Source organism: Streptomyces sp. NPDC093260, assembly GCF_040683715.1.
Lineage (GTDB): Bacteria > Actinomycetota > Actinomycetes > Streptomycetales > Streptomycetaceae > Streptomyces > Streptomyces sennicomposti.
Map to the genome: position 1 here is coordinate 1 of NZ_JBFBEK010000011.1, position 56,883 is coordinate 56,883.

General features: G+C 72.5%; 52 protein-coding genes and 1 pseudogene. 34 read left to right on the forward strand and 19 right to left on the reverse strand.

Annotation, left to right across the window (positions count from 1 at the left end):
- Positions 1 to 160 precede the first annotated feature (160 nt).
- The 5 genes from AB0N63_RS15810 (at position 161) to AB0N63_RS15830 (ending at position 5,293) form a co-directional block, all read left to right on the forward strand.
- Positions 161 to 562, forward strand: coding sequence for an STAS domain-containing protein (locus tag AB0N63_RS15810; RefSeq protein WP_365529347.1), 402 nt, complete (start codon positions 161 to 163; stop codon positions 560 to 562).
- A 604-nt stretch (positions 563 to 1,166) separates the two neighbouring features.
- Positions 1,167 to 1,613 (forward strand): hypothetical protein, encoded by a 447-nt coding sequence (locus AB0N63_RS15815; protein WP_365529349.1) that lies wholly within the window; start codon positions 1,167 to 1,169, stop codon positions 1,611 to 1,613.
- A gap of 285 nt (positions 1,614 to 1,898) precedes the next feature.
- On the forward strand, positions 1,899 to 2,738 hold the full coding sequence (locus tag AB0N63_RS15820; RefSeq protein WP_365529351.1) for an RNA polymerase sigma factor SigF: 840 nt from the start codon (positions 1,899 to 1,901) through the stop codon (positions 2,736 to 2,738).
- 132 nt (positions 2,739 to 2,870) lie between these two features.
- Positions 2,871 to 3,077 (forward strand): hypothetical protein, encoded by a 207-nt coding sequence (locus AB0N63_RS15825; RefSeq protein ID WP_365529353.1) that lies wholly within the window; start codon positions 2,871 to 2,873, stop codon positions 3,075 to 3,077.
- Entirely contained in the window at positions 3,074 to 5,293 is a 2,220-nt protein-coding gene (locus AB0N63_RS15830; protein ID WP_365529355.1) for a SpoIIE family protein phosphatase, read from the forward strand. Before AB0N63_RS15825 ends, AB0N63_RS15830 begins: the two co-directional genes overlap by 4 nt.
- A 281-nt stretch (positions 5,294 to 5,574) precedes the next feature.
- On the opposite strand, the gene AB0N63_RS15835 is transcribed toward AB0N63_RS15830, so the two are convergent.
- Positions 5,575 to 5,934: an STAS domain-containing protein gene (locus AB0N63_RS15835; protein ID WP_365529357.1), complete on the reverse strand. Its 360-nt coding sequence runs from the start codon at positions 5,932 to 5,934 to the stop codon at positions 5,575 to 5,577.
- Positions 5,935 to 6,466: 532 nt separating this feature from the next.
- Between AB0N63_RS15835 and AB0N63_RS15840 the strand changes: the two genes are divergently transcribed.
- Together AB0N63_RS15840 and AB0N63_RS15845 are read left to right on the forward strand one after the other, a co-directional pair.
- Complete coding sequence (locus AB0N63_RS15840; RefSeq protein ID WP_365529760.1) at positions 6,467 to 10,450, forward strand: SpoIIE family protein phosphatase; 3,984 nt, start codon at positions 6,467 to 6,469, stop codon at positions 10,448 to 10,450.
- Positions 10,450 to 10,773: an STAS domain-containing protein gene (locus AB0N63_RS15845; RefSeq protein ID WP_365529359.1), complete on the forward strand. Its 324-nt coding sequence runs from the start codon at positions 10,450 to 10,452 to the stop codon at positions 10,771 to 10,773. Before AB0N63_RS15840 ends, AB0N63_RS15845 begins: the two co-directional genes overlap by 1 nt.
- Positions 10,774 to 10,971: 198 nt before the next feature.
- On the opposite strand, the pseudogene AB0N63_RS15850 reads toward AB0N63_RS15845, so the two are convergent.
- Positions 10,972 to 11,194: pseudogene (locus AB0N63_RS15850) on the reverse strand (response regulator); the annotation flags it as partial.
- A gap of 358 nt (positions 11,195 to 11,552) precedes the next feature.
- Between AB0N63_RS15850 and AB0N63_RS15855 the strand changes: the two are divergent.
- Positions 11,553 to 12,710 (forward strand): phospholipase D-like domain-containing protein, encoded by a 1,158-nt coding sequence (locus AB0N63_RS15855; protein ID WP_365529762.1) that lies wholly within the window; start codon positions 11,553 to 11,555, stop codon positions 12,708 to 12,710.
- Between the two features lie 216 nt (positions 12,711 to 12,926).
- On the opposite strand, the gene AB0N63_RS15860 is transcribed toward AB0N63_RS15855, so the two are convergent.
- Positions 12,927 to 13,412: a MarR family transcriptional regulator gene (locus tag AB0N63_RS15860; RefSeq protein ID WP_365529361.1), complete on the reverse strand. Its 486-nt coding sequence runs from the start codon at positions 13,410 to 13,412 to the stop codon at positions 12,927 to 12,929.
- Positions 13,413 to 13,571: 159 nt separating this feature from the next.
- Between AB0N63_RS15860 and AB0N63_RS15865 the strand changes: the two genes are divergently transcribed.
- The 3 genes from AB0N63_RS15865 to AB0N63_RS15875 all read left to right on the forward strand — a co-directional run bounded on the left by AB0N63_RS15865 (position 13,572) and on the right by AB0N63_RS15875 (position 17,900).
- The gene (locus tag AB0N63_RS15865; RefSeq protein WP_365529363.1) at positions 13,572 to 14,732 is read left to right on the forward strand and encodes a PP2C family protein-serine/threonine phosphatase; all 1,161 of its coding nucleotides are present in this window, start codon (positions 13,572 to 13,574) and stop codon (positions 14,730 to 14,732) included.
- 466 nt (positions 14,733 to 15,198) lie between these two features.
- Positions 15,199 to 17,055 (forward strand): GAF domain-containing SpoIIE family protein phosphatase, encoded by a 1,857-nt coding sequence (locus AB0N63_RS15870; RefSeq protein WP_365529365.1) that lies wholly within the window; start codon positions 15,199 to 15,201, stop codon positions 17,053 to 17,055.
- A 203-nt stretch (positions 17,056 to 17,258) separates the two neighbouring features.
- On the forward strand, positions 17,259 to 17,900 hold the full coding sequence (locus AB0N63_RS15875) for a carbonic anhydrase (RefSeq protein WP_365529367.1): 642 nt from the start codon (positions 17,259 to 17,261) through the stop codon (positions 17,898 to 17,900).
- Positions 17,901 to 18,628: 728 nt separating this feature from the next.
- Here the strand turns inward: AB0N63_RS15875 and AB0N63_RS15880 are convergent.
- The 5 genes from AB0N63_RS15880 to AB0N63_RS15900 all read right to left on the reverse strand — a co-directional run bounded on the left by AB0N63_RS15880 (position 18,629) and on the right by AB0N63_RS15900 (position 24,025).
- The gene (locus AB0N63_RS15880) at positions 18,629 to 19,027 is read right to left on the reverse strand and encodes an STAS domain-containing protein (protein WP_365529369.1); all 399 of its coding nucleotides are present in this window, start codon (positions 19,025 to 19,027) and stop codon (positions 18,629 to 18,631) included.
- Positions 19,028 to 19,298: 271 nt separating this feature from the next.
- Positions 19,299 to 20,507: a helix-turn-helix domain-containing protein gene (locus AB0N63_RS15885; protein ID WP_365529371.1), complete on the reverse strand. Its 1,209-nt coding sequence runs from the start codon at positions 20,505 to 20,507 to the stop codon at positions 19,299 to 19,301.
- A 216-nt stretch (positions 20,508 to 20,723) separates the two neighbouring features.
- Complete coding sequence (locus AB0N63_RS15890) at positions 20,724 to 21,671, reverse strand: hypothetical protein (RefSeq protein ID WP_365529373.1); 948 nt, start codon at positions 21,669 to 21,671, stop codon at positions 20,724 to 20,726.
- Between the two features lie 44 nt (positions 21,672 to 21,715).
- Complete coding sequence (locus AB0N63_RS15895; protein WP_365529375.1) at positions 21,716 to 23,293, reverse strand: DUF6801 domain-containing protein; 1,578 nt, start codon at positions 23,291 to 23,293, stop codon at positions 21,716 to 21,718.
- 99 nt (positions 23,294 to 23,392) lie between these two features.
- Positions 23,393 to 24,025, reverse strand: coding sequence for a hypothetical protein (locus AB0N63_RS15900; RefSeq protein WP_365529377.1), 633 nt, complete (start codon positions 24,023 to 24,025; stop codon positions 23,393 to 23,395).
- A 747-nt stretch (positions 24,026 to 24,772) separates the two neighbouring features.
- Here AB0N63_RS15900 and AB0N63_RS15905 point away from each other — a divergent pair.
- The 14 genes from AB0N63_RS15905 to AB0N63_RS15970 all read left to right on the forward strand — a co-directional run bounded on the left by AB0N63_RS15905 (position 24,773) and on the right by AB0N63_RS15970 (position 38,550).
- Positions 24,773 to 25,783 (forward strand): ATP-binding cassette domain-containing protein, encoded by a 1,011-nt coding sequence (locus AB0N63_RS15905; protein ID WP_365529379.1) that lies wholly within the window; start codon positions 24,773 to 24,775, stop codon positions 25,781 to 25,783.
- Positions 25,780 to 26,544, forward strand: a complete 765-nt coding sequence (locus AB0N63_RS15910) for an ABC transporter permease (protein ID WP_365529381.1) — start codon at positions 25,780 to 25,782, stop codon at positions 26,542 to 26,544. Before AB0N63_RS15905 ends, AB0N63_RS15910 begins: the two co-directional genes overlap by 4 nt.
- A gap of 6 nt (positions 26,545 to 26,550) precedes the next feature.
- Positions 26,551 to 27,357, forward strand: a complete 807-nt coding sequence (locus AB0N63_RS15915) for an ABC transporter permease (protein WP_365529383.1) — start codon at positions 26,551 to 26,553, stop codon at positions 27,355 to 27,357.
- Position 27,358: 1 nt separating this feature from the next.
- Entirely contained in the window at positions 27,359 to 28,612 is a 1,254-nt protein-coding gene (locus AB0N63_RS15920) for an MCE family protein (protein WP_365529385.1), read from the forward strand.
- Positions 28,609 to 29,688 (forward strand): MCE family protein, encoded by a 1,080-nt coding sequence (locus AB0N63_RS15925; protein WP_365529386.1) that lies wholly within the window; start codon positions 28,609 to 28,611, stop codon positions 29,686 to 29,688. The genes AB0N63_RS15920 and AB0N63_RS15925 overlap by 4 nt, the downstream gene beginning before the upstream one ends.
- Positions 29,685 to 30,782, forward strand: a complete 1,098-nt coding sequence (locus AB0N63_RS15930; protein ID WP_365529388.1) for an MCE family protein — start codon at positions 29,685 to 29,687, stop codon at positions 30,780 to 30,782. Before AB0N63_RS15925 ends, AB0N63_RS15930 begins: the two co-directional genes overlap by 4 nt.
- On the forward strand, positions 30,779 to 31,825 hold the full coding sequence (locus AB0N63_RS15935; RefSeq protein ID WP_365529390.1) for an MCE family protein: 1,047 nt from the start codon (positions 30,779 to 30,781) through the stop codon (positions 31,823 to 31,825). Before AB0N63_RS15930 ends, AB0N63_RS15935 begins: the two co-directional genes overlap by 4 nt.
- Positions 31,826 to 32,022: 197 nt before the next feature.
- Positions 32,023 to 33,204 (forward strand): MCE family protein, encoded by a 1,182-nt coding sequence (locus AB0N63_RS15940; RefSeq protein WP_365529764.1) that lies wholly within the window; start codon positions 32,023 to 32,025, stop codon positions 33,202 to 33,204.
- A complete protein-coding gene (locus AB0N63_RS15945; RefSeq protein WP_365529392.1) occupies positions 33,201 to 34,481 on the forward strand; it encodes an MlaD family protein in 1,281 nt (426 codons plus the stop codon). Before AB0N63_RS15940 ends, AB0N63_RS15945 begins: the two co-directional genes overlap by 4 nt.
- Positions 34,478 to 34,996, forward strand: a complete 519-nt coding sequence (locus AB0N63_RS15950; protein ID WP_365529394.1) for a hypothetical protein — start codon at positions 34,478 to 34,480, stop codon at positions 34,994 to 34,996. Before AB0N63_RS15945 ends, AB0N63_RS15950 begins: the two co-directional genes overlap by 4 nt.
- Positions 34,993 to 35,829 carry a hypothetical protein gene (locus AB0N63_RS15955; protein WP_365529396.1) on the forward strand — a complete coding sequence of 279 codons (837 nt, stop codon included), beginning with the start codon at positions 34,993 to 34,995 and terminating at the stop codon, positions 35,827 to 35,829. The genes AB0N63_RS15950 and AB0N63_RS15955 overlap by 4 nt, the downstream gene beginning before the upstream one ends.
- A 25-nt stretch (positions 35,830 to 35,854) precedes the next feature.
- On the forward strand, positions 35,855 to 36,397 hold the full coding sequence (locus AB0N63_RS15960) for a nuclear transport factor 2 family protein (RefSeq protein ID WP_365529398.1): 543 nt from the start codon (positions 35,855 to 35,857) through the stop codon (positions 36,395 to 36,397).
- A gap of 47 nt (positions 36,398 to 36,444) precedes the next feature.
- Entirely contained in the window at positions 36,445 to 37,224 is a 780-nt protein-coding gene (locus tag AB0N63_RS15965) for a hypothetical protein (protein WP_365529400.1), read from the forward strand.
- Between the two features lie 69 nt (positions 37,225 to 37,293).
- Positions 37,294 to 38,550 carry a lytic murein transglycosylase gene (locus AB0N63_RS15970; RefSeq protein WP_365529402.1) on the forward strand — a complete coding sequence of 419 codons (1,257 nt, stop codon included), beginning with the start codon at positions 37,294 to 37,296 and terminating at the stop codon, positions 38,548 to 38,550.
- Here the strand turns inward: AB0N63_RS15970 and AB0N63_RS15975 are convergent.
- Positions 38,516 to 39,454, reverse strand: coding sequence for a helix-turn-helix domain-containing protein (locus AB0N63_RS15975; RefSeq protein WP_365529404.1), 939 nt, complete (start codon positions 39,452 to 39,454; stop codon positions 38,516 to 38,518). The genes AB0N63_RS15970 and AB0N63_RS15975 overlap by 35 nt on opposite strands.
- A gap of 522 nt (positions 39,455 to 39,976) precedes the next feature.
- Here AB0N63_RS15975 and AB0N63_RS15980 point away from each other — a divergent pair.
- From AB0N63_RS15980 to AB0N63_RS16000, 5 genes are all read left to right on the forward strand, one after another.
- A complete protein-coding gene (locus tag AB0N63_RS15980) occupies positions 39,977 to 40,432 on the forward strand; it encodes a hypothetical protein (protein WP_365529406.1) in 456 nt (151 codons plus the stop codon).
- Complete coding sequence (locus tag AB0N63_RS15985; protein ID WP_365529407.1) at positions 40,429 to 40,731, forward strand: DUF3817 domain-containing protein; 303 nt, start codon at positions 40,429 to 40,431, stop codon at positions 40,729 to 40,731. Before AB0N63_RS15980 ends, AB0N63_RS15985 begins: the two co-directional genes overlap by 4 nt.
- Complete coding sequence (locus AB0N63_RS15990) at positions 40,728 to 41,168, forward strand: DUF6010 family protein (protein WP_365529409.1); 441 nt, start codon at positions 40,728 to 40,730, stop codon at positions 41,166 to 41,168. The genes AB0N63_RS15985 and AB0N63_RS15990 overlap by 4 nt, the downstream gene beginning before the upstream one ends.
- A 627-nt stretch (positions 41,169 to 41,795) precedes the next feature.
- Positions 41,796 to 42,524, forward strand: a complete 729-nt coding sequence (locus AB0N63_RS15995; RefSeq protein WP_365529411.1) for an NAD(P)H-binding protein — start codon at positions 41,796 to 41,798, stop codon at positions 42,522 to 42,524.
- Positions 42,525 to 42,952: 428 nt separating this feature from the next.
- On the forward strand, positions 42,953 to 43,240 hold the full coding sequence (locus AB0N63_RS16000) for a helix-turn-helix domain-containing protein (protein WP_365529413.1): 288 nt from the start codon (positions 42,953 to 42,955) through the stop codon (positions 43,238 to 43,240).
- A 161-nt stretch (positions 43,241 to 43,401) separates the two neighbouring features.
- Here AB0N63_RS16000 and AB0N63_RS16005 read toward each other — a convergent pair whose 3' ends face one another.
- Positions 43,402 to 43,671, reverse strand: coding sequence for a hypothetical protein (locus AB0N63_RS16005; RefSeq protein ID WP_365529415.1), 270 nt, complete (start codon positions 43,669 to 43,671; stop codon positions 43,402 to 43,404).
- 238 nt (positions 43,672 to 43,909) lie between these two features.
- Here AB0N63_RS16005 and AB0N63_RS16010 point away from each other — a divergent pair, with 238 nt between their 5' ends.
- Positions 43,910 to 45,067, forward strand: coding sequence for a M23 family metallopeptidase (locus AB0N63_RS16010; RefSeq protein WP_365529417.1), 1,158 nt, complete (start codon positions 43,910 to 43,912; stop codon positions 45,065 to 45,067).
- A 210-nt stretch (positions 45,068 to 45,277) separates the two neighbouring features.
- On the opposite strand, the gene AB0N63_RS16015 is transcribed toward AB0N63_RS16010, so the two are convergent.
- The 7 genes from AB0N63_RS16015 to AB0N63_RS16045 form a co-directional block, all read right to left on the reverse strand.
- Entirely contained in the window at positions 45,278 to 45,409 is a 132-nt protein-coding gene (locus tag AB0N63_RS16015; RefSeq protein WP_365529419.1) for a hypothetical protein, read from the reverse strand.
- A 370-nt stretch (positions 45,410 to 45,779) separates the two neighbouring features.
- Complete coding sequence (locus tag AB0N63_RS16020) at positions 45,780 to 47,069, reverse strand: cupin domain-containing protein (protein WP_365529421.1); 1,290 nt, start codon at positions 47,067 to 47,069, stop codon at positions 45,780 to 45,782.
- Entirely contained in the window at positions 47,066 to 48,250 is a 1,185-nt protein-coding gene (locus AB0N63_RS16025) for a hypothetical protein (protein ID WP_365529423.1), read from the reverse strand. The genes AB0N63_RS16020 and AB0N63_RS16025 overlap by 4 nt, the downstream gene beginning before the upstream one ends.
- Positions 48,247 to 50,697: a DUF4135 domain-containing protein gene (locus tag AB0N63_RS16030; RefSeq protein WP_365529425.1), complete on the reverse strand. Its 2,451-nt coding sequence runs from the start codon at positions 50,695 to 50,697 to the stop codon at positions 48,247 to 48,249. The genes AB0N63_RS16025 and AB0N63_RS16030 overlap by 4 nt, the downstream gene beginning before the upstream one ends.
- 89 nt (positions 50,698 to 50,786) lie before the next feature.
- On the reverse strand, positions 50,787 to 50,942 hold the full coding sequence (locus AB0N63_RS16035) for a hypothetical protein (RefSeq protein ID WP_365529427.1): 156 nt from the start codon (positions 50,940 to 50,942) through the stop codon (positions 50,787 to 50,789).
- 480 nt (positions 50,943 to 51,422) lie between these two features.
- Positions 51,423 to 52,421 carry an NADP-dependent oxidoreductase gene (locus AB0N63_RS16040; protein WP_365529429.1) on the reverse strand — a complete coding sequence of 333 codons (999 nt, stop codon included), beginning with the start codon at positions 52,419 to 52,421 and terminating at the stop codon, positions 51,423 to 51,425.
- 239 nt (positions 52,422 to 52,660) lie between these two features.
- Positions 52,661 to 53,563, reverse strand: a complete 903-nt coding sequence (locus tag AB0N63_RS16045; protein ID WP_365529766.1) for an LLM class flavin-dependent oxidoreductase — start codon at positions 53,561 to 53,563, stop codon at positions 52,661 to 52,663.
- Between the two features lie 113 nt (positions 53,564 to 53,676).
- Between AB0N63_RS16045 and AB0N63_RS16050 the strand changes: the two genes are divergently transcribed.
- Positions 53,677 to 53,919: a DUF5302 domain-containing protein gene (locus tag AB0N63_RS16050; RefSeq protein WP_365529431.1), complete on the forward strand. Its 243-nt coding sequence runs from the start codon at positions 53,677 to 53,679 to the stop codon at positions 53,917 to 53,919.
- A 326-nt stretch (positions 53,920 to 54,245) separates the two neighbouring features.
- Here the strand turns inward: AB0N63_RS16050 and AB0N63_RS16055 are convergent, their stop codons facing one another.
- Both AB0N63_RS16055 and AB0N63_RS16060 read right to left on the reverse strand, forming a co-directional pair.
- On the reverse strand, positions 54,246 to 55,178 hold the full coding sequence (locus tag AB0N63_RS16055) for a M48 family metalloprotease (RefSeq protein WP_365529768.1): 933 nt from the start codon (positions 55,176 to 55,178) through the stop codon (positions 54,246 to 54,248).
- A 2-nt stretch (positions 55,179 to 55,180) separates the two neighbouring features.
- Positions 55,181 to 55,549 (reverse strand): BlaI/MecI/CopY family transcriptional regulator, encoded by a 369-nt coding sequence (locus AB0N63_RS16060; RefSeq protein ID WP_365529433.1) that lies wholly within the window; start codon positions 55,547 to 55,549, stop codon positions 55,181 to 55,183.
- A gap of 131 nt (positions 55,550 to 55,680) precedes the next feature.
- On the opposite strand from AB0N63_RS16060, the gene AB0N63_RS16065 reads away from it, so the two are divergent.
- Both AB0N63_RS16065 and AB0N63_RS16070 read left to right on the forward strand, forming a co-directional pair.
- A complete protein-coding gene (locus tag AB0N63_RS16065; RefSeq protein WP_365529435.1) occupies positions 55,681 to 55,926 on the forward strand; it encodes a hypothetical protein in 246 nt (81 codons plus the stop codon).
- Positions 55,923 to 56,531 carry a phosphatase PAP2 family protein gene (locus AB0N63_RS16070; protein WP_365529437.1) on the forward strand — a complete coding sequence of 203 codons (609 nt, stop codon included), beginning with the start codon at positions 55,923 to 55,925 and terminating at the stop codon, positions 56,529 to 56,531. The genes AB0N63_RS16065 and AB0N63_RS16070 overlap by 4 nt, the downstream gene beginning before the upstream one ends.
- Positions 56,532 to 56,883: the final 352 nt, after the last annotated feature.

A 56,883-nucleotide genomic window follows, 5' to 3' on the forward strand; every position in this document is an offset into this window, starting at 1 on the left:
CGCGCGTGGTTGGTGATGAACGTCCAACCGGTGTGGGGTTCGGGCACTCCGAGCATGGTCGCATTTTAGTGCGCGTCATTGCCGGAACCAGGATACGTGACATACTTTTCCGGTAATCGTTGACTTGATCCCGCGAGGGAGAGCAGAGAAGGGATCGAGGGTGTCCTGCAACCAGGCCGTCACGCCCGCGCTCGACCACGACCGTTCCGAGGATGCGGTGCCGCATGCCGGCGAGCGCGCGCCTGACGGCCCCGGGGTGATCCAGTACGAGTGGCGCGGCGTCTGGGTCGTCGTCGCGCAGGGCTCCTACGACATGCAGTCGGTCGCGCCTCTGGCGAACGCGTTGGACACCGCGGCCGGAAGGTGCTCGAAGGTGGTCCTGGACGTCTCCGGTGTCACCTTCGCGGACTCCTCGTTCCTGAACGTGCTGATCCAGGCCCACCAGGCGACCACCCTGCGCGTGGTGTCGCCGCCACAGCAGCTTCGGCGGCTCTGCGAGATCACCGGGGTCGACGCCGTCCTGGAGACGCGGCCGACGGTCGACGCCGCGGTTCTCTCCTGAGCCGCCGCAGGAGGCCGCTCGGGCCTGCCGCTCCGTCCGTGGTCGGCCCGACTGCGCACCAGAGCGCGCCGGCCGCCCGGCGGCATCACGCCGACCGCCGTGACGGCCGTGGGCCCGGTCGCGAGACAGGGGACCGACGTCCGCGCACCGCCGGTGCGCGGGGCGGCACGCCGTCGGCCGCAACCGGCCGTCGCCCGTTACGAGAACGTCGGCGACCACCCCGGTGGACAAGGTGTGGACGGTCTTGTGCGGCACGTCGACGACGAGTTGCCTGCGGAGCCTGGCCTTCCTGACGGACCCCGCCGGTCGCCGGGGCTTCGCCGTCCGGCCGTCGCGCTCTCCGGCGGCCCGCCCCTGGCGTGAGCCGGCGTACGCGGTGTCGCGCAGGCGTCCGGTGGACCCCGTCGCCCGATCGACGAGGCGGCCCCTTTCGGAACCGGCCGTCTTCGGCCGTCCGGGGCCGCCGTCACCCGGATGACCGACCGACCCGGCCCGCCGATTCTCCCCGCGCCCCAGCTCGCGGGCTCTTCGAACAACAGACCGTGCCTGATGTGGCAAGAGGCGGGTAAGCAGGGCGAAACGGCGCAAAGGAAAGGGGAAGGCCATGCCAGTGGATCCCGAAACCGCCGGAACCAGGCCGGCGGCGGAGCAGGTCGCCGCTTCGCTGATGCGGTTGTGGCAGGAGGCACGTGCGGACGTCGCCCCCACGATCACCGACGAGCAGATGCGCGCCCTGCTCGCCGTGGAGAGCGAGTCGGGCGAACTCGGCATCGCCGTGGCGCTCGGTGTCAGCCCCCCGGCGGCGGCCGGACTCCTCGCCTCGCTGGCACAGCGCACCTTGGTGCGGCGGCTCTCGTCCGGCGCCTTCTCCCTGACCGGCACCGGGAGGCGCGTCCTCGAGGCGACACGCCACCGCCGTCGCCAGCTTCTCGAACAGACGCTGCTGACTGCCCCGCCGCAGGACCGCCGGGTGCTGCGCGACCTGTTCGACCAACTGCACGGGCGTGGGACACGGCTGCCCCTGGTGCCGCGCAGCCGGTCGCCGCTGTGATCGTCTGACGCCCCGTGCGGCGCCGAGGGGGCAGGCCGCCACGCCGACGATCGCTCACCACACCGGTCCGCTACGGCCGAAGCACCGTGAGTTCCTCATGTCGCGGACCGCGCCCCGGCCCACGCGAGCGGCACCGCGCCCCGGCTTCCCCGGCGAGGCCGAGGGCGTCGCTGCCCGCGAGACGTACCTCGCCGTCCGGGAATGGGCGCCGGGAACGAGGGTACAGGGCAGCGGCGACGGCCTGAGGACAGGCGGAAGCGAGGCCGATCGACTGGGAGGATCACCATGACGGCGACCGTGCAGAGTGCCGAACGTGTCCCGTGCGTACCGCAGATCGCGGACCCGTCCAAGGTGGCGCCGAAGGACGCGCGCGAGCTGTCGAAGCTCTTCTTCGACCAGCTCGAGGTGCTGGAAGAGGGCACCGCCGCGTACCAGTACGCGCGCAACACGCTGATCGAGATGAACATGTCCCTGGTCCGCTTCGCGGCCGGCCGGTTCCGCAGCCGCGGAGCCGAGGAGATGGAGGACATCGTCCAGGTCGGCATGATCGGGCTCATCAAGGCCATCGACCGGTTCGAGCTGTCCCGCGAGGTGGAGTTCACCTCCTTCGCTGTTCCGTACATCGTCGGGGAGATCAAGCGCTTCTTCCGTGACACGACCTGGGCCGTCCACGTACCCCGGCGGCTGCAGGAAGCGCGCGTACAACTGGCCAGGGCAACAGAGGAGTTGAGCAGCCGCCTGGGGCGGACTCCGACGGTCGAGGAACTGTCCCAGCTGATGAGCCTGCCGGAGGACGAGGTCGTCGAGGCCCGCCTGGCCTCCAACGGATACAGGTCCGCTTCCCTGGACGCCGCCCTGAACGGCAGCGAGGAAGGCGAAGCGGCCCTGGCGGACTTCATCGGCGACGAGGACGCCGCGCTCGGCCTGGTCGAGGACCTCCACGCCCTCGCACCGATGGTCGCCGAACTCGACGAACGCGACCGGCGGATCATCCACTGGAGGTTCGTCGAGGAGCTCACTCAGAAGGAGATCGGCGAACGCCTGGGCATCTCGCAGATGCACGTGTCACGCCTGATCAGCCGAATGCTCGCCCGCCTCCGTGAGGGCATGCTGAGCTCCGACTGACCGGACGGCCGGCTCCGGCCGGCCCGCGAGGCGCGCTGTGCCGCAGGTCACGCGTGTTCCGGTCCTGTCCACCTGGTTCCCCGGACCACGTCTCGCCGTGAGAATCTGGGCCGGCAAGGGGAGGAGCGCGGAGTGTTCTCGATGGAGGTCGCGGCCGTGGCGCACGGCGTGGCACCGCGTGATGCGGCGGCCCGGTTCACTTCGGCGGCGGGGGAAGGGCTCGTGCCGTCGATGGCCGTTCGTGGGGGTGTGCCGTCGCGCCACCGGGGCGCGCAACGCGACACGACCGGCGTCCAGCCAGCGGCCGGTGCCGACACGAACGAAGGCCAGGTCGGATGACGGGCGCATCGCCGGAGAGGGCCACGGAGCCACGGGGCCGCAGCCTCCTCGCAGGCGGCCGGACCGAGGACGACCTCAGCGCGTTGTTCGGGCAGTCGACGGCCGCTTTCGCGTCCCTGGCCGGGCCGGCCCACGTGCTGGAGGCGGCCAACGCGGCGTTCGTCGAGGCGATCGGCGGTGAGGGCCGGGGCCGTTTCGGGGTGCCCCTGGCAGAATTGGCGCCGGAGCTGGCCGGTCAGGGTTTCATCGCGCTGCTGGACCGGGTCTATCGCTTCGGCGAGCCCTATGCCGCCCGCGACGCCCGGGTGTTGCTGGGTACAGGCGCCGAGGCGCGTGAAGCGTACTTCGACTTCAGCTACGAGCCTCGCAGGGACGCCGACGGCAACGTGACGGGTGTCCGGGTGATCGGGGTGGAGACCACCCGTGTCAAGCAAGCTCAGCTGTTGATGGCCGAGCACCGTGCGCTGTTGGAGCAGATCGCCCGACAGGCTCCCCTGCCGGACGTGCTCGAGGGCATGGCCCGCACCATCGAGGCGCTCGCCCCGGAGCAGGTGCTGGTGTCGGTGCTCCTCGCTGACGAGGACGGACGGCATCTGCGCCACGGCGCAGGCCCGAGCCTGCCCGACTTCTACAACAAGGCCATAGACGGGATCGCGACCGGTGAGGGGGTGGGATCCTGCGGTACCGCGGCGCACCGGCGCCAGATGGTCGTCGTCACGGACATCGCGGCCCACCCGTTCTGGGACGACTTCCGGCATCTGGCCGAGAAGGCCGGCCTCGGCGCCTGCTGGTCGACCCCCATCCTGGCACGCGACGGCAGCCTGCTGGGCACCTTCGCCATGTACCACCGGACGCCGCGTGCGCCCCGGCCGAGCGACCTGGCTCTCGCGCGCCTGTTCGCCGACACCGCCGCGCTGGCCATCGAGCGGCACCGGGCGGAGCAGGGACGGCTGGCAGCCGAGGCGCGAGCGCGGGCGGCCCGGGACGACCTGGCCTTCCTGCTCGACGCCAGCACCGCCCTGGCCTCCGATCTGGATTATGACCAGACACTCCGAAGAGCGGCCGACGCCTGCGTTCCGGCGCTGGCGCCGCTGTGCGCCATAGACGTCCTCGACTCCGGCCGTATCAGGCGGGTCGCCACTGCGGCTTCCGGCCGCCACCGACAGGAACTGCTCTCGTCCCATGTCCCTGTCCACCGCGCGGCCGACGACGTCGTGGCCAGAGTGCTGGCGTCCGGCACCACCGAGGTGGCTCGCCGCACCCCCACCGGTCCGGGGCCCTGGGACGAACTGGGGGTCACCGGCTACCTGTGCGTACCGCTGATGGAGCGTGGAAGAGCATTCGGCGCCCTGACTCTGCTGAGCACCGACGAGCACGTCATCGACGGTCGCAGCGTCGCCCTGGCCGAGGAACTGGCCCGCCGTGCCGCCTCCGCCGCCCGCAACGCCCGTCAGTACACGCAGCGGGTCGCCCTGGCCAGGGACCTGCAGGCCGGCCTGTTGCTGCCCGACCTGCCTGCCATACCCGGTGTCGACCTCGCGGCCCACTATCACCCGGCAGGCGAGGGGCTGGACGTCGGCGGCGACTTCTACGACGTCTTCCCCCTGGAAGACGGCAGATGGGCCTTCACACTGGGCGACGTCTGCGGACGCGGCCCCGTCGCGGCCACCACGACGGCTCTGGTCCGGCACACCGTGCGGGCCATCGCGCCGCTCCTGTCCGAACCGGACGCGGTCGTGAAAGCCGTCAACAAGGCACTGCTCGACCGTCCCCCCAGCCACGGCACGGGATTCGTCACCCTCGTCTACGGCCATCTCTCTGTGGCCGAGGAGGGTCTTGAGATCGCGCTCGTGCGGGCCGGTCACACGCTTCCGCTGGTCCTCGGACCGCGGCGCACCGTGCGTCCGGTCGAGGCGAACGGCCTGTTGCTCGGCGTGTCCGGCGACTGCCGGGTGTCCACGCACCGTCTGCGCCTGCGTCCGCACGAGAGTCTGCTGCTGTACACGGACGGCATCACCGAGGCCCGTGACCGAGACGGTACGGAGTTCGGTGAGGAACGCCTCACCGAACTCCTGACCCGTGTCGGGCCCCGGCCCGCCGCGCACGAGGTCATCGACGCGCTGAACGGGGCGGTGCGCCACTTCACCGGGGGCCGCGGCGTCGACGACGACCAGGCGGCTCTCGTGCTGACCGCCACCGGCCCCCGGGACCGGTGAGTTCGCCGAGGTGCACGGCCCGTCAGGCGCGGCGGCGGCACCGGGGCGCCACCGTGACGGTGGTCAGCCGGTGCCCGTGCCCACGTCTTCGCCCGGGGCCGCGTTCCTCTCGGACAGCGCTGCGCGACCGATCCCGACAGCGCCCGAGCAGACCATCCGAGGCGGTGGGCTCGAGCGACGCAAGCAGTTCGTCGAAGTCCTGCGCACACAAGTCGCCCCGGTAGCCGTCGCGGCGGCGTCCCCGCGCGCTCGCGCCTCGTCACGGGACCCGGCAACGAGCCTTACTCGGAAACGGAGGCGACGGCCTGCTCCGTGCTCGGACGCAGCGTGAAGAACTGGTCGAGTCCTGTGATGTCGAACACGCGCCTGAGGTCGTCGCGCAGACCGGCGATGACCAGCCCGGAACCGGCGGCCTCCGCTCGGTGATGGGCCGTGACGAACACGGTCAGACCGGTGGAGTCGCAGTAGAGCAGGTCCGACACGTCAAGGACCAGGCCGCTGTCGGCGAACGGGAACTCGTCGATCGCCTGGCGCAGGAGCGGGGCGGTGTGGTGGTCCAGTTCGCCGGCGACATGCAGCACCACGAGGTCGGCGCGATGGGGGCGTGGGGTGACGGTGAGGGTGCGTTCTGCGTCGGTCACTGGGCTTCCTGTCCTACGGCGTTCCACGAAACGTCCGGGCGCCGAGGCGGGGCGGTGGCGCGTGGTTTTGGCCGCGCTGGTCCGGTCGAGCACACGGTTCGCTGGTCTATCCTACGGAGTCGCGTCGCTCCCGAGGAGAGGGCACCCGAACTTCCGAACAACAAAAGCTCCAGCTTCCGCTCGTGGGCGCCGCCTGGTGGGGAGCCAGGCACGTCGGCGCGGCCCTTGCCAGGGGAGGGGCTTCACTCCTCCCATGGGGGGAACCCTGAGCGGATGCGCGGCGCGAGGTGGCGGAGTGCGCGACGACCGAGGCAGGACTGGCCGGAGATGAGCGAAGGAGTGTCGCGTGGCACGGCCCGAGAGCGCTGAGCACGAACCCGAGGGGGCGCCGGCCGACGTGTTCGCGGCCGACCCCGAGGTGGGCCGTGACCTCGCCGCGGTGGACTGGACGGTGACGCCGCTGGGGCCGCCGGCCAGTTGGCCGCAGAGTCTGCAGACGGCGGTGAGCATCCTGCTGTCGTCGCGCTTCCCGATGTGGATGGCGTGGGGGCCGGACCTGACGTTCTTCTGCAACGCCGCCTACCGCCGCGACACACTCGGCCAGAAGTACCCGTGGGCGCTGGGCCGGCCCGCCGCCGAGGTGTGGGCGGAGATCTGGGGCGACATCGGGCCCCGGATCGACACCGTGCTCAGGACCGGGCAGGCGACCTGGGACGAAGCGCTGCTGCTGTTCGTGGAGCGTTCCGGATACCCGGAGGAGAGCTACCACACCTTCTCCTACAGCCCGCTGCGCGACGACCACGGCGACGTGGTCGGCATGCTCTGCGTGGTCAGCGAGGACACCGAACGGGTCATCGGCGAACGCCGCATGGCCACACTGCGCGATCTCGGCTCCGACCCCAGCGTCATCCGCACCGAGCACGAGATGTTGTCGTTCGCCGGGCAACAACTCAGCCGCAACCGGCGCGATCTGCCCTTCACACTGACGTATCTGCTGGAGCAGGGCGGCGTGGCGCGACTCGCAGCGACGACGGGCCTGCCCGATCGCCACCCCGCGGCTCCGGACACCGTGGCTTTCGACGACCCTGACGCGGTATGGCCGGCGGCGGCGCTGTCCCGGGCCGAGGTGACGTCGGTGGCCCTGGAGGGCGACCCGTTCACCGGCCTGCCGACCGGCGACTGGGACGAGCCGCCCACCCAGGCACTGGTGGTGCCGCTGCTGCAGCAGGGCGACACACCGTACGGCTTCCTGGTGGCCGCCCTGAACCGGTACCGGGCCCTGGACGACGGCTACCGGGGGTTCATCGAGCTGGTCGCCGGCCACCTCGCCAACGGCGTGGCCTCGGCCCGCAGTTACCAGACGCAGCAACGGCGTGCGGAGGAACTCGCCGAACTCGACAGGGCGAAGACCACCTTCTTCTCCAACATCAGCCACGAGTTCCGGACCCCCCTCACCTTGATCATGGGCCCGGTCGAGGAACTGCGCGCCCGGCTGGAGCAGTCCGACGCCCATGTCCGCGACGAACTGGACATCATCTACCGGAACGGGCTGCGGCTGGGCAAGCTGGTCAACACGCTGCTGGACTTCTCACGCATCGAAGCCGGCCGCATGCAGGCGTGTTACGAGCCGGTGGACCTGGCGGTCATCACCGGCGAACTGGCCAGTGTGTTCCGTTCCGCGATGGACAAGGCCGGTCTGGACTTCCGCGTCGACTGCGCGCAGCTGGGCCGGCCGGTGTACATCGACCGGGGCATGTGGGAGAAGGTGATCCTCAACCTGATCAGCAACGCGCTGAAGTTCACCTTCGAGGGATCCATCCGGGTCACCGTGGGCGAGGAGGGCGGCGACGCGGTGGTCACGGTCGCCGACACCGGCATCGGCGTGCCCCGGGCCGAACTGCCCCGCCTCTTCGAGCGGTTCCACCGCATCGAGAACGCCCGTTCCCGCTCCAACGAGGGCAGTGGCATCGGACTGGCGCTCGTACGTGAACTGGTCGGCCTGCACGGTGGCGTCATCACCGCGGACAGCACGGAGGGCGAGGGTACCCGTTTCACCATCCGTCTGCCCTTCGGCGCCGCGCATCTGCCGTCCGAGTCGGTGGTCCCGGAGGCGACCCGCGGCGTCGTGCCCAGCACCGCTGACCCCTACCTGCAGGAGGCGATGCGCTGGCTGCCGTCCGACACGGCCGGCTCCGTCGTCGAGCAGGCCGTGACCGAGCCGGCCGGAGAGGCCGGGGTCCTGCCGACGGGCCACCCCGCCGTCCGGACACGGGTGTTGGTCGCAGATGACAACGCCGACATGCGCGAGTACCTCACGCGCCTGCTGACCGGGGCCGGTTACGACGTCGACGCCGTCGCCGACGGGCAGGAAGCTCTGGACGCCGTGCGCAGGAGCGCGCCCGACCTGGTGGTGAGCGACGTGATGATGCCGCGCCTGGACGGTCTCCAACTGGTGGCGGCCCTGCGCGGCGATTCGAGGACCGCTTCGGTGCCGGTGCTGCTCCTGTCGGCCAGGGCCGGGCAGGAGGCGTCGATCGAGGGCCTGGAGGCCGGTGCCGACGACTACCTCGTCAAGCCGTTCGCCGCGGCCGAACTCCTGGCCCGGGTACGCGCCAACGTCGAGCTGGCCCGACTGCGGTGGCACCACGCGCGCTGGCGCACCGCGTTGGTGGACTCCCTCCAGGAGGCGTTCTTCGTCTGTGACGAGACCGGCGCCGTCATCGAGATCAACGCGGCGTTCACCGACATCCTCGGCTACGGCCCCGAGGGACTGCCCTATGCGCCGTTCCACCCCTGGTGGCCCGACGCCGACACCGACCCCGAAGCCCACCGGCTCGTGAACGAGGCGTTCGACCAGCTGCTGGGCGCCTCGAAGGGGGCCTACACCATACCCGTCAGGCACCGCGACGGGCACCGGCTCTGGGTGACCGTCACCTTCGCCCAGGCGCAGGACCCCGACAGCGGCCGCGCCGTCACCGTCGGCACCTTCCGCGACGTCACGGCCGAGCACTACGTCATCCAGCGCGAGAGCGCTCTGGCCTCGCTGACCACCAGCCTGTCCCGGGCCACCAGTCTGCCGGAGGCGCTGTCCACCGCTCTCGGGGAACTCAGGACCCTGTGGCGTGCCCGGTGCGTCATGGGGGCCGTCTTCCAGCACGGGGACACGCCGACGCTCACGACCACCGACTCCTGCGCCTGGCAGGACCTGACCGCTGAGCGGCGTCAGTTGCTCACCGGCCTGCGCGAGCACTCCCCGCTCACTCCGGTCGCCGATCACACGGGTGCCGGCATCCTGCTGGAACACCCGCAGGGCCCCCTGGCCCTGTGGATCGACCTCGGCGACAACCGGCCGTTCACCGCCGAGGACCAGCTCCTGTTGTCGTTGCTGGCCGGCCACCTCGCTCAGGGGCTGTCCCGAGCCCATCAGATCGACCAGCAGCGTGAGACGGCCCTCGCCCTGCAGCGCGCCATCCTGGGTCCCTCCCGGCTTCCGGACGGCTTCGCCGTCCGTTACGAGCCGGCGACGCAGCCGCTGGAGGTCGGCGGCGACTGGTACGACACGGTCACCCTGCCCGACGGCCGTATCGGCATCGTGGTGGGTGACTGCGTCGGCCGGGGACTGGAAGCGGCCACTGTCATGGGTCAGCTGCGCAGCGCCTGCCGGGCGTTGCTGCTCCAGGACGCCAGTCCCGCACAGACCCTCATGGCCCTGGACCATTTCGCGGCCGGCATCCCAGGAGCCTCGTGCACCACCGTCTTCTGCGGTGTCCTCGACTCGGGAACCGGCCGTCTGACCTACTCCAGCGCCGGGCACCCACCGGGCATCCTGGTCCACGCCGACGGCACCACCCATCTCCTGGAAGACGGTCGGTCCACCCCGCTGGCAGTCCGTCCCGGCAGGCGGCGCCCTGAAGCGGAGTGTGTGCTTCCGGCCCGCGCGACCCTTCTGCTCTACACCGACGGACTGGTCGAACGCCGCCGCCGCTCCCTGTACGCGGGCATCGGCCAGGCCAGCGAAGCGATCCAGGACGGTCGGGACACCGCGGTCGACGACCTCGCCACGCAGGTCATGGACCGCCTGGCCCCGGCAGACGGGTACGACGACGACGTCGCGCTGCTCCTGTACCGTCACCCGGCGCCGTTGGACATGACGTTCCCGGCCGAATCGTCGCAGCTCGCGCCCGTCCGCAAGGCCCTGCGCAGCTGGCTCGGCCAGTGCGATCTGCCGCCCGGCACCGTGCAGAACATCCTGGTCGCCGCAGGCGAGGCGTGTGCCAACGCCATCGAGCACGGTCATCGTCATGCGCCTGGCGAGAGCGTTCGGCTGCGTGCCGAGGCTCTTGTCGACGATCTGCGCCTGACCGTCGCGGACTCCGGCCGGTGGAAGGCCCCGGAGCCCGAACTCAACGCTCACCGCGGTCGCGGTGTCGCCCTGATGCGTGCCCTGATGCAGCAGGTCACCATCACTCCTGGCCCGTCCGGAACCACCGTCGACATGCACATGAGGATCGCCTGATGACCACCCCGCTCACCCTCACCCCCGGCCGGTGCGCCGACGGTCGGCCTCGTCTGGCGGCCGTCGGGGAGATCGACATGAGCAACATCGGCGTCCTCGCCCAGGCCCTCGACGACACGCCCGGCCCGCTGGTCCTGGATCTGGCCGAAGTGGAATACCTGGACAGCGCGGGGCTGAGCGTGCTGTTCGCCCATGCCGACAGGCTCGAGGTGATCGCCTCCCCCCTGCTCGCACCGGTCCTGCGGATCTCCGGTCTCACCGCTCTCGCCACGGTGCACGGGCTGGGCCCCGACGCCCCCGGCGACCTCCCGTCCCGGGACTGATCTCCGGAGCCGCCCTGCCCCGGCGGCGCTCCAGCGGCGCTGCGGGCAGACGGGCGTGTGCGCGTCGAACGCCCGCCACGCGTAGAGGTCCGCGCAGGTGCCCGCAGCGCGGGGACAACGCTGGTACGGCCGGGGGACGGGAGCGGAGCGCTCACGGGCAGGAGTGCCCGATCGGCGTGGTCCGGGTGAGGACCAGCGGCGGCCGGGCAGGCCGCCGACCTGGACGGACAAGTCGTCGATCTGCCGCACGGCCGCCAGGAACTGGTTCGGAGCCGCGGGCTTGCTCACAGACGCGTTGGCTTGCGGCTTGCGGCTGCGCAGGACGTCCTCCTCGGCGGCCGACGTCGTCAGGACGACGACGGGATGGACGCCGGCTCGGGATCGGACCTGATCTCTCCAGCACCTGACGGCCGTCGTACCGCGCGGTGGACGGAACCCGTCGACCTTCGGCCAGGCGCGTTCCTCGGCGCGTCGTCGAAGGGACACGACTCCTCGCGCTCCGCCACGTCGGACGGGCACGGGGAAGTCCCCGTCGAAGGCGGCCTCCGGGACATCACGCCCACCGGTGGGGTCGGCATGCGCGCCCGGTCGGCACGGCGACGGTCGGCGGCGTCCGGAAGGGGGCGAGCCGGCGTCGGGGAATGCCGCAGCGTCCGCAGGGCATGTTGCATCCCGGGCCCTCGTGGCAGCCCGCGACGGACCGCCTTCAGGCTAGCGAGGAGAGATACGGAGTGATCGACGGCAGACAGGCAGTCCCCGTGCGTGGGGCCGCACCGGACATGGCGGCGCGCAAGCAGCGGCTGCGCCGCCGTCTGGAGCGGCTCATCGGGGTGGCCGCCACGGAGGGGAACGAACTCGTCCCCCTGCGCAACGGGGACGCCATCTTTCCCGCGATGCTGGCAGCCATTCGTTCGGCGCGGCACACGATCGACATGATGACCTTCGTCTACTGGCGTGGGCAGATCGCCCGGGACTTCGCCGTGGCGCTCGCCGACCGCGCCCGCACGGGGGTTCGCGTCCGGCTGCTGCTGGACGGCTTCGGTGCGAAGGCCATAGAGGGGCGACTGCTCGATCTCATGGACGATGCGGGGGTGCAGGTGGCCTGGTTCCGCAAGCCCGTCTGGCTCTCTCCGTTCAAGCAGAACCACCGCTGCCACCGAAAGGCGCTCATAGTCGACGAGCACACGGCGTTCACCGGCGGCGTCGGTATCGCGGAGGAGTGGTGCGGTGACGCCCGCACCCCGGACGAGTGGCGCGACACCCACGTCCAGGTCCGCGGCCCGGCCGTGGACGGCATCGCGGCGGCGTTCGCGCAGAACTGGGCCGAGTGCCATGACGAGCTCTTCGACGACCGCGACCGCTTCACCGAACACCGCCAGGTGGGTACGTCGATCGTTCAGGTCGTGCGCGGTTCGGCCAGCATCGGCTGGCAGGACATGCAGACCCTCGTCCGCGTGATGCTGACCTCCGCCGAGGAGCGGTTTCGCCTGGCCACCGCCTATTTCGCCCCCGACCCCTATTTCATCGACCTGCTGTGCCGCACCGCACGGCGCGGAGTGCGCGTGGAGATCCTGCTTCCCGGCGCGCACACCGACCAGCGTGCCTGCCAGTTGGCCGGCCAGCACCACTACACGCGGCTGCTGGAGGCGGGCGTGCGCATCCGGCAGTACCAGCCGACCATGATGCACGCCAAGATCATCACCGTGGACGCGGTCGCCTCTCTCATCGGCTCCACCAACTTCAACCGCCGGTCCATGGACCACGACGAGGAGGTCATGCTCGCAGTCCTGGACGAGGACTTCACCGCGGCGCTCGACCGGGACTACGACGCGGACCTCCGGGTCAGCGAGGACATCGACCTGGCGCGCTGGCGGCGCCGGGCCGTGCTCCAGCGTGCCAGGGAAGCCGCTGTGACCCCGATCCGGCGGTTCCTCTGAGAGCCGGCGAGCGTTCCCCGCCGGGCGGAGCGCCGGTGCTCGCCCCGGAGCGGCCCACCTATTTGCCGTTTGACAACAATGGCCTCATGGCAAGAAAGTGGCGGTGTCGTGCCTGCGTGGGGGAGGGTGGGGAATGTTCAGGTGGGCTCAGGCCGCCTCGTGCGCCCGCCACCGACGATTCACGCCGTCGGGGCCTTCGGGAGGCCGGCCCGGCGTTCAGGCCGTCCGCTCGTCGGGCTGCTGGGCGTTGTCGTGCATCTGCAGCGCCGCCGCACGACAGAACGCGTCCAGCCCTTCCAGCAGTGCCGTTCGCTTGGCCGCGGGCATCAGGGCCAGTACCGCCTGCACTTCCTGCTCCCGGCGGGCCCGGAGGTCGTCGAGGAACGCGCGGCCCCGGGTGCTGAGGTGCAGCCGCACCTCACGCCGGTCGGCCGCGCTGACCACCCGTTCGACGAGGCCGGCGGCGACCAGGCGGTCGCACAGCCGACTGGTGGACGGGGGCGTCGACGCCAGGGCGTCGCTGAGTGTGCGCAGGTTGATGCCGTCCTGGTGCTCCAGCGTGAGAAGGACCCGCATCTGGGAGGCGGACGCCGGGGCGGTGGAGGCGCGGCCCCACAGGACTTCCAGCAGCTCTCCGGCCGTCGCGGTCACTCGGGCGACCTCGACGGGCTCCGGATACGGACGGAAAGCAGCCACTGTCACACTCTCGCAGGCACTGGGACGGCTGCCAGCCTACTAGGAGTCCGCGGCGCCGAAAGGTGGTTCGCACACCTGGGACGGTTCCGCCGCGACTGATTCGCATGACCTCGATGCCCGGGGAGGTCGGTAAGTGTCCGTCGAATGATTGGTGTAATCAGTACTGTGAACAGATTTGTCGCCGTCGAGCGTGCCTTGCGCACGGCGGCACCCCATGAGTTGCTGGACGCGGTCCGCCGTGTCCTGGTCGAGGAATACGGCGCCGAGTCCGTGGAGCTGTTCCTGGCGGACTACGGTCTGACCGTCCTCCAACCGGTGTCCGTGCTGCCGCTGACCGCCGACCCGCTGTCTGTGCACAACAGCGTGGAGGGCAGGGCTTTCGGGGCGCAGGAACCGGTCGTCGAGCCGGCCGCCGGCGGCTGCGTGCGTGTGCACCTTCCGGTCAGTGTGCGGGGGGACCGGCTCGGTGTGCTGTCCGTGACCCTGCCGGGCGGAGACGGAGTACAGAATCTGCTGGGCGAACTCGCGGACGTCGCGGAGGTGCTCGGTCACGAGGTGGTCGTCGCCGAGCGGGACACCGACGTCTATCTGCAGGCGCGGCGCAGGGACCGGCTCACCCTGGCCGCGGAGATGCAGTGGCACCTGCTGCCGGGGCGTTCCTGCTCTCGTCCCGAGTACGAACTCGGCGCGCAGCTGGAGCCCGCGTACGCGATCTTCGGAGACAACTTCGACTGGTCCGCCACGGCCGACCGTCTGATGCTGTACGTGACCAACGGCATGGGGGAGGGTATCGAGGCCTCGCTGCTCACGAACCTGGCGATCAGCGCCCTGCGCAACGCCCGCCGCGCCGGCCTCGCCATCGACGACCAGGCCGCCCTGGCGGACCAGGCGGTGTACGCCCACTACCGGGGTCGCTGCTACCTGTCGGTGCTGATGTTCGACTTCGACCTGGCTACGGGCCGCGCCAAGGTCGTGGACGCCGGTTCCCCGCGCCTGCTGCGGCTGCGTGGCGGCACGGTGGAATCCGTCGCCCTCGAAGCCCAGCTCCCGCTCGGCATGTTCGAGGAGACCGACTACGTGGTCCAGGAGTTCCAGGCCGAGCCCGGCGATCGCCTGGTCTTCGTCAGCGACGGTGTGTACGCGGTGGCCGGCCCCGGGGGCGAGGCCTACGGGGACGCCGCGCTCGCACGGGCGATCCAGGCGACCCGGCTCCTGCCCGCCGCCGAGGTCCCGCGCGCCATCCTGCGCGAACTCACCGGGCACCGGGGCCGAGCGGTCCCCGAGGACGACGCCTTGGTGGTCTGCCTCGACTGGCACGGCCGCTGACCCGGCCGGGCACCGTTCCGGGCGGCCGGGTGTTGTTCACGGCGCGCTTCGGACGCTAACGTTGCCATGTGGCAATGATTGCCGCCTGGTCGACGGAGGCCGAACGACGGCCGCCGAGCCCGACGCAAGAGGTGACGATGAAGGTGCCGGAGGAAGAGGTGGTCGTGTCGGCCGGCCTTCTGGCCCACCCCGCCCGGCGCCGCCCCGCGGTCGCCGCGCCGCCCGGCCGCCGACCGGTGACCAGCCCGTTCGAGGACATCGGCGGACGCCCCGGGTCGCGGACCGGGACCGGCCGTCCGGGGCACGCGTACTCCGGCCGGGCGGCGTCGTCCGCGGCACCCCGGGTGTCCGGTGGCGGCGCGGTGGTGAACGCGGCGACCGGCCCGCGGGACGCCGGGCGCCGGGCCGGTCCCGGGCGGGGCGGCACCGGCGCGTCCGTGAGCGCCCGTCCGTCCCCGGCGCGTCCGTGGTGATCGCGCCCGACGTCCGGACGATCACGTCGGCCGCCGAGGCGGCCCGCGCCCGCGTCGAGGCCGGGCGCCTCGCTGCCGCCCTGGGAGCGCCGGAGGTGGAACGGGCCCGCTTCCTCACCGCGCTCACCGCACGCCTGCGTGAGCATCTCGCCGGGGGCGGTGCGGAGCTCACGCTCACCGTACGGGAAGGCGCGAGCGGCGAGCAGCGGCTGATGGGGGCCTCCGTGCGGGCCGCCCCGCCCGCCCGGCCGGCCACGGACGAGGCGCCGCCGTGGCGGCTCACGCTCGCCTGCCCCGGCTCCACGAGGAGAGGCGCGTCCCTCGCGGCCGCGGCCGGGCGCCCCGTCGACGCGGCCCAGAGCGTCCTCGGGGCGGACGAGGAGACCGCGGCGGTCCTCCGCAGGCTTGACCAGGTGGAGACGCTCGTCCGCCTGCACCGCGAGGAACTGCACCAGACCAACCAGGGCGTGTTGGCCCTGCACGCGGAACTGGCCGCGGCCGCCGCCACCCAGCGGGCACTGCTCGAAGCCGAACGGACCGCACGCGCGCAAGCGGAGTCGGCACGGCGTCTGCTCGCCTTCCTGGCCGACGCCAGCGCGGCCGTCACGGCATCCCTCGACCACGAGGACATCGTGCGGCGCCTTTCCGGGCTGCTCGTTCCCGAGTACGCCGGTCAGGTCGACGTCTGGCTCTTCGACGACGAGCGGGCAGCCGGCGCCACCGCGCGCCCGGAGGCCGCGCTCGCCGCCGCCCGCACCGATCGTCCCCAGCACACCGGGCCGGACCCAGGCGCGCCCCCTCGGGCCGGCGGTCACCCGCGCTCCGCGCCGGACGCCAGCGGGTCCGTCCTGAGCATCCCGCTCACCACCCGCCGGACCCTGGGCGTACTGACGCTGACCGCGCCCGGCGACCGGTACGACACGGACACCCGAGTCATGCTGATCGAACTGGCCCGTCGCACCGCCATCGCCCTGGACCACGCCCTGCGCTACGCGCAGCATCGCGACACCGCCGAGGCACTGCAGCGCGCTCAGCTCACCGACCTGCCCGTCGTCGACGGCCTGCGCCTCGCGGCCCGGTACCTGCCCGCCACACGCGGACTGAACATCGGCGGCGACTGGTACGACGCCTTCACCCAGCCGGACGGCAGCCTCCTGGCCGTGATGGGCGACGTCACCGGGCACGGGCTGCGCGCCGCTGTGATCATGGGCCAGCTCCGCACCGCCCTGCGCGCCTACGCCGTGGAGGGCGACGGCCCGGCCCGGATCCTCACCCGGCTCCACCGCATGCTGCGCCACCAGCAGCCGAACCTGTACGCGACCGTCACCATCGCCCGCTTCCGGCCGGGTGACCCCCACGTCGTGTGGGCCGCCGCCGGACACCCGCCCGGTGTGGTCCGCGATCCCGGGGGAGGAGTTCGTGTCCTGGACGCCAGACCCGGTGTCATGCTGGGCGTCCCCGTGCCCTTCGAGTACCGGGACCACGCGGCGGAGCTGCCGCCCGGCTCGATGCTCGTCCTGTACACCGACGGCCTGGTGGAGCGACGCACGCGCGGCATCGACTCGGGCATCGCGCTGCTCGGCCGAACTCTGGCCGCAGTGGACGAAGCCGCGCTGGAGGACCTGGACAGATGCGCCGAGTCCCTGCTCGAGCCGGTGGCTCCCGAGTCCGAACGCGACGACGACGTCTGCATCCTGCTGTGCCACGTCCCCGCCGTCGCGAAGCGGGACCCTGCCCGTTCACGGCCCCCGCAGCAGACCGGGACGCTGTCGGCGACGCCCGGGGCCGAGTCCCGTCGCGGCAGCGCGGAGGCAGCGGGGCGTGCGGGCGGGCGCCGTCAGGTCCTCTGAACGTTCCCGTCCGCAGGACGCCGGCCGCGAGCGGCACCTCCCCACCCGTCGGCCGCCACCGCCGCTTCTCCGTCGGCCGGGGGTCACGACAGGTCGAGGCCAGCCGGCCTCCCGCGGCCCACCGCGGTCCCACCGTTAAGTCCGACGGCGCCGACCGGCTGGGGGCTCGCACGGCGGCCGGAGCGGGACCGTAATCTGTGATCATGACCGAAACCTTCCTTCCGACGCCCACTGAAGCCTTCGAAACCCTCCTGGCCGGCAACCGGCGATTCGTCGCGGGTACACCGGAGCATCCGAACCAGGACGCCGCCCGCCGCTCGGAGATCGCACCGGCCCAGCAGCCGTTCGCGGTGCTGTTCGGATGTGCCGATTCCCGGCTGGCCGCCGAGATCATCTTCGACCGGGGGCTGGGCGACCTGTTCGTGGTCCGCACCGCCGGGCACGTCATGGGCCCCGAGGTGCTCGGCAGCATCGAGTACGGTGTGAGCGTGCTCGGCGCCCCGCTGGTCGTGGTGCTCGGGCACGATGCCTGCGGCGCTGTGGCCGCCGCTCGCTCAGCCGTCGAGGACGGAGCAGCCGCGGGCGGCTACGTGCGCGACGTGGTCGAGAAGGTGACCCCGAGCGTGCTCGCCGCCCGCGCCGCCGGCCACACCGAGGACGCGGACTTCATCGACGAGCAGGTGCGGCACACCGTCGACCTGCTGCTCGACCGTTCGCGCGCCCTCGCGGAAGCGGTCGCATCCGGGAAGTCCGCGGTCGTCGGGCTCTCCTACCGGCTCGCCGACGGCACCGCTCGCCCGGTCACCGCTCGCGGCATCGACCTGCCCGTGGGCTCTGGGTCGTAACCCTCCCGGTCCCGGCGGGACGGCCGCAGACGGTGCCCGTCCGCGGGTCCGGAGGGACCTGCCGCCGTGCTCGGAGCGCGGGGCCCGCTCGGCGGCGATTCCTGGCAGTCGCTTCCGGGCGGGCCGGCCGGCATCTCCTGGCGCGGACCAGCCGGACACAGTCGGTGACGGACAGGCAAATCACGCGTCAGGGTGTGAGGTGGAGCGCGTGTTGACGCGGCGGGGGAACCCTTGCTCCCCCCATGCCCGCGACTCGACGTTTCGGCCCTGATCCGGGCGGGCGTGGACAGGACAAGGAATGCCTCTCCCAGTCGGTCCGGGATGTTCTTGACGGTCCCCGCGCGGATACCCGCCCGGGCGCCGGGCACACCGGGAGGGAGCAGCGGGACGCCGTCGGTCACCTCGGCCGGCGCCGGGAGCCCGGCGTCGACCCCGGGTCTCGCACCGCCGGCGGCCGGCAGCGGCCCGCACCGGCGAGACGGCGGGCGGGTGGTGCCGGTCGCCACGAGCACGCGCACCTGCACCGGAGCGGTGGCGGCGGGAGGAGAGGTCTCACACGGGCGTGCCGGTGCCAAGCAGTCCGACGTTCGGTCTCGACGCCACGCATCGCACGCAGCAGTTCCTCCATCGAGCGCTGGTCCTCGGGGATCAGCGCCACGATGTCCCGGTCCGGTGTCGTTCGTGGGCGTTGCCCTGGCGCAGTCGCGCCGTCGGGACCGCCGTCGGGGTCAGGCGCTGTCCGCGCGGAACTGCCGGGTGTCCCGGCCGGGGCGGTAGGCGGAGTCGCGCAGTTGACGGGCCCGGGCGACGGCTTCCGCCGGCGTCGAAGTGAGGAACAGGACGGAGTCGAGCCCGAGGATGTCCAGGCGCCACCGCAGGTGCTCGTCGGGCACGGCGACGAGCAGCGCGCCGCCCGCCGAGTCGAAGCGCTGCCGGAGGTCAAGGAGAACCGTGATGCCGATGGAGTCCATGTAGGCGACCGGTGAGGTGTCCAGGACCAGGTAACGGCAACCGTCGTCGCACAGACGCTCGCCCGCGGCGCGCACCTCGCCGCCGGTGTGGAGGTCGACGTCCTTCGGGAGAGCGGCCACCGCAAGATCCTCGGCGCGGCTGATCAGCGTGAGCACGAACTTCCCTCCGTTGCGCCTGTGTCTGCGGCAGTTCGGTCACACGACCGGGAATCACCGCTCGTCGTCTCTTCCCGCATACCCGCAGAACCGGCCCGCGCACCGCGTCACCGAGCGTCATGCTGTCCGATCCTCTCGCGTGCGAGCGTGAACCGGAGCGGAGGGCGTTCGCGCGGTGCCGGCCGGGCCCCGGATGCCCGGCGACGGACCCGTCGCCGGGCATCCGGGGCCGGACGTACGGACCGTCGCGGAGCGGCGCCCCGCGAGGGGATCACCGTCCCGCCCGGCCCCGCAGGTGCAGCGCGCGCAGGACCGTCTCCAGAGCGAAGCGGTGGTCGGGATCGGTGAGGCGGTCGCCGAGGCGGGCGTCGAGGCTCCGCAGCCGGTAGCGGACCGTCTGGGCGTGCACGCCGAGCATCTCGCCGACCTGTTCCGCGGTGCCCCGTGTGGACACGTGGACGCGCAGGGTGTCCAGGAGCCGGTCCCGCCGGCTGGCGGGCAGTTCGCGCAGCGGGGCCAGTTCCCTGGCCGCCACCTGCGACATGAGGGGCGGGTCGGACAGCAGCCAGAGGGTCACCAGATGGTCCTCGCAGCAGATCAGCGGAGCGTCGTCCAGGACGCCCTCGTCGACCAGCTGCAGCACGCGCCGGGCCCAGCGGACCGAGTCGGCCGCCTGGTCGTGCGGCACGGTCAGGCCCACCGCGGCGTGCGTGCCGGCCAGGGCCGTCTCCAGCATCGCCCGGCGCTGCGGCGTCAGGGACCCCGGGAAGAGCAGATGCGGCTGGGGGATGTCCAGATCGGCCAGGACGTCGCCCGCCAGCCGCGGCTCCAGGTGTTCGGACACGGGTGCGCGCAGCGCGACGAGTGTGACCTCGGAGGGCAGTGGCCAGGCGGCGGCCTCGCACAGGTCCATGACGGTCGACTGGGACAGCGGCGGGGCCGCGAGGATCAGGTGGAGCAACTTCCTGCGCACCGCCGAGACTTCGGAGGCGGCCCGGGACTGCACCTCGATGTAGCCCTCGCGGGAGATGGCCTCGAGTTCCTCCACGTAGGCGAACAGGGCGTCGGCGAACGCCAGGACGACGGCGGCGGAGAGATGGTGGTGCCGGCCCACGGCCTTGGCCCGGCGCAGGGCGACACGTGCGCCGAGCCGGTACGCGCCCTGGAGGGTGCCCAGGTCGCGGCCTTCGTACGCTTCCACCCGCCCGAACTTGCGCAGCAGTTCGTCGCGCAGCTCCGAGTCCTTGCCCGGTTCGGCCACCCGGTCCACGAAGGCGGACAGGGCCTGCTCGACGCCCTGGCGGATGGCGTCCGCGTTCGGTCCGTTGAGCAGCCGGCCGTACACCGGATAGGCGCGGACGACCTCCAGTCGTATCTCCTTCAGGAGCCCGGGTAACTCCGGTCTTATGAGGGCCGCGAACTCCCTGGGCAGGGGGTCGAGCGGTTCTCCGAGTCCCGGTGGCCTCATGGTCGAAGGCATGGGTCTGTCGTTCCTCGCTCTCGACGCGCCTGGTGGGGAGAGCGGCCGGTGTCACCCGCCCGAGGACGGGTGACACCGGCCGGTCGTCAGGTGCATGCCTGTGTGGAAGGTGAAGTTAATTCAACTCCTTCGCGATGTGCACCAGTCGCGCACACATTTGTGCCGTGCGAGGGCGGCAGCGGGGCGAGACGGCTGATACTCGTCGGTGGTCGGCCATTACTTGACGGCGGAGTGCCAACCCTGGGAGAGGGCCCGGCCGGCGTCGGGCGCGACCGTGCCGGGGGCCAGCAGTCCCGCCAGCGAGGTCTGCGTGTCGTTGAGCGTGACGCTGTTCTTCCCCGCGGCCGACGGCAGGCCCGTCTTGAGGTTGACCGCCGCGTCGATCAGACCGAACAGCCCGAGTCCGCAACCGCTGGCGCCGGGCACGGCGAAGGTGCTGTCGTTCTGGACCGCGCCGGTCAGGTTGATCCGGCTCATCTCGCCGTCGTCCGCCACGGTGCCGTCGCCCTTGAAGAACGTCATGCCGAAGTCGGGCAGGTTGAGGTTCTTCGGGCGCAGCACGACGGGGTTCGACTTGGAGCCGATGTAGCAGTTGGAGCCCAGGAAGGGGTTCTGGAGGTGGATGCGGACCGGGATGGAGACGATCGGCTTGTCGGTGAGGATGCCCGCGGTCTGGTCGAAGTCGCTGGGCGAACCGACGGACTCCACGGTGGCCGTGATCTTGTTGAGGCTGCTGTCGGTGATCTGCCGGCAGATGGCCGTGACGGCCGGGACGTTGCTGGGGCACATCAGGCCCAGCAGACCGCCGGGCACCGTGGCCGAGTCGGCGATCAGCGCGCCGGAGGGCGGGGCCACGACGGTGCTGGTGCCGTCCGCGTTCTCCACGACCCCGATCTGGAGGTCGGTCCGGCCCGTGCTCACCGTGGTGTTGCCCAGCTTGATGGAACCGCTCGCCGAGGTGGACACCACGCACTGCGGCGTCTGGACCAGGCCGTCCGCGGCCAGCATCGCCGGGGCGTCCACGGGACAGCGGGTGAAGGGGGCCCACTCGCCGTTGAGTTGCGTGGTCGCGGCGGTGGCGTTTCCCATGGCGGCGAAGGAGCCGAGGGCGGTGCCGAGCGCGGTGGCGGCCAGGAGTCCGGCGCGGCCGGGGAGTCGCTTCATGTCGGGGCCTTCCGTGAGAGGTTCGCAGGAGGTGTGTGGATGGCTCAGCGTTCGGGGACGGGGATCTGGGCCGGCTGCAGGTCCTCGGTGCACTGGCCCTCGACCGGGTTGGCCACGCCGCACGTCTGGCCCTGGATCTGCTTGATGTAGTTGCCCGGTCCGGAGATCGATGCCGTCAGCAGTCTGTCGAGGTTCTCGCCGCCCGAGGCGCAGCCGGTGAAGGCGGGGATCGTCGTCTCGCCGGTCAGCGGTCCGCCCGAGAGGAGGATGTAGCCGGTGGCCGGCTCGCCGGCGGCGTACTCGCCCCTGCCGCGCAGGACCAGGTGGTCGCCGGGGTGACTCGCGGCCTCGGGGTCCGGGGAGCTGAGCGGTGCACTGGTCCGGCAGGAGGAACCGACGTCCAGCGGGGTGCCGTTGACGGTCAGCGAGGTGACCTTCAGGACCAGCGGTACCCGGATGTAGGTGTCCATCGTGGTGTAGAAGGTCGTCATGTCCATATGACCGAGCGAGTCGATGGTCAGCGGGCCCGTCTGCTCCAGCACCATCGTGGCCGTCGCCGGGACGAAGTCGAAGGTGAGGAAGGTGGCCTTGAACGGCGCGGTCTGCCGGCGCCCCTGATAGGAGATCTGGCCGTCGGAGTGCTGGGTGATGACGGCCGGACCGTCGCCCGTCGGGAACTGGAAGTCGGGCTGGCCCTGTTCGATCAGCGCGCACGAGGGCGGAAGCAGCGCCGCTCCCTTCAGCTTGCGCACGTTGGCGTAACCGGTGATGTATCCGTTCAGCGACATCTCGTCGGCCGGGTGGGAAGCGTCGTAGCGGCATGTCGGGGCGTTGCCGCCGGTGGGGGAACCGGGGCTCTGGACGGCGACCTCCGGGGGCTGCCCCGTCGGCGGGCTGACGGTTCGCGCCGAGGGGGGCCGGCCGGGGGAGGCCGGGGAGGGCGACGGGGAGGGGGTACCGGAGCCGGACGGCGTGCGGCTCGGACCGGAGGTGCTCACCCCGACGGGGACGGTGGCCAGCAGGCCGTGGCCGGGAGCCTTGTCGTCGTCCAGGGCGCACGCGACGGTGAGCGGGGCCGGGGCCGGGTCCGCGCCGTCCGGGGAGGACACGGCCAGGTCGACGGCGAGGTTCCCGGCGGCGAGCGTCAGGTCGCCGGCGCTGCGGGCGGTCACCGTCGGCACATCGCCCGTCGCGGTCAGCGTGAGGGACCCGGACTCGGCGAGGGCCACCGGCGGCGCGGTGCCCCGCCAGGTCGCCTCGGCCGAGGCGGCGTTCTGCGAGACGCCGATCGTGAGCCGGGTCGCGGCCCGGACCTGGGCCGCCTGAGGCGCCTTGAGGTCCGTCACCGCCTCGGCGGGCAGTTCCACCGCGGTGGTGACGTGCGTCGGCCGGATCGCCTGGTGCGGCGCGACCCGGTCGGGCACGGTCGCCGAGACCCGTACCGTCGCCTGCCGCGGCCCGGAGGGGAAGGCGCACACGTAGGGCAGGGAGGCGTCCACCTGCTGGGCGTCAGCGGTGGCGATCGCGGCCGGAACCATGGCGGCGAGGACGACGAACGCGGCGGTCGTCGCGGTCCTGACGCGGACACCGGGGCGCCGCAGGGTGGCGGGAGGGCCTTTCATCTGCTGCTCCGCTCGATCTGGTCTCGGGATTTCGGCTCGTACCGGCCGAACCGCCCGGCCGGGGTCGCCGGCCGGGCGGTTCGGGACGGGTGCCGGACCTTACGGGTTGGAGCCGACGATCGTCGGGATGGTGCTGGTGCCCTTCACCTTGACCAGGTAGTTGCCCTTGAAGGTGGGCTTGGTGGAGGTGGTGACGACCGTGCCGCAGCCGCTGGCCGCGGTGACGGACAGGTCGCCCGAGACGCTGTTGACCGCCAGGACGCCGGTGGAGTTCGTGTACGTGCCGGACGCCTTGCCCTCGACGGTGAAGTGACACGCACCGGCGACCACATCGGCCTTGACGCCGCCGATGTAGCCCTTGGTGACACCGGTCGCGGCGGTGTAGTCCTGTGCGACGACGTGCCAGGTCCCCACCGGCGTGGCCGTGACGGCGCCGAGGATGCTGGTGCACGGGGAACTGGTGGTGCCGAAGTTGATCGCGGTGATGTCCGCGACCGACGCCGGGTTGCCGGTCGCGCTCGCCATGGTGCCCGAGGCGCTCGACGTCGTGCACGTCATCGGGATGTTGGCGGTCAGCACGATGTTCCCGCTGTTGGTCGCCGTGAAGCTGGACGGCGACGGGTTGACGGTCCACACCGTGGAGGCGTTCGCCGAGGCGGGGGCGACGGCGATCCCGAACGCGGCCGCACCCGCGCCCGCCACGACGGCGATGGTTCTGAGGGTCTTCTTCATGGCTCTGGGACTCTCCTTGTGGATTGACCGGCAGAAGGGGGCCGCGACGGAACCGACCGAGGGTGGGGAGCAGCGGCCTGCGGCTCGAACATGTCGACCGCGAACATCGACGTTACTTGCGGGAAACTTGACCGAACAATGCCGCCGACCATGATTCTTTGAAAAGAGCAACCAACTGTTCTCCGGGTGAGCACCGCCTTGCGCCGGTTAGTCACCCGATGCCAAGAAAAGCCGCGCCGACCGTGGGACGCGGTTCCCGTGAAAGCGGCCGTGAAAACGGCCGTGGAACGCCACGGGGCGGTCGCCCGGGACGGCGTATGCGCACTCGGCGACACATTCCGTCCCGATGCTTGTCACTCTGCTGACAGATCGTCTATCGCTCGATCGCATATCGCGGAAAACTTGAGATCGGCTATTGCCCGCCCAGGTTACCGCGCCGTAACGTGCCGGATGCGGCGCTGACCTCCGCATCGGCGGCCCCCCGCCGGCCGGAGGTGCGGCGGACGTCCGGCCCTCGCCCTCCTTCCGGGTCGTACGCCCGTCGGCAGGGCCTCGCGTATCCAGCCCCCGGAGACGCGCGGCCCTGTTCTGTCGTCCGTGGACAAGGTGCCGTCCGGCACTTTGTCTGCGCGGTGACAAAATCCGGGAGGGCGTCGCGGAATCGGTGCCGCGCCTGTTGCCACAGGCGTGTGCGCCGCCTTAGCGTGCGCACCCGGTGCGCACTGGCCCACCTTTGTCGGAGGTGATATGGGAATCGAAGTGGTGGTCGAGGGCCTGACCAAATCATTCGGCAGGCAGAACATCTGGCAGGATGTGACCCTCACGCTTCCGGCCGGTGAAGTCAGTGTCATGCTCGGTCCGTCCGGGACCGGGAAAACCGTCTTCCTCAAGTCGCTCATCGGTCTCCTCAAACCGGATCGCGGCCGTGTCCTCATCAATGGGGTGGACATGGTGAACAGCCCGGAGCACGAGATATTCGAGACGCGGAAACTCTTCGGGCTCATGTTCCAGGACGGGGCCCTGTTCGGCTCCATGTCCCTCTTCGACAACATCGCCTTTCCGCTGCGCGAGCACACCCGCAAGAAGGAGTCGGAGATCCGCCGCATCGTCATGGAGCGGATCGAGGTCGTCGGACTCCTCGGCGCCGAGCGCAAACTGCCCGGAGAGATCAGCGGCGGCATGCGCAAGCGAGCCGGCCTGGCCCGCGCCCTCGTGCTCGACCCGCAGATCATCCTGTGCGACGAGCCGGACTCGGGGCTCGACCCGGTGCGCACCGCCTACCTCTCCCAGCTGCTGATCGACCTCAACGCGCAGATCGACGCGACGATGCTGATCGTCACCCACAACCTCGACATCGCCGCGACCGTCCCCGACAACATGGGCATGCTCTTCCGCCGCGAACTGGTCACCTTCGGCCCGCGCGAGGTACTGCTCACCAGTGAGGAACCGGTGGTCGCCCAGTTCCTCGCCGGCCGCCGTGAGGGACCCATCGGGATGTCCGAGGAGAAGGACGCGGCGACCCTGGCCGCCGAGGCCGCCGATCCACGGGCCCGGACCGCCGCGCCGCGCGAGATCGTCCCGCAGCTGCAGCCCTCTCCCGGTCTGCCGCCGCGCCGTGCCGCCGCCCGGCGTCGCGAACGCGTGCTGGGCATGCTCGACCGGCTGCCGCCCGCCGCCCGCGCGGCCATCGAGCGCACCTACGCCACGGCCGACGGCGCACCCGCGCTGCCGCTGCCCGCGACCGGGAGCGGCGCATGATCACCGGCGCGCTGCGGCAGACCGGACGGCTCTTCGCACTCGCCGTCGAAGTCGCCGGGGCGATCTTCAAACGCCCTTTCCAGCTGAGGGAGTTCATCGAACAGTTCTGGTTCCTCGCCAGTGTGACGATCCTGCCCGCCGCGCTCGTCTCGATCCCCTTCGGCGCGGTGATCGCCCTTCAGGTCGGCTCGCTGACCCAGCAGCTCGGCGCCCAGTCCTTCACCGGCGGGGCCAGCGTGCTCGCCGTCGTCCAGCAGGCCAGCCCGCTCATCGTGGCCCTGCTGATCTCCGGCGCGGGCGGCTCCGCGATCTGCGCCGACCTGGGGTCGCGCACCATCCGCGAGGAACTGGACGCCATGGAGGTCATGGGCGTCTCACCCGTGCAGCGCCTGGTCGTCCCGCGGGTCCTGGCCGCCATGGGCGTGGCCGTCCTGCTCAACGGCCTGGTCTCCGTGGTCGGCATCCTCGGCGGCTACTTCTTCAACGTCTACCTCCAGCACGGCACCCCGGGCGCCTACGTGTCCAGCTTCTCCTCGCTCGCCCAACTGCCCGACCTCTACGTCAGCGAGTTCAAAGCCCTCGTCTTCGGGTTCATCGCCGGCATCGTCGCCGCCTACCGCGGACTCAATCCGCGCGGCGGCCCCAAGGGCGTCGGCGACGCCGTGAACCAGTCGGTCGTCATCACCTTCCTCCTCCTCTTCTTCGTCAACATGGTGATCACGGGCGTCTATCTGCAGGTCGTCCCGCCGAAGGGAGGCTGAGAGGCCATGGCGTCCCCGCTCGTATGGCTCGACCGCTCGGGCGAGCGCATGATCTTCTACGTCCGCTCCGTGCTGTGGGTGCCCCGCACCCTGCGCCGCTACCTCAAGGAGGTGCGGCGGCTGCTGGCCGAGGTGGCCTTCGGCACCGGCGGCCTCGGCGTCATCGGCGGCACCATCGGCGTGATGATCGGGATGACGCTCTTCACCGGGACCGTCGTCGGACTCCAGGGCTACGCGGCCCTGGACCAGATCGGCACCGCGGCCTTCACCGGCTTCGTCTCCGCCTACTTCAACACCCGCGAGATCGCCCCCCTCGTCTCCGGACTCGCCCTCTCCGCCACGGTCGGGGCCGGCTTCACCGCCCAACTGGGCGCCATGCGCATCAACGAGGAGGTCGACGCCCTGGAGGCCATGGGCATCCGCTCCCTGCCCTACCTGGTCACCACCCGCATCATCGCCGGGGTCGTCGCGATCGTCCCGCTCTACGCGATCGGACTGCTCTCCTCCTACCTCGCCTCCCGCGCCGTGACGGTGGTCTTCCAGGGCCAGTCCAGCGGCACCTACGACCACTACTTCAACCTGTTCCTGTCCCCCACGGACGTGCTGCTGTCCGTGCTCAAGGTGCTGATCTTCAGCGTGATCGTGATCATCGCCCACTGCTACCACGGCTACCACGCCAGCGGCGGCCCGGCCGGCGTCGGCGTCGCCGTGGGGCGGTCGGTGCGCAACGCCATCGTGCTGATCGCCGTGACCGACTTCTTCCTGTCACTGGCCCTGTGGGGCGCCACCACGACCGTGAAGGTGGCGGGGTGACATGAGCGCTCCGAGAGGCGGGAAACTACGGCGCCGGCTGGCCGGAGTGGTGTTCCTGACCGTGCCCGCCCTGTTGGTCTGGCTGGCGGTCGCCGTCTACGACAAGACCTTCACCGACAGCGAACCGGTGGTCGTGGAGACCGGCGCGGTCGGCAACGAGATGCATCTGGGGGCCGAGGTGAAGGTGCGCGGCGTCGTCGTCGGCGAGGTACGCGCCATCGACCCCACGGAGGACGGCGCCCGGCTCACCCTGGCCCTGCGACCCGGCGTCCTCGCCCGCATCCCGGCCGACGTCAGCGCCCAGATGCTGCCCACCACCCTGTTCGGGGAACGCTTCGTGGCCCTGGTCCCGCCCGCACACCCCTCAGGCCGGTCGCTGACCGCGGGAGCGGTCATCCCGCAGGACCGCTCCGCCAACGCCGTCGAACTCCAGCAGGTGCTCGACAACGTGCTGCCGATGCTCACCGCCGTCCAGCCGCAGAAACTCTCCGCCACCCTCTCGGCCGTCTCCCAGGCGCTGTCCGGGCGTGGCGACCGGATCGGCGAGACCCTCAGCCGGCTCGACGCCCTCCTGCGCGAGTTCAACCCCGAACTGCCCACCCTCAACCGCGACCTGAAAGAACTCGTGAAGGTCAGCAACGTCTACGCGGACGCCGCCCCCGACATCGTCACCGCGCTCACCGACTTCACCACCACCAGCCGCACCCTGGCCGAGAAGGACGGTGACCTGGCCGCAGCCCTCGGCGCCACCACCGCCACCGCCCAGGACCTCACCACGTTCCTTCGGCAGAACAAGACCAACATCATCCGGCTCAGCGCCGCCTCCAGGCCGACGCTGCGACTGCTCGCCCAGTACTCCTCGGTCTTCCCCTGCACGCTGCGCACCCTCGCCGACTTCGTACCGCGGATGGACCAGGCCCTCGGCAAGGGCACGGACCAGCCCGGACTGCACGTCGACGTGACCACCGTCGCCTCCCGGGGCGCCTACGTCCCCGGCCGGGACACCCCTTCCTACGACGCCTCCGGCGGCCCGCACTGCTACCCCGTGCCCTACCTCGGCGTACCCGCCGCGCCGGCCGCGCAGGTCCCGGCGACCGCCGGCCAGAGCCTCGGGCCGGCCAACTCGCCGCAGGAGAACCGGCTCGTCAACGAACTGCTCGCCCCGGCCACCGGCCACGACCCCGGTGACCTGCCCGACTGGAGCAGTCTGCTCGCCGGCCCGACGCTGCGCGGCGCGGAGGTGACACTGCGATGAGGATCAGCCGCCGCGCGCGCGGACAGCGCGAGGAGACCCACCCGGGACGCCGCCCGCTGACCGGGCCGCTGTTGAAGTCGCTCGTCTTCGCGACGGTGACCGCGCTGGCCACCACCGTGCTGGGCCTGAGCGTCGCCAACACCGGGGTGGGCGACGGCACCCACTCCTACAAGGCCCTGTTCACCGACGTCACCGGCCTCGTCGACGGTGACAGCGTGCGGGTGTCCGGAGTGAAGGTCGGCGAGGTCACGGACGTGCACGTCGTCGAGCACCGCACCGCCCAGGTCACCTTCACCGTGCGCGACGGACAGTCCCTGCCCCGCTCGACGACCGCCGCCGTCAAGTACCTCAACATGGTCGGTCAGCGCTACCTGGCCCTCGACCGGGGCAGCGGAACCCTCACGGGCACCCTCGAACCCGGCGACACCATCCCGCTCCGACGCACCCAGCCCGCACTGGACCTCACGCTGCTCTTCAACGGGTTCAAGCCGCTGTTCGAGGGCCTCTCGCCCAAGGACGTCAACGAACTGGCCGGCTCCATCGTCCAGGTGCTCCAGGGCGAGGGCGGCACCGTCGACAGCCTGATCCGGCACATCGGCTCGCTCAGCTCGACGGTCGCCGCCAAGGACAAGGTCGTCGGCGAAGTGGTGACGAACCTCGACACGGTCCTGACCACCCTCAACGACCGCGAGGCCGGATTCGACGATCTGGTCGACACCCTGCGCCGGCTCGTCAGCGGATTCAACGACGACCGCAAGCCGCTGGGCCAGGCCGTGGCCGCCATGGGCGACCTCACCACCGTGACGGCCGGCCTCCTGGAGGACGGCCGCGCGCCCCTCAAGCAGGACATCCGCGAACTGGGCAGGCTCTCCACCAACCTCGACCAAGGCGCCCCGCAGATCCAGGACTTCCTGGCGAGGAGCCCCGCCAAGATGACCGCCCTGGCCCGCCTGTCCTCCTACGGATCATGGTTCAACCTCTATCTCTGCGAGGCACGTGTGAGCGGAGTGACGACCAGCGACGGCTCCAGGGCGCCCACCGGCATCCAGGTCACCGAACCGAGGTGCGGCGCATGACCCTCCTCCAGCGACCCGTGCGCCGCACCGACGACCGCGCGCCGCGGACCCGCCGGCCGCGTCTGAAGCCCGTCAAGGAACGAAACCCCGTCGCCGTCGCCCTCGTCGGCCTGCTCCTGCTCGCCCTGCTCACCCTCCTCGCCTACCACGCCGACCGGCTGCCCCTGATCGGCGGCGGCACCACGTACAGCGCCGACTTCAGCGAGGCCGCCGGCCTCGACGAGGGGGACGAGGTGCGCGTCGCCGGCGTCAAGGTCGGCAAGGTGACCGGCGTGTCCCTGGACGGTGACAAGGTCGAGGTCACCTTCGAGACCAAGGGCGCCTGGATCGGTGACCGGACGACCGCGGCCATCGCCGTCAAGACCCTGCTCGGCGACAAGTACCTGGCCCTGGACCCGCTCGGCGCCGGCCGCCAGGACCCCGGCAGCCGCATCCCGCTCGACCGCACCACCTCGCCCTACGACGTGACCCAGGCCTTCCAGGACCTCGGCTCCACCGTCGACGCCATCGACACCCGGCAGCTCGCCAAGAGCTTCGAGACCATCTCGCAGACCTTCAAGGACTCGCCGCCCGACGTGCGCAACGCCGCCACCGGTCTGTCCGCCCTGTCGCGCACCGTCTCCGAACGCGACAAGGAACTCTCCGAACTCCTCCGGGGCAGCCAGCGGTTCACCAAGACCCTCAAGGACAGGAAGTCCAGCTTCGAGACGCTCATCGAGGACGGCGGGTCCCTCCTCGGCGAACTCCAGGACCGGCGCGACGCCATCCGCGCCCTCCTCACCGGCAGCAGGGCCCTCGCCACCCAGCTCGGCGGACTGGTCGCGGACAACGACGAGCAGCTCGGTCCCACCCTCCGGGCGCTGGGCCGCGTCACCGACGTCCTGGACAAGAACCGCACCCAGCTGGACCGGACCCTGGCCCTGGTCGGCCCCTACTACCGCCTCCTCGGCAACACGCTCGGCAACGGACGCTGGTTCGACAGCTACCTCTGCGGAGTCGTGCCCCGCACCTACCTGCCCGCCCAGTCCCAGCCCACGACCGGATGCATGCCGCCGAAGCAGTCGGCGCAGGCCCAGGGGAGCGGTAAGCGATGACCAAGCGCGCAAGACTCCTCCCGGGAACCGGGCGCGCCCGGCTCCTGGCGGCGGCCCTCGCCCTGGCCGTCGTCGCCGCGGGCCTCGCCGCCGCCGGCGCCTTCGACTCCACCGGCACCCGCCTGACCGCCTACTTCGACCGCGCCGTCGGCATCTACGCCGGTTCCGACCTGCGCATCCTCGGCGTACGGGCGGGCAGGGTGACGTCGGTGCACCCGCAGGGCACCCAGGTGCGGGTCGAACTCGCCGTGGACGAAGGGGTGAAGGTGCCGAAGGGCGCGCGCGCCGTCATCGTGGCGCCGAGCATCGTCGCCGACCGGTTCGTACAACTCACCCCCGCCTACCACGACGGGCCGGCACTCGCCGACGGCGCGGTGCTGCCCGCCTCCGGCAACCGCACGCCCGTCGAGATCGACCAGCTCTACGCCTCGGTCACCGACCTCAGCAAGGCGCTCGGCCCCGACGGCGCCAACAGCACCGGAGCCCTGTCGGACCTGCTGCGCACCGGCGCGGCCAACCTCGACGGCAACGGCGCCGCCATCGGCGACAGCGTGGAGCAGTTCGGCAAGGCGGCGAAGACCCTCAACGGCTCCAGCGACAACCTGTTCACCACGCTCAGCCGGCTCCAGACGTTCACCACCATGCTCAAGGACAAGGACACCGACGTCCGCACCGCGCAGGAACGCCTGGACACCGTCGTCGGATTCTTCGCCGACAACAAGGACGACCTGGCCGGCGCGCTCAAGGAACTCGGCACGGCGCTCGCCCAGGTCAAGCGGTTCATCGCGGACAACCGCGGCGAGCTGAAGAAGAACGTCGACAAGCTCGTGCCGATCACCCAGACCCTCGTCCGGCAGCGGGCCTCGCTCGCCGAGGCACTGGACGTGGCGCCCCTGGCCGCGAGCAACGTCGTCGGCGCCTACGACCCCGACACCCGCTCCCTGGACGGCCGGGCCAACCTCAACGAGATCAGCATGGGCGGACCGCTGCTGCCACTGCCGGTGACCGGCGGCGCGGCCACCGCCGGAAAGGGGGCACGGTGACGCGCCGCGCACGACGGGCCGAGGACGCCACCGGGCCCGACGAGACGACCCCACCGAAGGCCGGGGCGGCCCATCCGCCCGAGGACGGGGAACCGGGCGCGAACCGCCCGCGCCGGGCGGCCGCGGCCGTGGCGCGCGGCCTGCGCGACGGCGCCCTGGCCGTCGGCGCCTCGACGGGCGGCCTCCTCGCCCTCGCCATCGGGTTCACCCTGGCGCTCGGCGCGTTCACCCTCACCGTTCCCCGCTTCGACGGCGTCGAGGACCTGCCGCTGCCCGGCGGCGCGGACCTGGGGCCCCACCCCTACACCGTCACCGCCGAACTCGACGACGTGCTCAGCCTGGTCCCGCAGGCCGCGGTCAAGGTCAACGACGTCGCCGTCGGACGGGTCACCGCCATCCGTCTCGACGGCTGGCACGCCCGCGTCACCATGAAGATCAACGGCTCCGTGCGGCTGCCCGCCGACGCCGGCGCCCGGCTGGAACAGTCCAGCCTGCTCGGCGAGAAGTACGTCCAGCTCGTCGCCCCCGCCAAGGGCACCACCACCGCGCGGCTCGGCGACGGCGGTGTCATCCCGATCGCCCGCACCGGCCGCAACACCGAGGTCGAGGAAGTGTTCGGCGCGCTGTCCCTGCTCCTCAACGGCGGTGGCGTCAACCAGCTCAAGACCATCACCCAGGAACTCAACGCCGCCCTGGGCGGCCGCGAGAACGAGGTGCGCTCCACCCTCGAACGTGTCAACACCCTGGTCACCGACCTGGACGACCACCGCGGCGACATCACCGACGCCCTCGACGCCGTCAACCGGCTCTCCGCGACCCTCGCCGGCCGCAAGGACGACGTACGGACCGTCCTCACGGACCTCTCACCCGGCCTGAAGACCCTGGACGAGCAGCGCGGCTCCCTGCTCACCATGCTGCGCTCCCTCGACACCCTGTCCGGCGTCGCCGTCTCCACGGTCAACGCCGGCAAGCAGGACATGGTCGCCGACCTCAAAGCCCTCGCCCCCACCCTGCGCGCCCTCGCCGACGCGGGCTCCGACCTGCCGGACTCGCTGCAGGCGCTGCTCACCTACCCCTTCACCGACGAGGTGCTGAACGGGGTGAAGGGCGACTACCTCAACGTGTACCTGAACATGGCCGCCGCGCCCGGAACGCAGATCACCCCGCCGCTGGTGCCGCAGGGCACGGCCCCGCCCCCCGCCTCCGCCCCACCCGCCTCCGCGGCCGGCGAGAAGGGGGCGACGCGGAGGGGCGCCGCGAAGAAGAGCCCGGTGCGGCCGACGGGCGGTGCGGCGCCCGCCGCCACCGCCCCGCCGACGGCGGTGCTGCCGCTCCCGTCCGTCTCCACCCCTGCCCCGGACGGAGGCGACTCGCGGTGATCACTCTCGCGGTACGCCTGAAGAACCTCGCCTTCCTGGTCATCGCCGTCCTCGTCCTCGGCTTCGTCGGCATCCGCTACGCCGACCTGGGCCGCTACGTCGGAGTGGCCGACTACTACAGCGTCGACGTCCGACTCCCCTCCACGGGCGGGCTGTTCACCCACTCCGACGTCACCTACCGGGGAGTGTCCGTGGGACGCGTCGGGCCGATCGACCTCACCGGCGACGGAGTGGTGGCCGAACTGCGCATCAAGAAGTCCGCCCCGCGCATACCGGCCGACACCCGGGCCGTCGTGGCGGGACTGTCCGCGGTCGGCGAGCAGTACATCGACCTGCGCCCCCAGAGCGACGGCGGCCCCTACCTCGCCGACGGGTCCCGCATCGAACAGGACGACACCCAGGTACCCGCCCCCGTCACGGACGTCCTCACCAGCGTCGACGACCTCACCCGCTCGGTACCGCTGGACGATCTGCGCACGGTCGTCGACGAGCTGGGCAAGGCCTTCGAGGGCCACAGCGACGACCTCCAGGTCCTGCTCGACAACGGCAACGCCTTCGTACAGGCCGCCGACCGGTCGCTGCCGTCCACCATCCGGCTGATCACCGACGGCGAGACCGTGCTGCGCACCCAGGCCGAGGAAGGCCGGGCCGTCCGCGACTTCGCCACCGGGGCCAGGGAACTCACCCGCACCCTCAAGGGGTCCGACGCCGACCTGCGCCGGCTGCTCGCCGTGACGCCCGAGGCGGCCACCCGGATCAGCGGCGTACTGCGCGACCTCGACCCCAGTCTGGGCGTGGTCCTGGCCAACCTCCTGACCACCTCCGAGATCGCCGTCACCCGCCAGCACGGCATCGAGGAACTCCTCGTGAAGTACCCGGCGGCCGTCGCCGCCGGCGCCACCGCCGTCGACGGAGGAAAGGTGCACCTCGGCATGGCCGTCACCTTCTTCGAGCCACTGCCGTGCACCGCCGGGTACGGCGGCACGCGCTACCGCAACGGTCTCGACCTCGGCACCGCGCCCGCCCTCAACACCCGGGCCTCCTGCACCGCGCCGGCCGCGACCGGGGTGAACGTGCGCGGCTCGGCGCACGCCCCGGGCGGCGGGGCGGTCCCCGATCCGGCCAAGCCGGGCTCACTGCCCTCGGGCAGCGGCTCCTCGACCGGTGCCACGTCCGCGGTCACGGCCCTGCCCGGGGCGCTCGCCCTGCCGAACGCCACCGGCGGCGCGGGAGGCCTCGCGGGGCTGCTCGCACCCACCGCGGAGGGCGCCCGATGAGGAAGTCCGGCGTGTTCACCGGCGCCGCGCTCCTCCTGGCGGCGGCGTTCTGCGGCACCGGTGCGTGGACCTACGCCCAGGCCCGCGGCGACGACTCCCTCGCCTACGGCCGTGAGCGCGACCGGGCCCTCGTCGACGGCCGTGCGGCCATCACCGTACTGACCACCCTCGACGCGTCCTCACGGCAGCGCGCGCAGGCGGGCATCCGCGACTGGACCGCGTCCTCGACCGGCCCGCTGCGGGACGAACTGGCCCGCACCGCGCCCAAGGCGGGCGCGTCGGCGCGCGGCACCGTCACCGAAGCCGCCGTCACCGCCCTCGACACGCACTCCGGCACGGCGAAACTCATCGCGACCGTGAGCGTCGACGTCACGCCCGCCGGGACGAGGACGCCCACCACGGACCGCAAGCGCCTGGAAGCGGTACTGGAGCGCACGGACGGGGGCCGGTGGAAAGTCAGGGCCCTGGACGCCGTTCCGCTCGGGCAGGCAGCACAGGAGGGCGACGGCCGATGACACGTCTGCTGCGCGGAGACAGGGCGCCCGAGGACGCGGAAGGGGCGCCCGAGGGCACCGGAGGGGCGGACGACGCCCTCCGGTCCGGCCCGGACGACACACCCTCCGGGACGGCGGAGCGCGCGCCGGGGAAGGCCGGGCCAGGGTCCCCCAGGGAGGACCCCGATGCGGAGGAAACCGGTCCGCAGGCCGACCGGGACGACCCGGGCACGCAGGCGGCCGTCCCCCGGGCCGGCCGGGATGACTCGGACGCCGGCCGGCCCCGCCCGGAGGCCGGCGCTGACGAGCCGGCGGGGGACGCGGTGGGGGAGGCCGCCGGGCGCCGACCCGCCCCCGGGCGGCTGCGCGTGATCACCCTGGCCGCCCTCACGGTGGTGCTGGTCCTCGCCGGGTGCGGCTTCCTCCACCGCGCCCACGGGCTGAGGTCGGCGCCGGCGGCCGAGAACCGGGCACTGACCGACGCGCAGGGCACCACCCGCGTCGCGGACGACATCGCGGAGGACCTCGCCCGCGTCTTCTCCTACACACCGGACGGTCTCGACGCCACCGAGCGCTCCGCGCGCACCGTCCTCACCGGGCGGGCGGCACGCCAGTACACGCACCTGCTCGCCCGCATCCGCGCGGACGTCACCCAGCAGCGCGTGACCCTCAGCACCCAGGCCGTGCGCACCGGAGTGATCCGGCTCGACGGGGACGACGCCCGGCTGCTGGTCTTCCTGGACCAGTTCTCGCGCCGCGGCAAGGCGGCCGGCACCTCCGCCGCCGCTCAACTCACCGTCGCCGCGCACCGGGAGAACGGCCAGTGGCGGATCGTCGACATCATCACCCGCTGAACGCGCGCGGAGACGGGAGACACCCATGGAACACACGGCCCGCACCCCCGCGGGACCCCGGTCGCTGCCGGCCGTGATCCTCGCCCTCGTCCTGGTCGCGGGCGGATTCGCGGCCTGGGTCGGCTGGGACTGGTACGCGGCGGCCCACGACGACTCGGCGGCGTACGCGGTCCAGCGGGACCGGGCGCTGGCCGCCGGCGAACAGGCGGTCCAGAACCTGAACACCCTCGACCACGACGACCTCGACCGCGGCCTCGACCTGTGGGAGTCCTCGACGACCGGCGAGCTGCACGACCAACTCGCATCCGGACGCGCCCAGTTCGCCGAGCAGGTCAAAGAGGCGAAGACGGTGACGACGGCCCGGGTGCTCTCGGGCGCCGTCACCGAACTCGACGACCGCGCGGGCCGGGCCCGGGTGCTCGTCGCACTGCGGGTGACCGTGAAGGCGTCCGGCGGCAAGAGCACCGACAAGGACAGCCGGATGCTCGGCGAACTGACCCGCACGGGCGGCCGGTGGAAGCTCAGCGCCCTGGGCCAGGCACCCGTCGGCGGCACTTCGACCGGTTGAGCCGGCGGCACGGCACGACAGCCGGCAGCACGAGAGGACCACACCCGATGCCCACGACCCGCCACCACATCAACCGCGAGCGCCGGCGCCAGGCCCGCGGGACCGGAGCCACCGCCACGGCCGCGCCGCCCGTGCGCACCCCCGCCACCGGCCGTGCCACGGTCACCCAGGCACAACGGCGGCAACCCGAACCGGAACCCGCGAAGAAGACGACGAGCCCGGAAGGGACAGGGAAGACGGCCGTGCCGTCGCGTCCGTGGGCCGGCCGCCTCTCGCGGCGCCCGGCGGGTCTGGCAGTGCTGTGCCTTCTGACACTCGTCCTCGGCGGCTTCGCCGGCTGGGCGCACGCCCGCGCGGAGAACCTGCGCGCCGATCCGGCGGTCCGCAACACCGCCCTGACCGACGCCGCCCGGACGAGCGAGATCAAGGGCCAGACCGAGAAGGCCGTCGCCGCGCTCTTCTCCTACGACTACGCCGATCCGGCCGGTTACGAGAAGGCCACCGAGACCCTGCTCACCGGGAAGGCGGTCGCACAGCACAAGGCCCTGCTGGACGCCGTCCGGACCCGCGCCGACCAGCAGAAGGCGGTCATCACCACCACCGTCACCGACAGCGCGGTCGAACGCATCGACGGCGACCGCGCCCGGGTCCTCGTCTACGCCGACCAGAGCAGCGTCAGCACCGCCGGGGCCAAGCCCACGGCGGGAGCCGGGGGCAAGCAGACGGCACAGGACCAAGGGACCTACGCGGCGGCCATGTTCGCCGTCGACGTCCTGCGCCGCGACGGGCGCTGGCTCGTCTCCGGCATCGACACCTTCGGCCGCTGACGGCGACCGAGACGGAGGTCGGACCGCGTCCGGCCGCGTCCGACCGTACCGACAGGGAGGGACACCCCCATGCCCGCACGCCGCGCACGACGTCTGCGAGCCCGTTCCCGGCAAGGCCTGCGGTGCGCCGCCGCCACCGTGGCGGCCGTGGCGGCCGTCACCGCCTCACAGGCGCCCGTCCCGCCCGCCGAGGCCCGAAGCGCCTCCGACGCCCCGGCCGCCGCCGGAAGGCCCCCGCAGGCCACGGAGGTTCCCCGCACGACACCGGCCCCGCCGCCCGGCGACGGCGTCTATCACACCGAACTGCCGCCCCTGCCCGTGGCGGGCCGGCCGTCGACCGCCCGTCAGGCCCTGGCGGCCAGGACGGAGTCGGGCATCCCCGTCACCGTGCTGCGCGCCTACCGTGCGGCCGAGCGGTCCGTCGCCCGTACGGATCCGGGATGCGGGCTGCCCTGGCAACTGCTCGCGGCGATCGGGAAGGTGGAGTCCGGCCAGGCCCGCGGCGGCGCGGTGGACGCGCAGGGCACGACTCTGGGCCGTATCACGGGACCCGCGCTCGACGGGCGGGGCTTCGCCCTGGTCAAGGACACCGACGATGGCCGCGACGACGGGGACGCGGTGTACGACCGCGCGGTGGGGCCCATGCAGTTCCTGCCGTCGACCTGGAGCAGGTGGGGCGCCGACGGCAACGGCGACGGCCGCGCCGACCCGAACAACGTCTTCGACGCGGCCCTGGCGGCCGGGCACTACCTGTGCGCGGGCGACCGGGACCTGCGACGGTCAGCGGACCTCGACACAGCAGTCCTCAGCTACAACAACTCCCGCGCCTACCTCGACCTCGTCCGCTACTGGCTCGACTTCTACCGCCGTGGCGTGCACGGCGTCCCCGACGGCAAGGGCACGATCCCCACGTCCCCCGGCGCGGGCGGCGACACCCCGGCCACGAAACCCGTCGACAAGGGCAACGGCGAGAAGGACGGCGGAATCGTCATCGGCCCCGACCCCTCGCCGGCACCCCCCGCCCCGACCCCCAGACCCACCAGGACACCGATCCCCACACCGTCCGGAGGAGTCCCCACTCCGCGACCCTCGCACTCCCCGACACATTCGCCGCTCCCCAGCGGTTCACCGGCCCCGGAACCGTCCGCCTCACCGAGCCCGTCCGACTCGCCGAGTCCGTCCCCCTCAGCGAGTCCGTCCACCTCACCCGGCCCGGACGCCTCGGCGAGCCCGCCGGCGGGCGCCTCCGGCGCGTCCGCCACGGGGCCCGGCGCGATCCGGAAGAGCGGTCCTAGCCGAACGCACGCCGGTAGGCCCGCGGACTGACGCCGGTGGTGCGCTTGAAACGGTCGCGGAAGGCGGTGGGGGAACCGAACCCGACCTGGGCACCGATGCGTTCGACGGAGTGGTCGGTGGTCTCCAGCAGGTGCTGTGCCTGACGCACACGAGCCCGGTGGAGCCACTGGAGCGGGGTGGTGCCGGTGTGATCGCGGAACCGCCGGATCAGGGTCCGGGTGCTGGTTCCGGACCGGGCGGCGATGTCCGCCAGGGTGAGGTCGCGGTCCAGGTTGTCACGCAACCAGGCCAGCAGCGCGTCGAGTTCCGATCCCTGTGGAACAGGCGCGTGGTCGTGCATGATGAACTGCGCCTGACCGCCCTCGCGTTCGAGGGGCATCACGGACAGACGGGCGGCGTCGGCGGCGACCGCCGACCCGTGGTCGCGGCGGATCATGTGCAGACACAGGTCCATGCCGGCCGCGGCGCCGGCCGACGTGAGGAACTGGCCGTTGTCCACGTAGAGCACGTCCGGGTCGACGTGGAGGCGCGGGTGTGTGGTGGCCAGCAGTCCCGCCGCGCTCCAGTGGGTGGTCACCCGAAGTCCGTCGAGGAGGCCCGTGGCGGCGAGCGGGAACGTACCCGTGCAGATGGAGGCCATCCGTGTACCCGCGGCGGCCGCCGACCGGAGCGCGTCGCGCACGCGCGAGGGGAGCGGCGCCAGGGGGGCGGCAACGCCCGGCACGACGATCGTGTCCGCGCTCTCCAGCCCCTCCAGGCCCCAGGGGGCGCGCAGGGTGAAGGCCCCGGCGTCCACCTCCTCCCGCTCGGCGCACACCCGTATCCGGTAGGCGGGCCGTCCGTCGGGCAGCCGGGTGCGGGAGAAGGTCTCGATCGGGGTGGACAGGTCGAACGGGATCACCCGGTCCAGGGCGAGTACGGCGACGGTGTGCATGGCGGGAACCTACCCCCTCACCGGTCCGGCAGCCACGGTCCGGCAGCCGGAGAACCCCATGTCACCCCGCCTCACGTCGTCCGAGGGGCTCTTGGCACTATCCCGTCGAAGCCTGTCACTCCTGCCACTGGGCGATCACGTCCGGGACCGGTTGACTTCGGGACGTCCGACGAGCCGACCCCGGAAGGCGCCATCCATGCACACCCAGACCGTCCTGCCGGACGGCCTCGACCCACTGACCGCAGACATCGGCGTGTCGGTCGAGCACGAGTGGGACCCGTCCCTCACCGCACACGCCGCACACGCCGGTGAGCGGTTCGCCGGGAAGCGGGCCCTCACCGGCCTCCCGGAACCGCATCCGACCCCCGACGTGACATCCGAACGCGCCACGCCGACGCGAGACACCGCGGCCGACCGGTGCCCGGCGCCCGTGGGAACGGGCACGCGCCGGTGGACGACGGGTTCACACTCCGGGCGACACGTGCGGTGCGCGACGCCGGGGAGCGCCCCGGAGCGTCGGTCGTGACCGAACTCCTGCTCTCCCTGCACGTCCTGGCCGCCATCATGGCCGTCGGCCCGGTCGCGGTCGCGGCGAGCATGTTCCCCGCGACACTGCGTCGCGTCGTCGACGCCCGGGCGGGCGACGACCTGCCGGCCCTGCGGACGCTGCACCGCGTCTGCCGTGTCTACGCGGGCGTCGGCATCGCCGTGCCCCTGTTCGGCCTCGCCACCGCCGCCGACCTGGGCGTGCTCGGCGACGCCTGGGTGATCAGCTCCATCGTGCTCACCGCCGCCGCCGCAGGCGTCCTGGCACTGGTCATCCTGCCAGCCCAGGAGAGAGTCCTGGCCGAGACCGAGAAGGCCGGCCCGCTGCCGCCGTCGCACCGTCTCGCGCTGCCGACCGGCGTCTTCAACCTGCTCTGGGCCACGGTCACCGTTGTGATGATCATCCGCCCCGGCTCCACGACGGGGGTATGACCATGTATTCGCGCCCACCGCGCCACCTGCGCGCCGCGGCCCATGCCGAACTGGTCTCGCTCGTCGTGCTGCTGTCCAATCTGTCGACCGTCCACCTGAAGCCGGTCTCCTCCCTGATGGGACCGGCACACGGCTGCGCGTACCTGTTCGTCGTGATCACGACCTGGCGCCTCGGCGCCGCCACGACCGCCGCCAAGGTCCTGGCCGTCGTGCCGGGAGCCGGTGGGCTGCTCGCGCTGCGGCGGATCGACCGCCCCGGCGCCGTGCGGCACGAGGCGGGAAGGACCGCCGCCTCATGAACCACTTGTCACCGGTCGTCGTCGGCGTCGTCTACTGCCTGCTGATGTCCCCGATCAAGGAACCGCACCGGCGACATTTCAACGCGGTCATGGTGGGGGGCGCCGGTGCGGCGTACCTGAGCGGGGGCGGCGTCGGACCGTGGGAACTGCCGTTCGTCGCGGTCATGGCCTACGTCGCCTACCGGGGCCTGGAGTCCTGGACGTTCATCGGCGTCGGCTGGCTGCTGCACACCACGTGGGACGTGGTCCACCACCTCACCGGCGATCCGATCCTGCCCTTCCTGCCGGACTCCTCGTTCGCGTGTGCCGTCTGCGACCCCGTGATCGCCCTGTGGTGCTTCTGCGGAGGGCCTCCGCTGACCGCCCTCCTCCGCGACCGGTTCCGGCGCCACCGCGGGGAGCACCAGGCGCACGAGCAGTCGTCCACGCGGACCTGACGGGACGCGGTGACCGCTCCCGCCGGCGGGCCGACGCCGGTCCGGGCTGCCGGGCCCGGCAGCCCGGCCGGTCACCGCGGCCGTCCCGCTCGCGCCACCACGGCGTGACACGGCCGGCGGTGCCGGGCGTGCTCCGGGGCGGGCACCCGGCCGGGCAGCCCACGTCAACAGGCGGCCCGTCCGACGCACCGGACCCACCGTCACCGTCGTTGACCGGACCCCTTCGGGGCCCACGGTGCTCGCGGCGCCGCCGTCCGCGCCCCGGCTCATCCCCGGCCGGCGGACCACGCGTCCGTAGGGGGTTCGGGGTGCGACCACGAGGAACCCGGTCGCCCGCGGCGGCGGCGCGGTCGAGCCGGTGCGGTGCGAGGTCACCCGTCTGCGCCGCACCCGTGGGGCAGGGCGACAGTCCGGCTGATAGTGGTGGTGCAGGAATGACAGCGGCGAACGGCCGGACCGCGAGGCGGCCCACTGCTCCCTGACCGGCCGGTGACCGCCGCTCGTCACGTCACACCGGACACCGAACCGGCCCCGGCCCGCTGACCGTGCCCTTCCCCGCCGGTGACCGGACGGCCAGCCGGAACACCCGGATCGAGCCCGGCACACGGTCCGAACGAGAGGCATGTCATGAAGATCGCAGTCATCGGCGGTACCGGGCTGATCGGGTCGCGGGTCGTCGCGAAGCTGAACGCCGCCGGGCACGAGGCCGTTCCGCACTCGCAGTCCACCGGGGTCGACGTCATCAGCGGCAAGGGGCTCGACGAGGCGCTGGCGGGGGCCCAGGTCGTCGTCAACCTGACGAACTCCCCGACCTTCGACGACGCCTCACCGGCCTTCTTCCGCAGTTCGATGGACAACCTTCTGGACGCGGCGGACAGGGCGGGTGTCGGCCACGTCGTCATCCTGTCCATCGTCGGTGTGGACCAGGTGCCGGAACTGGACTACTACCGCGCGAAAGTCCTCCAGGAACAGATCCTCATGGCCGGCCCGATCCCGTACTCGATCGTGCGGGCGACGCAGTTCATGGAGTTCATGGACGCCGTCATCTCCTGGACGGCCGATGACGACACCGTGCGGCTGCCCGCCACGCCGATCCAGCCGATCGCCGCGGCGGACGTGGCCGAGGCGGTGGCCGAGGTCGCCACGGGCGCCCCGCTGAACGGCGTGCGGGCGATCGGCGGCCCGCAGGTCTTCGCGCTGGACGAGCTCGGCCGGATCACCCTGGCCCACAAGGGCGACCCCCGTACGGTCGTCACGGACCCCACCGCAGGCATGTTCGCCGTGGTGGAGGGTGACGTGCTGACCGACCCCGACGCCCATCTCGCCCCCACCCGCTACGCCGACTGGCTCTCCTGACCCGAGGAAACCGCCGCGGCGCCCCGGCGGACGCCGGCGTCGTAAGGGCTGCCACGGCTCCGCACCCGGGAGCGCAGGCACGGGTGATGGCCGAGCGTCGACCAGCAGGCCGTCGAATGGGCGGCCGAGGCATTCCCGGACGGCCGGTGACCGGCAGGGCGGTGACGTCCGGCGCACCTTCCGCTCCCGGCGGCGCGTGTCCGGCCGGCCAGGGCCGGTCGCAGGCGCTCCGGCGATCGGCCGCACCCGCACCCCGGCGACGTCGTCGGCGTGCCACCGGTCGGCGCTCGCCGACCCGGGCACGCGTCGGGCTCAGGACATCTGCGGCGCCCACCCGGTTCCATCACCCGGCCGGCGGCCGCCCTTGAACGGGGAAGACCGGGGCACTATTCGAGGTGTCCAGCCCATGCGTCACAGGGGATTCACATATGTCCAGCACAGAGCACCACGTGCGACTCACGGTGGCGGCGTTGATGTTCGCGACCGGGGAGACGCAGGCCGACCTCGCCGACGGCATCGGGGCGAGCCGGGGACAGGTGTCCCGCAAGCAGGCGGGCGCGAGCCACTGGACCCTCGCTGATCTGGACCGGCTCTCCGCCCACTACGGCGTGCCCGTACCCGAACTGCTGCGCGGCGCCGACCACGCCGTGCGACTGCTGCCGTCCGCCCGCCGCGCCGAGTGCATCGGCGGGACACAGACGACCCTCACCCCCTGACCGGGGCGGGACGGCGCCGGACCGGCCGGTGCCCGCGCCGGCCCCGCCGTTCGACCGTGACCACCGTCGTACCGCTCTCCTCCGGACATGACCGGACCGGCCCCCCGGCCCTTGCCCCTCGTCACGATCGCCGTGGCCGCCCGGGGCCCGGAAGGCCGCACCTACGCGATGTCGTTGAACTTGGCGCCCCCGCCCGCGTACAGAGTGGTCGTCTGCCGCTTCAAGGGGGCGGCCGTCGAGCCGGTCGGGCCGTGGACGTACGTGCCGTTCGGTCCGTAGGCGATCAGGTCGGGGCGGCCGTCGCCGGGGCGGCAGCCGCCGCTGGGCGGTGCCTCCGGTCGTCCGCCGCCGAGGGTGCGGCGGCCGCCGGGAGCGCGGTCAGGCCGACACGGGCCTGCGGGCCTGCTGGGCGAGGAGGTCGCGGAAGGCACCTGGCGGGGTGGGTGCTGGCGCAGGCGGCGAGGGCAGGAGCGGGACGGACCGCGACGCCGCGACTCCCAGGGCCGCCCATGCTGACGCGCGGGCAACGGCCGTGCCCCATGAGGCAGTTCACCGTGTCCACTTGGCCGGTGACACCCGGTCGAGGCGCCGTTAACGTCTGACCGTGAGCCGATACACCCCGCCCGCGTCACGCCCCGCCGTGGCAGTCCCATGGAGCCGGCCCAGCGCGTGACCGAGGACAGGGAAGACACGACTCACCCCACCATGACGGAGTCGCCCGCAGTCGAGGCCGCGCCCGCCCCGGCGAAGGACTCAACGACCGCCGAGGAGGCCGGTGCCCGCGCGTCCGCACGCCGTCGGCGGGGTCCTGGGCCCTTCGCTCTGATCGCGCTGCCCGGCCTGGTGGCGTCCACCGGGGTGGTCGCCTTCCTCGCCCTGACCGGCAGACTCGACACGGCCCTGACCTCGGATCCGGGCTCGGCCCAGCCGGCCGTCAGCAACGTGGACGGGTCCTTCGTGCCCTGGCTGCGCAGGGCGACCGCGGACTGCGCGGGCGTCTCGCCCGCACTCCTGGCCGCGCACATCGATCAGCTCTCCGGCTGGCAGGACGACAGCGCGAGCCTCTCCGGGCGCGGCATCGCCCGTTTCACGGACGCCGGCTGGAAGACCTGGGGCCGGGACGACGACGGCAACGGCAGTTCCTCACCGCACGACGCGGTGGACGCGATCATGGCGCTGGGGCGGCAGGACTGCTCCCTGGCGGAGAAGGTGACCGCCCTCCGGACGAAGGGCGCCGTCAACGGGGATGTCGCAGACCTCACGCTCGCCGCGTACGCGGCCGGGGTGGACGAGGTCGGCAGGGCAGGCAAGGTGCCCGTCGCGGCCCGTGCGTTCGTCGCCGGGGTCAGGAAGCGGCTGCCGCGGTACGACGCCCTGGTCCGGCAGAATCCCGAGCGGGACAGCGGCCCACTCTCCGGCGCGCTGCTGCGGCCGCCCGTCACCGTGCTCACCGTCACCTCGCCGTTCGGCTCGCGCACCCACCCGCTGACCAAGGTCACCAAGCTCCACACGGGTGTCGACTTCGGCGCGCCGCAGGGGGCGCAGGTGTCCGCCGCGCGAGGGGGACGGGTCGAGTTCGCCGGCATGACCTCGGCCTACGGCTACCGCGTCGTGATCGACCACGGCACGATCGACGGGAAACGGCTGGAGACCACCTACAGCCATCTGTCCGTCCTCCAGGTGAGCGCCGGCCAGAGCGTGAGCGCCGGCGCCCCGGTCGGGCTCGTCGGCTCGACGGGACTTTCCACCGGCCCGCACCTCCACTTCGAGGTCCTCCTCGACGGCCAGTACACGGACCCGGAGGCCTGGCTCGCCAACGGCGGCTGAGCGCGCCCGGAGGGCGCCCCGCGAGGAAGACCGCAGGGTTGCGGATCTGTCCGAACTGGGCGGCTGCGGAACTGCACGAGCCGGCACGTCCGGCAGCGGACGCACCGTTCGGACGGCGTCCGCGGAGTCCCGACCAGGTCCGCGCGGCCTGCCCGCCGGCTGCGTCCGGAGGGCCGAGGACCGGACCAACTCCGCACGTCTGAGCAGGACTCATGACTCGGGAGTCCAGGTGTCGAGGGGCTCGGGGATGAAGATGTCACTGCCGGTCAGCAGCCGCTCGAAGAGGTCCTGCTCGTAGTGGTGGCGCAGGAAGGCGCCGACCGACTTGCGGCTCGCGCGCACGCCGTAGGGCCACCCGTCCTCGCCGAGCAGGCCGCGGTTGTGTGCGAACAGGCTGCTGAAACCAGGCGGTCACCAGGCTCATGTGCTGCTTCGCGGCGCCCTCGATGTACTTGCGTCCGGCCATGTCCTCGGCCTTGACGAAGGCGCGGTGGACCGAGCGCAGATCCTCGGACCGGTGCACCAGGTCCTTGCGGACCGCGACGATGTGCGTCGGGGGGAAGATCCCGGTGCGCCGGTAGTAGTCGCGCTCGGCGTCGGAGCCGCCGTGCCCCGTCACTCGAGGAGGCCCGCCAGTTCCTCCAAGACCGAGCGGGGCCGGCACGCCGTGGCGCGGTTCGCCGTGAGCAGGCAGCGGTTTCCGCCGGCCGCGTCATGGCGCGCGGTGGAACGCCCGGAAGCTCTCCAGGCGTTCGAGCAGCGCACGGCCCTCGTCGCGCCGGGCGCCCGGGGCGACGGCCTTCAACAGGACGCCGACGGCGACCGGGTCCGGCCCGGACGGCGCCCGGGTGAGCCGGCGCACCTCGTCAGGGGCCAGCGGGGTGCGGGTCTCGTGGCCGTTCGCCGCGCAGAGGGTGCCGGAGTCCGGGTCCGGCGCCCACAGCACAGGCGCCTGCGGGTCGCCGCGCAACCGGTCCGCGTCACTGAGGGCGCGGGGCGCCGCGGCGGGCGGAACCGGCTCGAAGCCTCCGGCGGTCCAGCGGCGCAGGGAGAGCACGGCGACGCGGCGGCGCATCGCGACGGGTTCGGCGAAGTCGTACAGGGCCCGCGCGGCGGTGGTGAGCGCCTCGGGCAGCGTGGGAGCGAGGACGCCTCCGGTCGCGGCGCCGGGCGCGGTCAGGGGGGCGTCCGTGGTGCCCAGCAGGGTGTCCAGGCCGCCGCGGCCGGCGAGCCGGGCCGGGTCCAGGTCGGCGAGCAGGTCTTCGAGTTCGTAGCCGGTGTGGTGCTCGTCGCGGGGGATGCCGACGTTGACGCTGGTCGCCGGGGCGGCGGTGGCGCTCTCGCCGACGTGGTAGTAGTCGGCGGGCCAGTACAGCAGTTCGCCGGGGCCTACCTCGGCAGGCACGGACGCCGCGATGTGGCGGGCGTAGTCGGTCTTGGTCGAGACGGGTTCGTCCCACGGCCTGCGCGGCCAGAACCGCATCCGCTTGCGGCCGCGCAGGCCGAACAGGAAGGTGGCGAAGCGGTCCTTGTGGACGCCGACCGGGCTGTGCTCGTAGGTGCCGTGGAACAACGTGGTGATGGCGCCGGTCAGCGGCAGGCCGGCGGTGTGCCACAGAGGGGCGAAGAACGCGCGCTCCCGGGACCACAGCGCGGGGTCGAAGGCGTGGAAGCCGTTGACCACCAACGCGTACCGGCGCTCGTCCAGGCGGGCGGCGAGCCGTGCGTCGTAGGCGTCGAAAGCGCCGTCCCCGCCGACGGGCAACACCTCCTCGGCGTCATCACGTTGGACGGTGTCGACCGTGAACTGCACGTTGGGCGGCACGGGTGAGTCCGCTGCGCCCGTGGCGCAGGCGCGCACGGCGGCCCGGAACACCTCCGGGGCCGTGAACGGCGACTCAGCGACGGAGCGGAACAGGACCGGGCGCCGGTCCCAGTACCGCTCCACCAGGGTGCTCCAGGAGAACTCCTCCTCGACCGCCAGGATCGGTTCCTCGCTCATGCCGTGTCCGTCCTCCCTGCCACGTCCACGCCGCGCAGGGCGTGCAGTTTGCCCAGCAGCGCGGCGACCTGCGCCTGGCGGCCGGGGCCGGCTTCGGCGCACAGCTCCGCGACGGTGTGCGCGCCGGGTTGCCGCAGCAGGTGCAGGACGCGCTCGCCGAGCGTGCCCCGCAGGGAGAAGGCGTGACCGTCGACGGCCCAGATCCACGCCTGCTCCTCGTCGAGCGGCATGCGCACGACGGGCGAGGCGGGCCGCAGCCGGTCCTCCGGTGCGAGGGCGACGGGCGCCCGGGGAGCCGGTGCGGGTTCCAGCGCACCAGCGCTGACCCGGCGCGCCCACAGGACGCGCAGGATGCGGCCGAGCCGCTCCTCGCCGGTCACCTGCCGCAAGTCCCGTGCCGCCTCCCACAGTTCGGGTATCCCGGGCACACCGCCTTCCTCGTCGGCGGGCGGGTACGGCAGGCAGGGGACGTGGTCGTGGCCGCGTCGTTCGTGCAGCAGGCCCGCGACGACGTCCTTGACCGCTTCCGTCAGCAGGCGGGCGTCGGCCGGGACCAGCAGCCGCAGCGCGAGGGTCCGCGAGCCGTAGCGCAGGGCGTGGGGTCGTCCCGCGGGCCAGTGCAGCAGCTCCCCGGTGCCGGCCGTGAGGGCATGACCGTCCCGGGGGTGCTCCGGCAGTACCGTGACGCTGCCGTGCAGCACCCATACGAGGCTGGAGTGCGCGGGTTCGCGCCGCAGTCCGTCGCTGTCGGTGATCCCTTCGCCGAGGGCGAGTTCGGCGACGACCGGCAGCACGGGATGGCCGATCCGCTCCCACAGCGGTGCGACCAGGTCGCGTACCTGTGCCCACAGCGCGTGGTCGAGCAGAAGCGGCTGCTCCACGGCGAGCAGCCGGCCCTTCCCTCCCGTCCGGCCGTCGAGCCGCAAGGTGTACCGCTCGGCGGTGTCGTCCCGCGGGCCGGGCAGCAGATCGCCGGGCGTCCGGATCTGTCCGCCCTCGACAAGGAACCGCACGTCGGGCAGCGCTCGGAACCGGGTGCCGGCCCGGAAGGGCCGTGCCGCCCGCACCATGACCGTGTACGCGCGCAGGGCGTCGACCGCGTCCGTCCCGCCGGGCGCGGGGACGACGGCGGGCTCGCGCCCCCGGTGGCGGGCGGCCAGGTCGTCCCAGGCGGCGGTCACCGGGTCCGGGTGCGGTAGCGGCTGCGCAGGCGGCCTGCGTAACGTGCGAGCGGTTCCATCCCCAGGTTGCGCCGCAGTTCGTCGACCCGGTCGGGCTGTTCGATGGGACACGGCTCCAACTCTCCCTCGTACATGCGGAACTTGGTCCCGTACACCTGCGGGCGGCCCTGGCCGACCCGCAGCGCGTCGGTGACGTAGGCCACCTGACGCCTCGGCAGGTCCCCTTCCCGGGCCGCCCGCTGGATCAGCCGGAGGCACTCCTGCTGGAAGGCGACGGGGCCCTCGGCGTGCTGGACGAGCCTGCACGCGGCGGCCGCGGCGGCCGGCCCGACAAGGGCGTGACCGGGCCAGCCGTGCCGGGCCACCACGCCGGCCAGCCATCCCATGCCCGCCGTGGTCAAGGCGACCAGCCGCTTCTCCGTCGCCTCGTCGGTGAAGCCGGAGGCCACCCAGCGGGCGCGCAGGACCGCGTCGACCCGGTCCATGCGCAGCAGCCGCCGCCGGACGTCCGGCGCCGGCTCGGGAAGGGCGAAAGGCTCCACGCGGATGCGGACCCTCTCCCGGTCCCAGGTGTACGTGATCCGCCGTCCCGCTTCGGTCCAGGTGAACTCGGCCTCGCCGGTGTGCCGGTCGGTGACGCGTACCCGGACGCCGTCACCCTCGAAGGTGCCCGGTCCCGCGGTGGCGCAGGCGTACTCGACCGCGTCGCGCAGTGCCACGCCCAGGCCGGCCAGGTCCCGGCCGCGCTCGTCGAGCACGGCGGCGGACGGCGGCCAGGCGGGGTCGGGGTCCGCGGGGACGGTGAGGTGGGCGGCGGGGCCGGGGCAGTGGGCGGGGTCTGCCGTGCGCAGCAGTGGGCCGCCGTGCGCGCGGCGGAAGAAGTAGGGGACGTCGCCGACGTCGAGCTGGGCCGTCTCGGCCGGGCCGAAGACGGGTTCCGCGAGGGCTCCGTGGACGGCTTCGCCCGTGGCGCCGACGACCTCCTGGGGCACGGTCGCGGGGGTGCCGCCGGGCCGGGTCGTGGACGGCGCCTCGGCTCGGGTCCCGGTGCCGGTGAGGCGGTCGGCCAGGGCCTCGGTGTACGCCGCCGTCGGCTTGAGCAGCACGCGGACGTACGTGTCCGGTGCCGCCCGCTGGAGGTGGGCGCGGACGCGGTCGTGATGGCGGGACATCAGCGTCCACGCGTCGAACATGCCGCGCAGGAAGGACGGCAGGTAGGGCCCCTGTCCGGCGCGTCCGTGGGTGTCGGCGACGACCGTGCGGGTGGCGACCCGGGTGCAGGGCCGGTCCCGCCGTACGAGCCGGGGTCCACCGTCGGTGGTCTCGGTGAAGTGGGCGACGGGTCCGTCGACCGTGCACCAGCGGGGCCGGTCCTCGAAGCCCGGATGGTGATGGTCCCCGGCGGCTTCGTCGGCGATGAGCCCGGTGTCGTGGAGCCGCCGCAGCGGTGTCAGGAAGATCTCCAGGTCCACGGGGCAGGGCAGGGGTTCCCGGTCCTGGGGCCGGGTGCCGACCAGGAGGTTGCCCTCGCCGAGGTCGGCGATGCCGAAGCGGAACGCTGCGGCGGCGAGCGAGCCCGCCCGGTGCCAGTAGCGTTCCGCCTGGCGCGGGCCGAGCCGGGTGCCGTGCAGCCGCCGGCCGTTCCCCGAACGGATCACGCCCCACTGCGCTGGTGGTTCGAGCCACTCCTGCCAGGAGTACTCCCCTCCGTCGGGGCCGGAGCCGGGCGTGCAGCGCAGTACGGGAAGACGTACCGGACCGGACGCGCTCGGCAACGCGTTGAGCAAGGCGAACACGGAGTCGTCCGGGGGCAGGAAGAGGACTTCGCCGCCGGCCGGGCGTGGCTTGTAGGCGATGCTGCCGCCGCTCAGGCGCACCCGCAGCACTCGGCGGCGGCCGTTGTGGGTCTCCGCGCCCTGGGCCTCGATGCCGGTCACCGGCAGCCGCAGGTCGAGCTGGTCGAACCAGGGAGTGCCGGCGTCGCGGGCGAGACGTTGCAGGAAGCGGTCCAGGAAGCCCGTCCAGCGGGCGCACTCCTCCTCGGCGTCGTAGGCGACGCCGGCAGCGCACGCGGTGAACGCCTCGCACACCAGCGGACCGAACAGCGCGCCGTCGGTGACGTCGAGCACTCCGGGCGCGAGAAGGGCGGTGTGCTGGGCGGCGGTGCGGCCGCACCAGACGTCGAGGGCGTCCAGCAGCGAGTGGAGCGGGGCGAAGCGGGGATCGGTGAGCGCAGCCGTCAGCAGCGCGGCATCCGACTCACCGGTCAGGTAGCGGTCATGGGCGAGGAGGCCGTCCTCACCGAGGCGCAGCACCGGAGGGAACAAGGCGCCCGTGGCGCCCGCCCGCACGGCGTCGATCACCCGGCGCGCGGCGGGGCCGAGCGCGGGGGCGCTTCCCCGCACGGTCGGCGCGACCGCTTCCGCCTGCCACAGCACCTGGGTCATGGCGTCCTTCCCGGTGCGGTGCCGCCCCGCCTGGGGCGGAACGGCACCCGGTGTACCGTGCCGCGGCCTGCCGTCGACCGCGGCTGGTGTCAGAAGCAGTAGACGCGGATACAGGTGCCGGCCGCGGCTCCGGTGCGGGCCGGGATCTCCTGCTCCAGCTCGCCGATGACGAGGTCGAGCTCCTCCTCGGCGGTGGGACGGGCTTCGGTGCGGGACTGGCCCTCATGGGTGGTGAGCTGGTTCACGGTGGTCCTCCTGGATCGACAAGAGACACTCGGTGATGCCGCGACAACTCGGCCGAGCTTAGGCAGCGGAGGACGACCGAAACAGGGCTGGCACAGACGACTTCTGGCCAATCACGGACCGTGACCGACGAGTGCGGAAGGACGAGAGAGGTGTCGTCCTCACTTCGGCACCCCAACGGGGAGTGCGGTGCCGGACGAGGCCGTGCGGCTGTGCGCGGTCGCCGTGGACGAGCAGGCCGACCGCGCGGCCCGACCGGCGCCTGGAGTCAACGCACGGAGCGTCCACCGGCCCCGGAGCGCTTCAGCCTGGTCAGGGGCCCGTGGGAGGGAGCGGGCCGAGGCCGGTGCCCGCGTCCCTCGCAAGCTGAACGTGCAGATCCCGGTCGAGACCGTCCGGATGCTCTCGTCGGTGTTCCCCGTGTGCAGCGGACAGGCCCGCACCTTGACGGGGGCGGCTCCGTCGTCGTGACCGCGACGCGATCACGAGGCCACGGTCAGCACGATCTTGCCTTGGATGTGTCCCTGCGCGGCTCGCGTGTGAGCGCTGACCGCTTCGGACAGCGGGTAGGTGCTGTCCACCCCGACCTGGAGTGCACGCTCGTCGAACAGACGTCCGATTTCGGCGAGCTGGGGGCCGTTGGAACGTACCTGGATGTTCGAGACGGTGATGTCCAGACGCGCCGTCTCGTCCGGGTCGTACTGAGCGAAGAACACCGGAAGCATGGTGCCTCCGCGCTTGAGCATGGTCAGGAAGCGTGAGCTGTCCGGGCCGCCGACGGTGTCGATCACCAGGTCGACACCGCTGACCACGTCCGCGGCCTGCGTCGTGGTGTAGTCGATGAACTCGTCGGCGCCGAGCCTGCGCAGGAACTGCTCGTGCCGGCCCGAGGCCACCGCGATGACGTACGCCCCCTTCCATTTCGCCAACTGCACCGCGAAGTGGCCCACTCCACCGGCGGCCCCGTTGACCAGCACGGTCATCCCCGGCGTGATCGGCACCGGCTGATGCACCTGGCCGGTGAAAGGAGACGGCACGTCGTGGCCGAGATCGATCAGGTACTGCCAGGCCGTAAGCACGGCCATGGGCGCCCCGGCCGCCTGCACGTGGTCGATACCGGTCGGCTTGTGCGCCAGGTCAGAAGCCGGCGCGGCCACGTACTGGGCATACGTCCGGCCGTCGAATCCGGGAAACCGCAGCATGCCGAAGACCTCGTCACCGACGGCGAACCCCGGCACGTCCGGAGCGACCGCCTTCACCACGCCCGACATGTCCGTTCCAGGGATCAGGGGGAACTCCAGCACCGGCCTCATCTCGGCCGGCATGACCTTCATCCCCTCACGCAGGTACCAGTCCGGCGGGTTGATGCCCGCCGCGTGTACCTGGACCAGCACCTCGCCCGGACCGATCTCGGGAACCGGCACCTCGTCGTACCGCAGAACTTCCGGCCCGCCCGCTTCGTGGATCTGGATCGCCTTCATCGTGCCTGCCGCTTTCTCGGGGAAACGTTGCTCCCTCAGTCAAAGCCCGGGACGGCACGGCCGTCCAAGACCGGTTCGGCAATCCGATCATTCCGAAACGGCATGACGCGTAGCCTGCAGGGGTGAACGGTCCCGGACCGGACCAGGAACTGCGGCTCGTGCGCTGCTTCACCGCGGTGGCGGCGCACCAGCGCTTCGGCCGGGCCGTCGTCGGCCTGCACGTGGCGCAGCCGGCCACTTCAGCGGCCAAGGGCCTCCAAGACGCGGCCCAGTTGTCGCGCCGGTCCGGGGCCTGCGATCCGCAGGACGACCGTGTCCGCCCCGGCCGCCGCCAGCTCGTTGATCCGTTCGGCGCATTCCCCGGCCCGGCCGGACACGGTGAAAAGCTGCTCCGGCGGGCGGCCCAGCCAGGCGCCCTGGTCCTCCAGCCGAGGTCGCAACGTCTGCGCCACCTGCTGCACATCGTCGCCCGCACAGCAGAACGCGAGCACCGTCAGGGTGTGCTCGGGTCGGGCCCCGCCCTTGTCGGCAGACGCCCGGGCGGTCGCGACGTCACGGGGCCCGTGCCCCTCGGCGATCACCGTGCCGTCCGCGACCCGCCCGGACAGTTCCAGGGAGCGGGGCCGCACCACACCCGCGACCACCGGCGGCACTTCGACCGGCGGATGCACCAATCGGACGCCGTCCAGCCGTACTTCCCGGCCCTCCAGCTCGACCCGCTCCCCGCGCAGCAGCGCGCGCACCGAATTGATCGTCTCCTCCAGCAGAGCGAGCGGCGAGCGCGGCGCGACGCCGACCGAGACCATCCACTCCCGTACCCCGTGTCCGATCCCGGCCACCAGTCGGCCGGGGAACACCCTTGCCAACGTCGCCAGTTCCATCGCCAGCAGGGCCGGACTGCGCAACGGGGCGGGCGTGATGCCGATGCCGACCCGCAGCCGCTGCGTGGCCCCCAAGGCCACGGCCGCGGCGGACACACCCCCGTTCCAGCCGAGATCCTCGACCACCCAGAGATCGTCCGCCCCGAGCGCCTCGGCCTCCCGCGCGAACCCGGGAAGGCCCTCCGGGGCCCAGTCGCGGTCGAACATCACGCCGATCCGTACGGTCGTCATGTTCCGCAACCTACGGCGCGTCGGGAGAATGATCAACACACCTGCCCAGCGGCGGCCGCGCGGGCCTCACCCGATGTCCGCGCCCTGCGGTGCCGTCAGCATGACATGCTGTGCCTGCCCACCACCGAACCCAGGAGGTCGCCATGACCGCAGAGCCCGTACCCACGGAAGGTTCGGAGCCGGCCGACGCCGGGACGTCGTCTGTGGCGCCGGACAGCGACGGCAACTACGACCTGAAGCGCAAGTTCCGTGAAGCCCTGGCACGCAAGCGCGGTGCGCAGGCGGATGCGGCCGAGACCGCCGCCAACCCGGATGCGTCGAAGGTGCGCGCGGCGCACGGCCCGGCTGCGAGCCAGCGGTCGTTCCGGCGCAAGAGCGGCGGCTGAGCCCACGGTCCCGGCGGGCTGGACATCGACCGTCTGATGCCGCTCGCCGGGACGTCGGCCCCGCGGCTTCCACTGGATGTGCGGGTCGCGTACCCACGTGGACGATGGCGTGTGCGGGCGGGGTCGTTCGGGACTGTTTCACGGGCAGAACCGGTGTGAGGCTCTCGGCGCAGACGTTCTGGACGCGGGGCGAGGGATGCGTGTCGTCGATCGACGACACGTTCCGTTCGCTCCTGTCTGATCCCGACGAGCCCCCGGTCACCGGTCCCCACGCGACGGCCCCGCTCACGGCGGGAGCGGGGCCGGCACGGCTCGGTGACGGCTGTTCAGTGGGCGGCTTCGCCCTGGGCGACCTCGATCTCCTGGTGGACGTCGAGCGCGCCGGTCGCCGCGGAGGCGCAGGACAGCAGCGCACACGCTGCCAGGAGGGCTGCGATCCACGGCATGGCGCGCGGGGTGCCGGGGGCGGCGGGGTGAAGGAGAGCCGTCACGCGCTGCGGCACGGGCCCGGAGGTGGCTGCGGGGGTGTTCGCGGGCCGGGAGGTCTCCGCCGCGTGGGAGGCAAGGGCGGCGCGGGCGATGGCGTGTGCCGTGACACGCCGGTCGCCGACGGCGGCGGCGGCGGTCTCGTCGGCGGCGCGCTCGGCGGCCAGCCCGATGACATCGCGGACCGGGCGCAGCGCGGGATGACAGTGGGCGGCGAGTTCCGCGGCGACCAGGAAGTAGTGATGGCCGGCCGCGTTGTGAGCGCGCTCGTGCGCGAAGAGGGCCTCGCGCTCGCGCGCGTCGAGGCTGCGCAGCATGGCGGTGGTGACGACGATGCGGGGCGGACGGCCGGGCAGGGCGTAGGCGTCGGGGTGCGGGGACTCGACGACGCACAGGTCGCCCGCTGCGGGCCGGCGGTCGGCCTGGGACCGGGCGGTGCGCAGCCCTGCGGCCTGCCGCACGACACAGCGGCCGAGGGCGACGGCGCCGATGGCGAGCAGACCGACGGCCAGGGCCGCCAGGGGCAGGACCAGACGCAGGGAGAACGTCCGCAGGGGTTGCACCAGCTCGGCGAAGGCGGCGAACGCCGGAATCCTCAGGAGGCCGGTCAGGGCGAGCGTGCCGAGGGCCGTGACGGTACCGGCCGCGAGGAGCAGCACCGAGACGGTGAGCGTCCACAGCGCGGCCTGCGGCGAACAGCGGTCGACGACCCGGCGGGCCGGCAGGAGCGCCGCACAGGGCAGCAGCAGCGGCAGCAGCAACAACATCACCAGCGTCATGGACCCTCCTCCAGCAGCCGGCGCAGCACCTGCTCGTCGTCCGCGCTGAGCCGGGCGACGAAGCGGGCCAGGACCGTCTCGCGGTCGCTGTCACGGTCGAGTTCGCTGTGCATGCGCAGCGCGGTCAGGCCGTGGGGGTCCTCCACGGGACGGTAGGCGTAGCCGCGGCCCCGCCGCTCCCGTCGCAGGGTCCCCTTCTCCTGCAGGCGGGTCAGGATCGTCGTCACGGTCGTCCGGGCCAGTCCGCGGGCCAGTTGCGCCTGCACCTGCGCCGGAGTCAGCCAGGTGCCTGCGGCCCATAGTGCGGCCATCACCGCGGCCTCCAGTTCACCCGCCGGTCGGCGTTCATCCCTTTGGGGACTCATGAGAACGGTTCTCCCCCCGCAATCGTCTACAGTGCTGTAGACCGTCTACGGGATTGTAGACGGTCGGGTGCCGCGGCCAGTGCCGTGCGTCCAGTCGTCCGCGGAAAGGACTCTTGCCGGTGACCCCACCTGTGGTTCTATCGTCGCAGCTCGCGGTGGACCCGCTCGACGCACAGTCGCTCCTGGCCGCCTTCGGCAGGCTGGGGGTGGGTGCGGGACTGACCCTGGCGGGCCACGCGCTGGGTTCCACGCTCCCTGACGTGGACCGCTGTCCGCTGCCGCTGGTCGCACTGATCGTGGTACTGGCGCTGATCCCGCTCGCCCTGGAGCTGTACCGCGGCCGGCGGCGCTCCAGGGCCGGGGAGGTCCGCGGATGATGCTCGCGTTCGGTGGGGCGTCGATCGACGGCTCCGCCTACCGGGACGTGGTGGACCTCGCGGGGCGCTCGCCGGGTTGGCTGGACACCACGATCAAGGTGTGGTCGACGTACGGTCTGGCGGCCTTCGCCCTGCTCGCGGTCCTGGCCTGGTGGCGGGCGCGGCGCAGGGGAGCCGGCCCTGCCCTGACGGCGCTGGCCGTGCCGGTGGTCGTGGTCCTCGCGTACGGCGTGAACGATGTCCTGAAGCTCCTCGTCCGCGAGGACCGGCCGTGCCGCGACCTGCCGGCACGCACCCTGGAGGCGTGTCCGGCGCACGGTGACTGGTCGTTCCCGAGCAACCACGCGGCGATCGCCACGGCGGCCGCCGTGGCACTGCTGCTCGTGTCGCGGCGGCTGGGCGCGATCGCCTGCGCGGCGGCGGTCGCGATGGCGGCCTCCCGGGTCTGGATCGGCGTCCACTACCCGCACGACGTGGCGACCGGAATGGTGGTGGGCGCATGCGTCGCGCTCGTGACCATGGCCGCAGTGCGCGGCCGGTCCGAGGTGCTGGCCCGACGGCTTGCGGCGGCCGCCCCCCTGCGCGTCCTGCTGTCGGCCTCATGAACCCAAGGGGCGTCGCCGGTGTGGGGGCGGCGACTGCCTCGGCGGGGATCACCGTGCTGGCGGTGTGCGTCACGAGACGGCCGGCGCACCGCTGTGGCTGGACGAGGGGTTTCGTACCCTCGGTCGGCCACCGCCCCGGGCGGGCCGTGGCGACCAGGGGGCGGAGGTGCGTACGCGAGCGCGGCCCTCGACGGCGCAGGTGCGCAGCCCGTCCGTCCAAGTCGCCGAGCCGTGACCGGATCCCGGCCGGACGGCACCCACCAGCCGTCTCGTGACGGTCCTGGGCCTTTCCTGTCAGCGGCATTGACGAAACCCCGCGCCCCTCCTACCTTCGACGCGTCATACTCCGTAC

Coding starts and splice junctions, on each gene's coding strand:
- AB0N63_RS15815 (WP_365529349.1), top strand. CDS start 1,167: ATGCCAGTGGATCCCGAAACCGCCGGAACCAGGCCGGCGGCGGAGCAG.
- AB0N63_RS15820 (WP_365529351.1), top strand. CDS start 1,899: ATGACGGCGACCGTGCAGAGTGCCGAACGTGTCCCGTGCGTACCGCAG.
- AB0N63_RS15830 (WP_365529355.1), top strand. CDS start 3,074: ATGACGGGCGCATCGCCGGAGAGGGCCACGGAGCCACGGGGCCGCAGC.
- AB0N63_RS15840 (WP_365529760.1), top strand. CDS start 6,467: ATGTGGATGGCGTGGGGGCCGGACCTGACGTTCTTCTGCAACGCCGCC.
- AB0N63_RS15845 (WP_365529359.1), top strand. CDS start 10,450: ATGACCACCCCGCTCACCCTCACCCCCGGCCGGTGCGCCGACGGTCGG.
- AB0N63_RS15855 (WP_365529762.1), top strand. CDS start 11,553: ATGGCGGCGCGCAAGCAGCGGCTGCGCCGCCGTCTGGAGCGGCTCATC.
- AB0N63_RS15875 (WP_365529367.1), top strand. CDS start 17,259: ATGACCGAAACCTTCCTTCCGACGCCCACTGAAGCCTTCGAAACCCTC.
- AB0N63_RS15885 (WP_365529371.1), bottom strand. CDS start 20,507: ATGCCTTCGACCATGAGGCCACCGGGACTCGGAGAACCGCTCGACCCC.
- AB0N63_RS15890 (WP_365529373.1), bottom strand. CDS start 21,671: ATGAAGCGACTCCCCGGCCGCGCCGGACTCCTGGCCGCCACCGCGCTC.
- AB0N63_RS15895 (WP_365529375.1), bottom strand. CDS start 23,293: ATGAAAGGCCCTCCCGCCACCCTGCGGCGCCCCGGTGTCCGCGTCAGG.
- AB0N63_RS15900 (WP_365529377.1), bottom strand. CDS start 24,025: ATGAAGAAGACCCTCAGAACCATCGCCGTCGTGGCGGGCGCGGGTGCG.
- AB0N63_RS15905 (WP_365529379.1), top strand. CDS start 24,773: ATGGGAATCGAAGTGGTGGTCGAGGGCCTGACCAAATCATTCGGCAGG.
- AB0N63_RS15910 (WP_365529381.1), top strand. CDS start 25,780: ATGATCACCGGCGCGCTGCGGCAGACCGGACGGCTCTTCGCACTCGCC.
- AB0N63_RS15915 (WP_365529383.1), top strand. CDS start 26,551: ATGGCGTCCCCGCTCGTATGGCTCGACCGCTCGGGCGAGCGCATGATC.
- AB0N63_RS15920 (WP_365529385.1), top strand. CDS start 27,359: ATGAGCGCTCCGAGAGGCGGGAAACTACGGCGCCGGCTGGCCGGAGTG.
- AB0N63_RS15925 (WP_365529386.1), top strand. CDS start 28,609: ATGAGGATCAGCCGCCGCGCGCGCGGACAGCGCGAGGAGACCCACCCG.
- AB0N63_RS15930 (WP_365529388.1), top strand. CDS start 29,685: ATGACCCTCCTCCAGCGACCCGTGCGCCGCACCGACGACCGCGCGCCG.
- AB0N63_RS15935 (WP_365529390.1), top strand. CDS start 30,779: ATGACCAAGCGCGCAAGACTCCTCCCGGGAACCGGGCGCGCCCGGCTC.
- AB0N63_RS15950 (WP_365529394.1), top strand. CDS start 34,478: ATGAGGAAGTCCGGCGTGTTCACCGGCGCCGCGCTCCTCCTGGCGGCG.
- AB0N63_RS15955 (WP_365529396.1), top strand. CDS start 34,993: ATGACACGTCTGCTGCGCGGAGACAGGGCGCCCGAGGACGCGGAAGGG.
- AB0N63_RS15960 (WP_365529398.1), top strand. CDS start 35,855: ATGGAACACACGGCCCGCACCCCCGCGGGACCCCGGTCGCTGCCGGCC.
- AB0N63_RS15965 (WP_365529400.1), top strand. CDS start 36,445: ATGCCCACGACCCGCCACCACATCAACCGCGAGCGCCGGCGCCAGGCC.
- AB0N63_RS15970 (WP_365529402.1), top strand. CDS start 37,294: ATGCCCGCACGCCGCGCACGACGTCTGCGAGCCCGTTCCCGGCAAGGC.
- AB0N63_RS15975 (WP_365529404.1), bottom strand. CDS start 39,454: ATGCACACCGTCGCCGTACTCGCCCTGGACCGGGTGATCCCGTTCGAC.
- AB0N63_RS15985 (WP_365529407.1), top strand. CDS start 40,429: ATGACCATGTATTCGCGCCCACCGCGCCACCTGCGCGCCGCGGCCCAT.
- AB0N63_RS15990 (WP_365529409.1), top strand. CDS start 40,728: ATGAACCACTTGTCACCGGTCGTCGTCGGCGTCGTCTACTGCCTGCTG.
- AB0N63_RS15995 (WP_365529411.1), top strand. CDS start 41,796: ATGAAGATCGCAGTCATCGGCGGTACCGGGCTGATCGGGTCGCGGGTC.
- AB0N63_RS16000 (WP_365529413.1), top strand. CDS start 42,953: ATGTCCAGCACAGAGCACCACGTGCGACTCACGGTGGCGGCGTTGATG.
- AB0N63_RS16020 (WP_365529421.1), bottom strand. CDS start 47,069: ATGAGCGAGGAACCGATCCTGGCGGTCGAGGAGGAGTTCTCCTGGAGC.
- AB0N63_RS16030 (WP_365529425.1), bottom strand. CDS start 50,697: ATGACCCAGGTGCTGTGGCAGGCGGAAGCGGTCGCGCCGACCGTGCGG.
- AB0N63_RS16040 (WP_365529429.1), bottom strand. CDS start 52,421: ATGAAGGCGATCCAGATCCACGAAGCGGGCGGGCCGGAAGTTCTGCGG.
- AB0N63_RS16050 (WP_365529431.1), top strand. CDS start 53,677: ATGACCGCAGAGCCCGTACCCACGGAAGGTTCGGAGCCGGCCGACGCC.
- AB0N63_RS16060 (WP_365529433.1), bottom strand. CDS start 55,549: ATGAGTCCCCAAAGGGATGAACGCCGACCGGCGGGTGAACTGGAGGCC.
- AB0N63_RS16070 (WP_365529437.1), top strand. CDS start 55,923: ATGATGCTCGCGTTCGGTGGGGCGTCGATCGACGGCTCCGCCTACCGG.